Annotated in this window: 38 protein-coding genes, 2 tRNA genes and 1 pseudogene; 28 read left to right on the top strand and 13 right to left on the bottom strand. The window is 72.6% G+C overall.

Annotation, left to right across the window (positions count from 1 at the left end; translation table 11 throughout):
* Positions 1 to 204: 204 nt before the first annotated feature.
* From ACFYR0_RS32715 to moeZ, 5 genes are all read left to right on the top strand, one after another.
* Entirely contained in the window at positions 205 to 2034 is a 1830-nt protein-coding gene (locus ACFYR0_RS32715) for a DUF3492 domain-containing protein (RefSeq protein ID WP_389336285.1), read from the top strand.
* 164 nt (positions 2035 to 2198) lie between these two features.
* Positions 2199 to 3491 (top strand): hypothetical protein, encoded by a 1293-nt coding sequence (locus ACFYR0_RS32710; protein WP_389336307.1) that lies wholly within the window; start codon positions 2199 to 2201, stop codon positions 3489 to 3491.
* A 343-nt stretch (positions 3492 to 3834) separates the two neighbouring features.
* Positions 3835 to 4794, top strand: a complete 960-nt coding sequence (locus ACFYR0_RS32705) for an NAD-dependent epimerase/dehydratase family protein (protein WP_389336282.1) — start codon at positions 3835 to 3837, stop codon at positions 4792 to 4794.
* Positions 4782 to 5531: a spherulation-specific family 4 protein gene (locus tag ACFYR0_RS32700; protein WP_389336279.1), complete on the top strand. Its 750-nt coding sequence runs from the start codon at positions 4782 to 4784 to the stop codon at positions 5529 to 5531. Before ACFYR0_RS32705 ends, ACFYR0_RS32700 begins: the two co-directional genes overlap by 13 nt.
* A gap of 63 nt (positions 5532 to 5594) precedes the next feature.
* Entirely contained in the window at positions 5595 to 6773 is a 1179-nt protein-coding gene (gene moeZ, locus ACFYR0_RS32695) for an adenylyltransferase/sulfurtransferase MoeZ (protein WP_389336276.1), read from the top strand.
* A gap of 152 nt (positions 6774 to 6925) precedes the next feature.
* Here the strand turns inward: moeZ and ACFYR0_RS32690 are convergent, their stop codons facing one another.
* The 4 genes from ACFYR0_RS32690 to ACFYR0_RS32675 all read right to left on the bottom strand — a co-directional run bounded on the left by ACFYR0_RS32690 (position 6926) and on the right by ACFYR0_RS32675 (position 14373).
* Positions 6926 to 7756, bottom strand: a complete 831-nt coding sequence (locus ACFYR0_RS32690; RefSeq protein ID WP_389336273.1) for a glycoside hydrolase domain-containing protein — start codon at positions 7754 to 7756, stop codon at positions 6926 to 6928.
* Positions 7757 to 7867: 111 nt separating this feature from the next.
* On the bottom strand, positions 7868 to 9424 hold the full coding sequence (locus ACFYR0_RS32685; protein WP_389336270.1) for an alpha/beta hydrolase: 1557 nt from the start codon (positions 9422 to 9424) through the stop codon (positions 7868 to 7870).
* A 142-nt stretch (positions 9425 to 9566) separates the two neighbouring features.
* Complete coding sequence (locus ACFYR0_RS32680) at positions 9567 to 11111, bottom strand: alpha/beta hydrolase (protein ID WP_389336267.1); 1545 nt, start codon at positions 11109 to 11111, stop codon at positions 9567 to 9569.
* A gap of 268 nt (positions 11112 to 11379) precedes the next feature.
* Complete coding sequence (locus ACFYR0_RS32675) at positions 11380 to 14373, bottom strand: lysylphosphatidylglycerol synthase domain-containing protein (protein ID WP_389336264.1); 2994 nt, start codon at positions 14371 to 14373, stop codon at positions 11380 to 11382.
* Positions 14374 to 14559: 186 nt separating this feature from the next.
* On the opposite strand from ACFYR0_RS32675, the gene ACFYR0_RS32670 reads away from it, so the two are divergent.
* The 5 genes from ACFYR0_RS32670 (at position 14560) to nudC (ending at position 25073) form a co-directional block, all read left to right on the top strand.
* Complete coding sequence (locus ACFYR0_RS32670) at positions 14560 to 14946, top strand: MGMT family protein (protein ID WP_389336261.1); 387 nt, start codon at positions 14560 to 14562, stop codon at positions 14944 to 14946.
* A gap of 257 nt (positions 14947 to 15203) precedes the next feature.
* Positions 15204 to 18620, top strand: coding sequence for an ATP-dependent helicase (locus tag ACFYR0_RS32665; RefSeq protein WP_389336258.1), 3417 nt, complete (start codon positions 15204 to 15206; stop codon positions 18618 to 18620).
* 223 nt (positions 18621 to 18843) lie between these two features.
* Positions 18844 to 22524, top strand: a complete 3681-nt coding sequence (locus tag ACFYR0_RS32660) for an ATP-dependent helicase (RefSeq protein ID WP_389336255.1) — start codon at positions 18844 to 18846, stop codon at positions 22522 to 22524.
* A 47-nt stretch (positions 22525 to 22571) separates the two neighbouring features.
* Entirely contained in the window at positions 22572 to 23975 is a 1404-nt protein-coding gene (locus ACFYR0_RS32655) for a dipeptidase (protein ID WP_389336252.1), read from the top strand.
* Between the two features lie 156 nt (positions 23976 to 24131).
* Positions 24132 to 25073, top strand: a complete 942-nt coding sequence (gene nudC, locus ACFYR0_RS32650; protein WP_389336249.1) for an NAD(+) diphosphatase — start codon at positions 24132 to 24134, stop codon at positions 25071 to 25073.
* 105 nt (positions 25074 to 25178) lie between these two features.
* On the opposite strand, the gene ACFYR0_RS32645 is transcribed toward nudC, so the two are convergent.
* Entirely contained in the window at positions 25179 to 25421 is a 243-nt protein-coding gene (locus ACFYR0_RS32645) for a mycoredoxin (RefSeq protein ID WP_386378884.1), read from the bottom strand.
* Between the two features lie 183 nt (positions 25422 to 25604).
* On the opposite strand from ACFYR0_RS32645, the gene ACFYR0_RS32640 reads away from it, so the two are divergent.
* The 5 genes from ACFYR0_RS32640 to ACFYR0_RS32620 all read left to right on the top strand — a co-directional run bounded on the left by ACFYR0_RS32640 (position 25605) and on the right by ACFYR0_RS32620 (position 29488).
* Entirely contained in the window at positions 25605 to 27800 is a 2196-nt protein-coding gene (locus ACFYR0_RS32640) for an ATP-dependent DNA helicase UvrD2 (RefSeq protein ID WP_389336245.1), read from the top strand.
* Positions 27801 to 27994: 194 nt separating this feature from the next.
* The gene (locus ACFYR0_RS32635; RefSeq protein ID WP_389336304.1) at positions 27995 to 28282 is read left to right on the top strand and encodes a hypothetical protein; all 288 of its coding nucleotides are present in this window, start codon (positions 27995 to 27997) and stop codon (positions 28280 to 28282) included.
* Between the two features lie 173 nt (positions 28283 to 28455).
* Positions 28456 to 28824, top strand: coding sequence for a WhiB family transcriptional regulator (locus tag ACFYR0_RS32630; RefSeq protein WP_005480495.1), 369 nt, complete (start codon positions 28456 to 28458; stop codon positions 28822 to 28824).
* Entirely contained in the window at positions 28821 to 29144 is a 324-nt protein-coding gene (locus ACFYR0_RS32625; protein WP_389336242.1) for a hypothetical protein, read from the top strand. Before ACFYR0_RS32630 ends, ACFYR0_RS32625 begins: the two co-directional genes overlap by 4 nt.
* A 134-nt stretch (positions 29145 to 29278) precedes the next feature.
* Positions 29279 to 29488, top strand: coding sequence for a hypothetical protein (locus tag ACFYR0_RS32620; protein WP_389336239.1), 210 nt, complete (start codon positions 29279 to 29281; stop codon positions 29486 to 29488).
* Between the two features lie 13 nt (positions 29489 to 29501).
* On the opposite strand, the gene ACFYR0_RS32615 is transcribed toward ACFYR0_RS32620, so the two are convergent.
* Both ACFYR0_RS32615 and ACFYR0_RS32610 read right to left on the bottom strand, forming a co-directional pair.
* A complete protein-coding gene (locus tag ACFYR0_RS32615) occupies positions 29502 to 30902 on the bottom strand; it encodes an ABC1 kinase family protein (protein ID WP_389336236.1) in 1401 nt (466 codons plus the stop codon).
* The gene (locus tag ACFYR0_RS32610) at positions 30895 to 32133 is read right to left on the bottom strand and encodes a TOMM precursor leader peptide-binding protein (RefSeq protein ID WP_389336233.1); all 1239 of its coding nucleotides are present in this window, start codon (positions 32131 to 32133) and stop codon (positions 30895 to 30897) included. Before ACFYR0_RS32610 ends, ACFYR0_RS32615 begins: the two co-directional genes overlap by 8 nt.
* A gap of 257 nt (positions 32134 to 32390) precedes the next feature.
* Here ACFYR0_RS32610 and ACFYR0_RS32605 point away from each other — a divergent pair, with 257 nt between their 5' ends.
* The 4 genes from ACFYR0_RS32605 to ACFYR0_RS32590 all read left to right on the top strand — a co-directional run bounded on the left by ACFYR0_RS32605 (position 32391) and on the right by ACFYR0_RS32590 (position 36274).
* A complete protein-coding gene (locus ACFYR0_RS32605) occupies positions 32391 to 32987 on the top strand; it encodes a M48 family metallopeptidase (RefSeq protein ID WP_389336230.1) in 597 nt (198 codons plus the stop codon).
* Positions 32988 to 33118: 131 nt separating this feature from the next.
* Positions 33119 to 34810 (top strand): TerD family protein, encoded by a 1692-nt coding sequence (locus tag ACFYR0_RS32600; protein ID WP_389336227.1) that lies wholly within the window; start codon positions 33119 to 33121, stop codon positions 34808 to 34810.
* 13 nt (positions 34811 to 34823) lie between these two features.
* Positions 34824 to 35504, top strand: coding sequence for an AIM24 family protein (locus tag ACFYR0_RS32595; RefSeq protein WP_386378874.1), 681 nt, complete (start codon positions 34824 to 34826; stop codon positions 35502 to 35504).
* Between the two features lie 14 nt (positions 35505 to 35518).
* Positions 35519 to 36274, top strand: coding sequence for an AIM24 family protein (locus tag ACFYR0_RS32590; RefSeq protein WP_389336223.1), 756 nt, complete (start codon positions 35519 to 35521; stop codon positions 36272 to 36274).
* Between the two features lie 106 nt (positions 36275 to 36380).
* Here ACFYR0_RS32590 and ACFYR0_RS32585 read toward each other — a convergent pair whose 3' ends face one another.
* Complete coding sequence (locus tag ACFYR0_RS32585) at positions 36381 to 36902, bottom strand: NUDIX hydrolase (protein ID WP_389336220.1); 522 nt, start codon at positions 36900 to 36902, stop codon at positions 36381 to 36383.
* On the bottom strand, positions 36899 to 38347 hold the full coding sequence (locus ACFYR0_RS32580; RefSeq protein WP_389336217.1) for a zinc-dependent metalloprotease: 1449 nt from the start codon (positions 38345 to 38347) through the stop codon (positions 36899 to 36901). The genes ACFYR0_RS32585 and ACFYR0_RS32580 overlap by 4 nt, the downstream gene beginning before the upstream one ends.
* A gap of 192 nt (positions 38348 to 38539) precedes the next feature.
* Between ACFYR0_RS32580 and ACFYR0_RS32575 the strand changes: the two genes are divergently transcribed.
* From ACFYR0_RS32575 to ACFYR0_RS32560, 4 genes are all read left to right on the top strand, one after another.
* Positions 38540 to 39652 carry an SDR family oxidoreductase gene (locus ACFYR0_RS32575; protein ID WP_389336214.1) on the top strand — a complete coding sequence of 371 codons (1113 nt, stop codon included), beginning with the start codon at positions 38540 to 38542 and terminating at the stop codon, positions 39650 to 39652.
* A gap of 370 nt (positions 39653 to 40022) precedes the next feature.
* Entirely contained in the window at positions 40023 to 40484 is a 462-nt protein-coding gene (locus ACFYR0_RS32570) for a molybdenum cofactor biosynthesis protein MoaE (RefSeq protein WP_389336211.1), read from the top strand.
* Between the two features lie 129 nt (positions 40485 to 40613).
* Complete coding sequence (locus ACFYR0_RS32565; RefSeq protein ID WP_389336208.1) at positions 40614 to 40778, top strand: hypothetical protein; 165 nt, start codon at positions 40614 to 40616, stop codon at positions 40776 to 40778.
* Between the two features lie 48 nt (positions 40779 to 40826).
* Positions 40827 to 41921, top strand: coding sequence for a PDZ domain-containing protein (locus ACFYR0_RS32560; protein WP_389336205.1), 1095 nt, complete (start codon positions 40827 to 40829; stop codon positions 41919 to 41921).
* Positions 41922 to 42008: 87 nt separating this feature from the next.
* Here the strand turns inward: ACFYR0_RS32560 and ACFYR0_RS32555 are convergent, their stop codons facing one another.
* On the bottom strand, positions 42009 to 42551 hold the full coding sequence (locus ACFYR0_RS32555; protein WP_389336202.1) for a PPA1309 family protein: 543 nt from the start codon (positions 42549 to 42551) through the stop codon (positions 42009 to 42011).
* A 164-nt stretch (positions 42552 to 42715) separates the two neighbouring features.
* On the opposite strand from ACFYR0_RS32555, the gene ACFYR0_RS32550 reads away from it, so the two are divergent.
* From ACFYR0_RS32550 to ACFYR0_RS32535, 4 genes are all read left to right on the top strand, one after another.
* Complete coding sequence (locus tag ACFYR0_RS32550; protein WP_389336301.1) at positions 42716 to 45679, top strand: UPF0182 family protein; 2964 nt, start codon at positions 42716 to 42718, stop codon at positions 45677 to 45679.
* A 56-nt stretch (positions 45680 to 45735) separates the two neighbouring features.
* Positions 45736 to 45809: transfer RNA gene (locus ACFYR0_RS32545), tRNA-Met, on the top strand.
* Positions 45810 to 46037: 228 nt separating this feature from the next.
* A complete protein-coding gene (locus ACFYR0_RS32540; protein ID WP_389336199.1) occupies positions 46038 to 47903 on the top strand; it encodes a tetratricopeptide repeat protein in 1866 nt (621 codons plus the stop codon).
* A gap of 407 nt (positions 47904 to 48310) precedes the next feature.
* A tRNA-Met gene (locus ACFYR0_RS32535) sits at positions 48311 to 48384 on the top strand.
* 131 nt (positions 48385 to 48515) lie between these two features.
* Here ACFYR0_RS32535 and ACFYR0_RS32530 read toward each other — a convergent pair.
* Positions 48516 to 48932 (bottom strand): Fur family transcriptional regulator, encoded by a 417-nt coding sequence (locus ACFYR0_RS32530; RefSeq protein ID WP_356686356.1) that lies wholly within the window; start codon positions 48930 to 48932, stop codon positions 48516 to 48518.
* A 224-nt stretch (positions 48933 to 49156) separates the two neighbouring features.
* Here ACFYR0_RS32530 and ACFYR0_RS32525 point away from each other — a divergent pair.
* Positions 49157 to 49900: pseudogene (locus ACFYR0_RS32525) on the top strand (catalase); the annotation flags it as partial.
* An 84-nt stretch (positions 49901 to 49984) separates the two neighbouring features.
* On the opposite strand, the gene ACFYR0_RS32520 reads toward ACFYR0_RS32525, so the two are convergent.
* Entirely contained in the window at positions 49985 to 50377 is a 393-nt protein-coding gene (locus tag ACFYR0_RS32520) for a cyclic nucleotide-binding/CBS domain-containing protein (RefSeq protein ID WP_389336196.1), read from the bottom strand.
* A gap of 170 nt (positions 50378 to 50547) precedes the next feature.
* Entirely contained in the window at positions 50548 to 51348 is an 801-nt protein-coding gene (gene hisN, locus ACFYR0_RS32515) for a histidinol-phosphatase (RefSeq protein WP_386378859.1), read from the bottom strand.
* Positions 51349 to 51612: the final 264 nt, after the last annotated feature.

The following is a 51612-nucleotide window of genomic DNA, read 5'->3' as shown; positions in this document are numbered from 1 at the left end:
GGGGGGTTGTTGTCCGCGCCTTTGAAATTTTCCCTTGGGGCGCGCCCCCCCCCCCCGCCCCCCCGCCCCTGCGCCCGGTCCCCCCCGGGGGGGGGCGCCCCCCCCCCCCGCCCCCCCCGCCACCCTCTTGTCCCCTTACGTTCGTCCCGCTGCGAGCCGCCGGGTCAACGGCGGCTCCTGATACGGGAGATCGGGGGTGCACTCGTGCGCATCGGACTGCTGACCGAAAGTGGCTATCCGTATGTGAACGGTGACGCCAGGCTCTGGTGCGACCGGCTGGTGCGCGGACTGGACCAGCACGAGTTCCACGTGTACGCGCTCAGCCGCGACGAACACCAGGAGGACGAGGGCTGGGTCGCGCTGCCGCCGCAGGTCAGTCGCGTGCGGACGGCCCCGCTGTGGATGGCCGACGACGACGGGGTGGCCTACGGCCGACGGGCCCGGCGCCGTTTCGCCGACTGCTACGGCGAACTGGCCGCCGCCCTGTGCGCGGCGAGCGCCGAGGCCGCGTCGTCCCCGCCGTCCGCCGCCGAGGCGGACCGTTTCGCCAGCGCGCTGTACGGTCTCGCCGACCTCGCCCGCGACGAGGGTGGCCTGGTGGCGGCGCTGCGTTCCGAGACCGCCGTGCGCGCCCTGGAACGCGCCTGTCGCGCGCCGGGCGCCCCTCGCGCCGCCCACGAGGCCCGGGTGCCCGACCTGCTCGCCCTCGCCGGACACCTGGAACGCGCCCTGCGCCCGCTGTCGTTGGGCTGGTACGAGGACGAGGGCCTCGGCGCGGTCGACCTGTGCCACGCGGCGTCCGGAGGGCCCGCCGCCCTGCCGGGGCTGCTCGCCCACCGCCTGTGCGGGGTGCCCCTGCTGGTGACCGAGTACGGGGTGCGGCTGCGCAGCCACTACCTCGCCACCGGCGCGCACGAGGCCCCCGTCGTACGGGCCCTGCTCGCCGCCTTCCACGGCCGGCTCGCCGCCGAGACCTACCGGCGGGCCGCCTACGTCACCCACGGCAACAGCCATGTCCGCCGCTGGCAGGAACGCTGCGGCGCCGACCGGGCCAAGCTGCGCACGGTCCACCCGGGCCTGGACACGGAACGGTTCGCCGAGGTCGGCGAGGCGCCCGAGAGCGCGGACCCCGAGACGCTGGTCTGGGTCGGCGGCGTCGAGCCCACCAAGGACCTCGTCTCACTGCTGCACGCCTTCGCCGAGGTCCGCCGGGAGGAACCGAAGACCCGGCTGCGGGTGATCGGCGCCGCCGTGGGAGCCGACGGCGCCGCCTATCTCGCCCACTGCCGGGGCCTGGCCGCGCAGCTGTTCCCCGACGAGGCCGACGGGCCCCACGCGGCCGGCGACAACCCCGTCTCGTTCGAGGAGGTCGGCGAGCCCGAGGTCCCGGACCTCGCCGACGCCTACGCCTCCGGTGCCGTGGTCGTCCTCTCCAGCGTCGTCGAGGGATTCCCGCTGGGCCTCGTCCAGGCGATGCTCTGCGGCCGGGTGACCGTGTCGACGGACGTGGGCGCGGTCGTGGAGGTCATCGGCGGCACGGGGCTCGTGGTGCCGCCGCGCAACCCGCGGGCCCTCGCGGAGGCGTGCGTGGCCCTGCTGCGCGACCCCGAGCGGCGCGCGCGCCTCGGGGCCGCCGCGCGCGCCCGGGCGCTGGAGCTGTTCAGCGTCGAGCGGTGCGTCGAGGCGTTTCACGGCATCTACCTGGACATCGTGGCGCAGTGCCCGGTCCGGCGGGTCGTCCTCGACGAGGCGGGGGAGCCGCTGCCGTTCGCCGTGCCGGCCGAGGCGCACGTCCCCGCGCGCTGGCCGACGCCCGCCCTCGCGCCCACGCCCGGCCGGGCCGCGGGTCCGCCCGTGCGGGCCACGGGGAGGGGCGGTTCCGCGCGGGGTGGTGTCGCGCGAGGCGCGGCTCAGCCCGGGGTCGACGGGCCTGGCACGGCCGTGCCTGGTGGGGTCGTGTCCGGTGCGGTCGTTCCCGGTGTGGCCGGGGTCGTTCCCGGTGTAGCCGGGCGCGCGGTGGAGGGGGCGCGGTGAGCGGGGTGCGTGACGTGAGCGGCGTGGACGGACGCGAGCGGGAGCTGTGGGGGGTGCCGGGCGGTGCGGGGGGCTGGGACGAGCGGGCCGGTGATGGCCCTGCGGTGGGTGTCTCCCCGGTGGGTGTCTCTGCGGGTGGTGACCCGGTGGCCTGGGATCGCTCGGTGGAGGGCGCGGAGGGCGGTGGCCTCCCGGTCGACGGGGGGCGTGAGGCGGGGGACCGTGAGGCTGGTGAGGGGCGTGCGGCCGGGGCCGGGCTGGCGGGCGGTCGTGGGGCCGACGGGGGGCGTGCGGCCGGTGGCGGTCGCAGGACCGACGGGGGATTCGCGGCCGCGGCCGGGCGGAGGCCCGCTTCCCGGCGGGGTGCCGCCGACCCCGTCAAGGCGTTGATGCACCGTCACCGGGAACTGTGCGAGCGGGCCGTGGACCCGCTGGAGATCGCGGCCGGACTGGAGGCCCACGGGGTCACCGACCGGACCGCCGCCCGGTTCCGCCACCGGGACGTCTTCTCCCTCGCGGAGGAGATGTACGCCCGGGTCCCGCGCGACGCGGACACCCGGGCACGCGCCGTCGGACTCCCCGCGCCCCCCGCGGCCCGCGTCGGCTGGGCGCTGCTCGCCCTGCTGCCCGGCGCGCTGTGCGCGGCGGCGGTGGCCGGGCTGCGGCTGACCGACGGACAGCCGCGGCTGCTCGTGGCCGTGGCAGGGTCCCTCGCCCTGGTCCTGGGCGTGCGCCTGGCCGTCCGCCGAGGGCCGTTACGCGTCCCCCGTCCCCCGTCGGCCGTCCGGCCGCCCGTCACCGGCGTCTGGACCGGCTGGCTCGTCGGCTACGCCGCCCTCGGCGACGGACTGCTCCGGTCCAGCGTCACCGGAGGCCCCGACGCCCTGCCGGACGGCGCGTCCGACGGGCCCTGGCCACTGGCCACCGCCGCCCTCCTGGCCCTCGCCCTCGCCTGCGCCCCGGCCGCCTGGTGCGCGCACCTCTTCGCCGCCGAGGCCCGGCGCAGACTCACCGCCAGCCGGGGCCTGGAGGAGTTCGCCTCCGCCGTACGGCCGTTGCTGCTCGGCTCGTTCGCCCTGTTCATGGGCGCGCTGGCCGCGCTGCTCGTGCTGTGCGGGGAGGCTCTGGACGAGGCCGTGGGGTACGCCGGGCTCCTCAGCCTCGGCGCGCTCCTGCTGCTAGCCCGGCTGCTGGCCGCGCACGGTTTCACCCATGCGCCGGCGGTGGTACTGACCGCCTGCGCCGCCGCCGAGGGCGCCGCCCTGGGCACCGTCTTCGCCGGGCGTCTGCCCGGGTGCGGCTTCCTCTCCGTGCCGGTGGAGGAACTCGTGTCCGCTGGGGGGCCCGGCAGCGTTCCGGCCCTGATCTGCGCGGCCGGTGCGCTGACCCTGCTGATCCACGCCGGGCGCACGCTGACGCTCGCCTCGGCGCACGCCGAACCGGTGGCGTCCCGGTGAGCGGCCCGCGGCCAGTGAGCCGTGGCCCGGGGGCGGACCGTGGCGCGGTGAAACGTGCCGCCGTGGGCCGCCGGTCCGTGGCCTTCGGCCCGCTGGGCCCGCTGGGCCCGCTCGATCCGCTCGGCCCGCGATCGACGTACCCCCCGGCTCCCTGCGGCCGCCGCCCGCGCCGCCGAGCACACCCGAACTCGCACCATCCCCCTGAAGGACTTGAAGGAGAAGACCAGATGACCACCTCCCGATCCGGAGCACCCGGAGCCACCGGCGTGACCGGAGCCGCTGGAGCGGCCCGACCCGCCGGGGACGCCGGAGCCGTCGGCGCGCACACCCCGGGAGCCGCGCGATGAGGGTCCTGCTGATCGGAGCCAACGGCTACCTCGGCCGCTTCGTCGCCGACCGCCTGCTCGCCGACCCGGCCGTCCAGCTCACCGCGCTCGGCCGCGGTGACGACGCCGATGTCCGCTTCGACCTCGCCTCCGGCAGCCCGGGAGCGCTCACCCGCTTCCTGGACGCGGTCCACCCCGGTGTCGTCGTCAACTGCGCGGGCGCCACCCGCGGCGGTGCCCGCGAGCTGACCCGGCACAACACCGTGGCCGTGGCCACCGTCTGCGAGGCCCTGCGCCGCAGCGGCTGCGGCGCCCGCCTGGTGCAGATCGGCTGCGCCGCCGAGTACGGCCCCAGCCAGCCCGGCTCGTCCACCGCGGAGGACGCCGTCCCCCGCCCCGGCGGCCCGTACGGCGTCAGCAAGCTCGCCGCCACCGAACTCGTCCTCGGCTCCGGCCTCGACGCCGTGGTGCTGCGGGTCTTCTCGCCGGCCGGACCCGGCACCCCGGCCGGGTCGCCGCTCGGCCGGCTCGCCGAGGCCATGCGCCGGGCCATGCAGTCCGGCGACGGTGAGCTGAAGCTCGGCGGCCTCGGCGTCCAGCGCGACTTCATCGACGTACGCGACGTGGCCAGGGCGGTGCACGCGGCCTCGCTGTCGGCCGCCCAGGGCGTGATCAACATCGGCTCGGGTCGGGCCGTGCGGCTGCGCGACGCTGCGGCCGTGCTCGCCCGGGTGGCCGGCTACGGCGGTGCCCTGCACGAGCTCGACGGCCCGCCCGGCGCCCCGCGGCCCGCCATCGGGCACCCGCGCGGCGACGCCGACCACGCGGCGCCCGTCGCCTACCCCTATCCGGACGGCTGCGGCAGCTGGCAGCAGGCCGACGTCCGTACCGCGCGCGACCGGCTCGGCTGGCGGCCCCGTATCAACCTGGAGGAGTCCCTCGCGGACATCTGGATGGAGGCGGCATGCCGTATCTGACCAGTACCAGGGCGGACGGCGCGTGCACCGACGTCCGCACCGGCCTGGGCATCCCCGGCTATGCGCACCCGCTGCTCGCCCCGGCGGAGTGGGGCGAGCTCACCCGCCCCGGCACCCCCGTGCACTGGGCCGTCCTCGACGTCGCCGACGGGCCCGGTGTGCGCCCCGACCCGCACTGCCTCCAGGCGGCGGGCCGTCTGCGCAACGCGGGCGTGCGGGTGCTCGGCCGGCTCGACACCACGTACGGGGCCCGGCCGTTCGCCGATGTGATCTCCGACGCACAGCGCTATCTGGACTGGTACCGGGTCGACGGCTTCCTGCTCGACCGCTGCCCGGGCGAGCGCGCCGCGCTGCCCGGTGTCCGGCGGATGGTCACCGTCCTGCGCGGGATGGCCGAGGCGTCCCATCTCGTGCTCGGCCACGGCATCCACCCGTACCCCGGATACGCCGAGGCCGCCGACCAGTTGGTGACGTTCTCCGGCCCGTGGACCGACTACCGCTGGTCGCAGGTGGCGGAGTGGACCGCCGAGTATCCGCCCGAGCGGTTCTGCCATCTCGTCCACGGTGTGCCGGGTGTCCATCTCGACGAGGCGCTGCGCATCGCGCGCTGGCAGGGAGCGGCCACGATCTGGTTCACCGACCGCACGGACCGGGGCGGCGAGGCCGATCCGTGGGAGGCGATGCCCGGCTACTGGGACGAAATCGTCTCGCGGATCGGAACGGGTGTCTCGGAATGAAAAAGCCCATGGCAGTGTTACGCGGAGAACAACCGTAGTGATTGACCGACCAACGGAGTCCCCGTGTCGCTGCCACCCCTGGTCGAGCCGGCTGCCGAGCTCACCGTAGACGAGGTCCGCAGGTACTCCCGCCACCTGATCATCCCCGACGTGGGGATGGACGGGCAGAAGCGGCTGAAGAACGCCAAGGTGCTCTGTGTGGGCGCCGGCGGCCTGGGCTCGCCGGCGCTGATGTACCTGGCCGCCGCGGGCGTGGGCACCCTCGGCATCGTGGAGTTCGACGAGGTCGACGAGTCCAACCTCCAGCGTCAGATCATCCACAGCCAGTCCGACATCGGCCGCTCCAAGGCCGCTTCGGCGCGGGACAGCGTCCTCGGCATCAACCCGTACGTGAACGTGGTCCTCCACGAGGAGCGGCTCGAGGCCGACAACGTGATGGACATCTTCAGCCAGTACGACCTCATCGTCGACGGCACGGACAACTTCGCGACCCGTTACCTGGTCAACGACGCGTGCGTGCTGCTCAACAAGCCGTACGTCTGGGGCTCGATCTACCGCTTCGACGGCCAGGCCTCCGTGTTCTGGTCCGAGCACGGCCCCTGCTACCGCTGCCTCTACCCGGAGCCCCCGCCGCCGGGCATGGTCCCCTCCTGCGCCGAGGGCGGCGTCCTGGGCGTGCTGTGCGCGTCCATCGGCTCCATCCAGGTCAACGAGGCCATCAAGCTCCTCGCGGGCATCGGCGAGCCGCTGGTCGGCCGCCTGATGATCTACGACGCCCTGGAGATGCAGTACCGCCAGGTCAAGGTCCGCAAGGACCCGAACTGCGCGGTCTGCGGCGAGAACCCCACCGTCACCGAGCTCATCGACTACGAGGCCTTCTGCGGCGTCGTGTCCGAGGAGGCCCAGGAGGCGGCGCTCGGTTCGACGATCACTCCCAAGCAGCTCAAGGAGTGGATCGACGAGGGCGAGAGCATCGAGATCATCGACGTCCGCGAGCAGAACGAGTACGAGATCGTCTCCATCCCGGGCGCCAAGCTGATCCCGAAGAACGAGTTCCTCCTCGGCACCGCCCTGGAGGGTCTGCCCCAGGACAAGAAGATCGTCTTGCACTGCAAGACGGGTGTCCGCAGTGCGGAAGTCCTCGCCGTCCTGAAGTCCGCGGGCTTCGCCGACGCCGTCCACGTCGGCGGCGGCGTCATCGGCTGGGTCAACCAGATCGAGCCCGAGAAGCCGGTCTACTGACCGGCCCCGCGGCCCACCCGCACGACTGAAGAGGCCCACGGCGCTGACGCGTTCAGCCGCCGTGGGCCTCCGCCGTCCCCTGACCGACCGCCTCGCCGGGCCGTCCGCGGACGGCCCGGCTCGAGCCCCGCGGCCGACGGGGGTACTCGGCGTCAGCCGACGATGGCGACCGGGGCGTCCCAGGCGTTGCGGTCGACGGTGATGGTGTGACCGCCGCGGGTCTCCTTGCTGTTGGCCTTGTACTGGTGGGCGCGGCTGTGGCCGGTGTACAGCTTCGGGTCCCAGGGCCAGTCCCTCGTGGTGGTCTCCTGGTTGTTCCACAGCGCGTACCAGAGGTTGCCCGGCAGGTCCGTGCGGTCCTTGGCGGTGGCGACGGCCTTGGCGCCGGAGCTGCTGAACCCGTAGAGGCCGGCCCGGTAGGTCTTGGCACGAAGGGTCCTGGTGAAGGACCGTACATAGGCCAGGGTGGCGTCGTTGCAGGCCTTGTCGGTGATGTCGTACGCCTCCATGTTGAGGTAGACCGGGCTGCCGGCCTTCATGCCGAGCGCCGACGCCTTGGCGATCGCATCGTTGGCGTTGCTCGCTCCGACCGAGACCGCGGTGGCCGCGGTGAACCTCTCCTTATTCGCGCTCCTCTGGCACGGCGGCTGAGCGCCGACGTAGAGGGGAACGACCCGCCAGCCCAGTGAGTCCACCGACTTCACCCAGGACCTGGTCAGGTTGGGCTGGGCGCAGCCACGGTTCCTGCCGCCGATGTAGACCGCCACGCCACCGTAGTAGCCGTCCCTCTTCCACGCCTTCATCGCGGTGAGCGAAGGCGCCGTGCAGGCGTCGAACGCCCGGCCGGTGTAGGTCTTCTGCGCCGGCCACGCCGTCGCGGCCATCGAGGTCTGCGCCGCGATCCCGGCACCGGCCACGACGACGGCGGCCGTCGTCGCCAGGGCTGTGTAGCGGCCTCTTCTGGACAGCCGGTGCTTCGGCATTCCCCACCCCATCCGATATCCGGCCCCGGGCGCCCGGGGCCGGATCACCCTATCCGGGGGCGGGGGGCCCGCCGCGGCCGCCCGGTTCGGCCCCGCGCGGGCCCGGCGGCCTCAGGAGCACACCTTGCCGTCCCGTGGCGGCGTGCCTTCGAGGAGATAGGTGTCGACCGTCGAGTCGACGCAGTCGCTGCCGCTGCCGTAGGCGCCGTGGCCCTCGCCCTTCCAGGTGAGGACCACACCGACGTCCTCGCCGAGTTCGTCGGCCATGCGGCGGGCGCCCTCGTACGGGGTGGCGGGGTCGCCGGTGTTGCCGATCGTGAGGATCGGGGGAGCGCCGGGGGCGGAGACCTCCGGGGTGTCGTGCAGGCCGTCCACGGGCCAGTCGTGGCACCAGCCGGCCGTGTCCCAGCCGAGGAAGGGGCCGAAGACGGGGGAGAGACGCTCGAACCGCGGCAGGGACCTTCTCGCCTCGTCGAGTGTCGGGCGCTGCCTGTCGTCGAGGCAGGAGATGACGCGCTGGGCGTGGGTCGTCGTGCCGTAGTGGCCCGAGGCGTCCCGCTCGTTGTAGATGTCGGCCAGCGCGAGGAGTTCGGAGCTGTCGCCCGACTCGGCCGCTTCCAGGGCGCTGGTCAGGCTCGGCCAGCTGTCCTTGCTGTAGAGCGGCAGCACTATGCCGATGACCGCCATGCTCTGCGTCAGCTCACGGCCGGACGTGGCCGGGAGCGGGTCGGCGTCGAGCCCCTCCAGGAGCGCGGCGATCCTGGCCGTGCCCCGCTCGGGGTCCTCGCCAGCGGACTTCAGGTAGTCGTTCAGCGCGCGCTGGAAGCCCATGGTCTGGTTCTCGGCGTGGCCGACGGCGTCCGCGGTGGGGTCGACGACCGCGTCCAGGACCATCCGGCCCACGTTCCCGGGGAAGAGGTGGGCGTAGACGCCGCCGAGTTCGGTGCCGTAGGAGATGCCGAAGTAGTGCATCTTGTCGTCGCCGAGCACATGGCGCATCAGGTCCATGTCGCGTGCGGTGTCGGTGGTCGAGACATGCGCCATGAGCTCACCGGTCGTACGGGCGCAGTCCTGGCCGAAGCCGGCCGCGTCCGCCAGGAAGGCGCGCTCCTCGGCGGGTGTGTCCGGGGTGATGTCCACCGCCTCGGCGGCCTGTATCGCCTTGTCGTCGCGGCAGCGGATTCCCTCGCTGCCGCCCACCCCGCGCGGGTCGAAGCTGACCAGGTCGTAGCGGTCCCGCAGGGAGGACACGACCGCGGCGTAGGAGGGCATCGCCGAGACCCCGGAGCCGCCCGGTCCGCCGAAGTTGAACACCAGCGAGCCGATGCGGTCGTCGCCGCGGGCCTCGGAGCGGATCAGGGAGAGGCCTGTCGTCCTCCCCTCCGGCTGCGCCCAGTCCAGCGGCACCTTCAGCGTGGCGCACCGCCAGTCGCCGCCGGGCGCGGGGGAGTCGGGGGTCTCCTGGCACTCGCCCCAGTCCAGCTCCTGTGCGGTCAGGGAGGACGGGAGAACGGGTCCGGAGGGTGGTGCCAGGCCTCCGGTCCGGGTGCCGTTCCTGCCGTCGTCGTCCCCGCTCTCCCTGCCGCTGTCCGTGGCACCGCCGGTGCAGCCCGTCAGCAGCACTGCGGTCGTCGCGCCCGCGGCGGCCCACCTGAGGAATCGGTGCATGTCGTGTCCCCTCCCTGGCCGTTCGCGCTTCGGCGGGCGAACGGCGGTCAGGCCATGGTAGGCCGGGCCCGGCACAGCCCGCCCAGCCCTGTGGATAACCTTTTGACCTGCGGTTTTGCTGGAAATGCGACGCGGCGGCCGGTCAGGAGCAGACCGTCCCCGACGTCGGCACCTTCCCGTTCAGCAGATAGCCGTCGACCGCCCTGAGCACGCACTTGTTCCCGCTGTCGTAAGCCCCGTGCCCCTGGCCCTTGTACGTCAGCTCCACCCCGACCCCCGGGCCCAGTGCCTGCACCATCCGCCGGGCCCCCTCGTACGGTGTCGCGGGGTCACCGGTGTTGCCCACGACGAGGATCGGCGCCGAGCCGGGCGCGCTGACGTCCGGGTGGGCCGCCGCGCCCGGCACCGCCCAGTCGGTGCAGCTGACCATGCCCCAGGCCAGGGCGTCCCCGAACAGGGGCGACGCCTCCCGGAACTCGGGGAGCCTGGCCCGCACGTAGTCCACGCCGTAACGGGCCTTGTCGTCGGAGCAGTTGATGGCGATGTTCGCCGCGGTGATGTTGCTGTACTCGCCGTTCGCGCTGCGCCCGTTCATCGAGTCGGACAGCACCATCAGCAGCTGGCCGTCACCGCCGTACGCCTGGTCGAGCGCCTCGGTGAGGAACTCCCACAGGTCCTTGGAGTACAGGGCCTGGATGATGCCGGTGGTGGCCGCGGACTGGGTCAGCTCGCGCGGGAACGCGCCGGGGATGGGCTGGGTGTCGAGGTCCTTCAGCAGCTTGGCGATGCGGTCCTGGACGTTCTGGACGCTGTCGCCGACCGGGCACTCCTCGACCTGGGAGACGCAGTCCTCGGCGTAGTTCTCCAGGGCCAGCTGAAAGCCCTGGGCCTGGCCGAGGGAACCCTGCTCGGAGGTCTCCGTCGGGTCGACCACGGCGTCGAAGACGGCCCGGCCCACCTTCCCCGGGAAGAGGTGGGCGTAGACGCCGCCGAGCTCGGTGCCGTAGGAGATGCCGAAGTAGTAGAGCTTTTCGTCGCCGAGCACCTGGCGCATCAGGTCCAGGTCGCGGGCGGCGTCGGTGGTGCGGACATGGGGGATGATCCGCTCGGAGTGCTCCTCGCACGCCCCGTTGAAGTCCCTGGTGCCGTCCAGCAGCGCGGTGCGTTCGGCGGCGTCGTCGGGGGTGGCGTCCTGCTGGAACCAGGAGTCGAGCTGCTGGTCGTTCAGACAGGTCACGGGGGCGCTGCGGCCCACGCCGCGCGGGTCGAAGCTCACCAGGTCGTAGCGGGTGCGCAGGGTGGCGTAGTCCGGGCCGAAGGCCGGCAGCGTGTACACGCCGGAGCCGCCCGGTCCGCCGAAGTTGAAGATGAGCGAGCCGATCCGGTCGCTCCTGTCGCCGGTCGTCTTCGCCCTGATCAGCGCCAGGCCGATCGTGTCGCCCTTCGGGTCGTCCCAGTCCAGGGGCGCCTTCATGGTGGCGCACTGCCACTCGTCGCCGTCGGGCAGCGGCGAGGGCGCGGCCCCGCCGCCCTCGGCCTGGGACGGCGGCGGACAGTCCTCCCAGCTCAGCTTCTGGGCCGTCGGATCCTCGTCCTTGTCGTCGTCGCCGCATCCCGCCAGCACGGAGGAGAGCAGCACGGCGGTGGCGGTCAGCGCGACGGCGCGCACGCGGCAGGGCTTCGGCATGATCCCATCGTGCGGCCGGGCGGGGCGGGTCGCGCGGGGCACGGGCCGTACGAGGGACGGGGCCGTGGGAGGGCACGGGCCGTACGAAGGGCGGGGAGCCGTGGGAGGACACGGGCCGTACGAGGGACGGGGGGCTGGAGGAGGAGCAAGGCCCACGCCGAGCACGCGTGGCAGCGTCCGTCCGGCGGGCCCCGTCCACCGCGCCACGAGCGGAGACGGGGTGTCGCGGCCCGCGTGACGCCGTCCGGGGCGTCGCGCGGGCGCCCCGCTACAGCGCGCCCTTCCGCGTCAGCTGGTTGAACGCCAGCCACCCCGGCAGCACCGGCAGCCACAGCGTCAGCAGCCGGAACAGCAGCACGGCGGGGGCGGCGACCTCCTTGGGCAGCCCGACCGCGATCAGACCGACGGTCAGGGTCGCCTCGACCGCGCCCACACCGCCCGGCGTCGGCGCGGCGGAACCGAGCGCGTTGCCCGCCAGGAAGACGACGGCCACGCTGGCCAGGCTGATGGACGTCGACTCGTCGCCGAAGGCGCGGATGGAGGCGTCCAGGCACATCACGAAGCAGGCGGTGAGCAGCAGCATGCCGCCGATGCCGGTGACCAGCTTCTGCGGCCGCTGGAGCACGTCGAGCATGCGCGGTACGACACCCGCGAACAGCGACCTCACGCGCGTGGAGACGAACTTCCGCAGGAACGGCACCGAGGTCACCACGAGCACCAGCACCGCGACGGTCAGCAGGCCCGCGATGACGGTCCGGGACGGCGACAGCGACGGCGTCTTCTCGGTGCCGGTCAGATAGCCGAAGGACAGCAGCATCAGGATGTGGCAGCCGAGGCCGAACAGCTGCGACGCTCCCACACTCGCCACCGCGAGACCCGGCCGCACGCCCGCGCGTTGCAGGAAGCGCGTGTTGAGGGCCACACCGCCGACCGCGGCCGGTGCCACGATCTTCACGAACGAGCCCGCGACCTGCGCGCCGACGGTCCGCAGGAACGGCACCCGCTCCGGCACGAACCCCAGCAGGCTCATCGCGGCCGCGACATAGCTCAGCGCGGAGAACAGCACCGCGGCCACGACCCAGCCCCACTCGGCCTCGGCGAAGAGGGTGCCGAACTCGATGTGGGTGAGCTGGGACAGCAGGAAGTACGCGCCGATGGCACCGGCGATGATGCTGATCAGCGTCCGCGGCCGCACCCGCTCCAGCCGGACCGGCTCGACCGGCGCCTGCGGGCGGATGCGCAGCACCTGGTGCCGGATCTGCGTCAGCAGGTCCTCCTCGCGCGCCTCCTCCAGAGCCTCGTCGATGGCCCGCTTCTCGGCCCGCGCCTCCGCGCGTACGGCCTTCTTGTGGGCCTTGTCCAGGCGGACGGGCGCGGTGCCGTCCGTGCCGCCCTCGGCGGGTTCGGAGGCCGCCGCGGCCTCCAGGCGGGCCTGCTTGGCGTGCCGGGAGGCCTCCAGCACGGCCTCGCGTTCGCGTTCGGCCCGCTCGCGGCCGAGCCGGCGCAGCGTCGCGCGCGTGGAGCGGGTCAGCGCGATCGGCTGGAGCATGGGCAGGCAGTCGGCGATGGTGTCGGGGCCGAGCACCCCGACCGCGGAGGTGACGGCGCGCTCGGCGCCCACCCGGAGCGCGAGGGTGGTCATCAGCTGGGCGACGTCCATGCGCAGCAGCAGGTCACCGGCCGCGATCTCGCCGCCGCGCAGGTCGGTGATGATCACCCTGCCGGAACGATCCACCAGAATCGCGTCACCCGCGAGCCTGCGGTGCGCGATGCGCCGCGAGTGCAGCGCCTTCACCTGGCACCAGGTGCTGCGCAGCAGTTCGTCGGTGATCTCCTCGTCCGAGACCGAGTCCAGGGTGCGTCCGCCGGTGTGCTCGTAGACGAGCATCACGGCGTCGGGGCCGAGCTCGGAGGTGGCGATGAGCTTGGGCGCGTTGACGCCCGCGGCGATGGCGGCGTAGGCGAGCAGGGCCTCCTGCTCCAGCGCCTGGCGCAGCGACTGCAGGCTGCGCCGGGTCGCGATGCCGCGCAGCGTGAGGTTGCGCCACACCCGGTAGAAGAAGCCCTGGGCCTGTTGTTCCCGGTCGACGACGGTGACGTCGAGGGGTGGGCCGTCCTCCAGGGTGACGAAGTACCGTCTGCCCCGGTCGGTGCTGTCGGAGGCGTCCGAGACGTCCTCGCGGGCCGCGCTCACCGGGCGGAAGCCGACGTGGCGCAGGCCCGCCATCAGCGTCCGGCCGGTGGGGCGGACGTTGGGCGAGCCGACGGCGTAGAGCGTCCCGTAGGCCACGCTCCAGCCGATCAGGACCGTGAGGATGATCGAGAACGGTGTGGTGTAGCCGGTCACCAGCATCGAGAAGGCGTCCAGCATCAGCACGATCCACAGCACCCCGCGCCAGCGGGGTCTGCGGGACATGCCGACGGCCGTCATGTACGCGATGACCGGCGCCAGGTACCCGTGCACCGGGTCGGTCAGGGCGTTGATGTCGCCGGGGGAGGGCTGGGTGAGCGCGTCCTGGATGGAGTCGGGGGCGGCACGGGCGACCCACAGGTCGGTGGCGAGGGTCACGCCGTGCGCGAGGACGGCCGCGAGCACGCCGTCGGCGATGCGCAGCCCGTCCCGTTTGATCAGACGTTCGATCGCGAAGGCGACCGGGACCAGGAGGATGGCGATGCTGGAGGCCAGTCCCGCGATCTTGATCAGCAGGTCGGGCGCCTGTCCGGTGCCCTTGTTGATGTCCTGTTCCAGGCCGGAGGTGGTGCCGTGCGCGAACGCGGCGATCGCCAGCAGCACGACGACGGCGAGCACGCCGACCAGCAGCCGCATGAGGTCGGAGGGGCGGTGCACGCGCGCGGGGAGGAGCGGTTCGTCGCCCTCCACCTCGTCGCCCTCGACCTCGTCGGCCAGGAACTCGTCGCTGTCGTCCATGTCGCGGTCGCCGATGTCGTGGTCGTGATCGACGTCACGGTCGTCGCTGTCGTGGTCGGTGTCGCTGTCGTGGTCGTGGTCGGAGCCGCGGCGGCCGTCGCCGTCGTGGCGGCCGCCGTCCTCGGTGTCATGACGGCCGCCGTCGCTCTCGCGAGGGCCGCCGTCTTCACTGTCGCGACCATCGGCGTCTTCGCTCTCGCGACGGCCTTCGCCGTGTCCGCGCGGCTCTGCGGTGCGGCGCCCGGCCGGCTTCCCGGCCTGCCCGGTGTCGGGGCGCGACGCAGCGTCAGAGGTGCCCTCCGCGTCCTCGGGGTGCACACCCTGCTGCTTCATCGTCTCTTCTTGATCTCGTATCAACGGTCACCGCCCGCATGATGGTGGCATGCCGCACCGACACACGGGGGCATCAGGGTGCAAACGCGGGGGCGCACAGTCTGCCGGAAGCACCGCCCTCGGGCGAGGGATACGCACGGTGGCGGGGCGCTCACATTGTCGGTGGGGTGGTGCAGGATGGGGCGAATGAGCGAGGAGAGGCTGCCGCGCGACGCCCGCGCGGAGTACGCGGACGAGCTGCCCGAGTACGCCGAGCGGGTCCTTGAGGTCGCGGAACTGATTCCGCCAGGACGGGTCATGACGTACGGCGACGTCGCCGAGTGGCTGGAGGAGGGCGGGCCGCGCCAGGTGGGCCGTGTGATGGCTCTGTACGGCGGGGCCGTGCCCTGGTGGCGCGTGACCCGCGCGGACGGGACGCTGCTGCCCGGCCACGAGCTGCGCGCGCTCGAGAACTACCGGGCCGAGGGGACGCCCCTGAAGGAGGCGAGCAGGGCCTCCGAGGGCCATCTGCCCCGCGTCGACATGAAGCGGGCGCGATGGGACGGCGGCGAACACGCGCAGGGTCACACCTGACAGCTTCCGCCATCGGGGGCGGGCGTGGGGGACGCGTGATCCGTAAGAGGGAAACGGGGCACGTCCGTGACATGACGTACGTTCGTGGGGTGAGGGACGAACGTGACGCACGAGCCGGGAGGGAACAACCGGAAGCCCTGCTTCCGATCCTCTCCTCGGCGTAGCGTCGGCAGCGCGCATCCCTCTCACCCCCCGGCCACCGCTCTTCCCGCGAGACGGCCCGGCAACCAGCACACCCACCAGGACCGGCGAACCACGTGAGCTCCTCTTCCTCCACCAGGCGCCTGTCGCACCCCGCGGTGCGACAGGGGAACCGTGGCGCTTACCGGCTGGTCCGTACCCCTCCGGCGCGACCGGATCCCCCTCGTCTTGACGCGGCACAGCGCGCGGTGGTTGACCACGACCGCGGACCGCTGCTCGTGCTCGCCGGTCCCGGCACCGGCAAGACCACCACCCTCGTGGAGTCCGTCGCGGCCCGTGCCGAGCGCGGCGCGGACCCCCGGCGCGTCCTCGTGCTCACCTTCAGCCGCAAGGCCGCCGTCGAACTGCGCGACCGCATGGCCCTGCGCATGGGAGCGGCACGCGCGCCCCAGGCGACCACCTTCCACTCGTTCTGTTACGCCCTGGTCCGAGCCCACCAGGACAGCGAGCTGTTCGTCGAACCCCTGCGGCTGCTGTCCGGCCCCGAGCAGGACGTCGCCGTACGCGAGCTGCTGGCCGGCCAGACCGGCCTCGAACGCCTCGGCCTCGCCTCTGTGCGCTGGCCCGACGAACTGCGCGCCTGCCTGACCACCCGGGGCTTCGCCGACGAGGTCCGTGCGGTCCTCGCCCGCAGCCGCGAGCTGGGCCTGGACCCCGGCGCCCTGGACGCCTTCGCCCGCCGCATCGGCCGCCCCGACTGGCGGGCCGCCGCCGCCTTCCTCGCGGAGTACCTGGACGTCCTCGACCTCCAGGGCGTCCTCGACTACGCCGAGCTCGTCCACCGCGCGGTCCTCCTCGCCCGCCGCCCGGAGGTCGCCGAGCGGCTCGCCGCGCAGTACGACGCCGTGTACGTCGACGAGTACCAGGACACCGACCCGGCCCAGGTGCGGCTGCTGGACGCCCTGGCTGGCGGCGGACGTACCCTCGTCGCCTTCGGCGACCCCGACCAGTCGATCTACGCCTTCCGCGGTGCCGACGTGAACGGCATCCTCGACTTCCCGCGCACCTTCGCGCGCGTGGACGGCGGCCCGGCCCCCGTCGAGGTGCTGCGCACCTCCCGCCGCTCCGGCGCCACGCTGCTCACCGCGACCCGGCTGCTCACCCAGCGCATGCCGCTCACCAGGCTCCCCGCGGACCGTGCACGCGCCCACCGCGACCTCGCCCCGGTCCGCGACGGAGGCCGCGTCGAGGTCCTCACCTACCCGACGCCCGGCACGGAACTGGACAACGTCGCCGACATCCTGCGCCGGGCCCACCTGGAGGACGGCATCCCCTGGAGCGAGATGGCCGTCCTGGTGCGCGCCGGCTCGCGCACCATCCCGGCCGTCCGCCGCGCCCTGACCGCTGCGGGCGTCCCGCTCGACATCGACGGCGACGACCTGGCACTGCGGCACGAGCCCGCCGTGGCGCCCCTGCTGTCGGCGCTGCGGGCCGTGGCGGAGGCGGAGGCCGGGGGCGTCGAGGCTGTGTCCGCGGCCGAGCATGTGGATACAGCGGCCGGGGAGGGCGAGGACGCCGACGTCGACCAGGACGCCGACGTCGACGAGGAGACGTCCGGCGACGACACCACCCCCGCCGGAACCGACCTCCCCGCGCCCTGCTGGCTCGGCACCGAGACCGCCGTCGCCCTGCTCGCCTCCCCGCTCGCCGGCATGGACGCAGCCGACCTGCGCCGTCTGGGACGGGCCCTGCGGGAGGAGGAACGGGCCGCGGGCAACGCCGTGCCCCCGCCCTCGGACGAGCTGCTCGCGCGGGCACTGGCCGAGCCGGAGCGGCTCGCTGTGCACGACCCGGCGTACGCGCGCGGGGCACAGCGCCTGGGCGCGCTGCTGCGCAAGGCCCGCGAACGCCTCGCCGGCGGCGGCACGGCCGAGGAGGCGCTGTGGGACCTGTGGGAGGGCACCCCCTGGCCCGCACGGCTGGAGCGGACCGCGCGACGCGGCGGAGCGGCGGGCCGCAACGCCGACCGCGACCTGGACGCCGTGTGCGCGCTGTTCGCCACGGCCGCGCGGGCGGAGGAGCGCACCGGCGGTCGCGGCGCGCTGAACTTCCTGGAGCAGATCGACGCCGAGGACATCGCCGCCGACACCCTCACCCGGCGCGCCCTGCGCCCCGACGCCGTGCGCCTGATGACCGCGCACCGCTCCAAGGGCCTGGAGTGGCGCCTCGTCGTCGTCGCGGGCGTCCAGGAGGGCCTGTGGCCCGACCTGCGCCGCCGTGGCTCGCTGCTGGAGGCCGACCGCATCGGCCGCGACGGACTCGCCGAACCGCTGACCCCGGGCGCCCTGCTCGCCGAGGAACGGCGGCTGTTCTACGTCGCCGCCACACGCGCGCGTGAACGGCTCGTCGTGACCGCGGTGAAGGCACCCGCCGACGACGGCGACCAGCCCTCCCGCTTCCTCGCCGAACTCGGCGTCGAACCCAAGGACGTCACCGGCCGCCCGCGGCGCCCGCTGTCGGTCGCCGCGCTCGTCGCCGAACTGCGCGCCACCACGGTCGACCCGCGGGTCTCCGACGCCCTCCGGGAGGCCGCCGCCCGCCGACTCGCCCGCCTCGCCGCCCTCACCGACGACGACGGCCGCCCCCTGGTGCCCTCCGCGCATCCCCACCGCTGGTGGGGCATGTTCGAGCCCACCGCGTCCAAGGTGCCGCTGCGCGACCGCGACCAGCCCGTCGTGCTCTCCGGCAGCGCCCTCGACCAGCTCGCCAACACCTGCGCCCTGCAGTGGTTCCTCGGCCGCGAGGTGAAGGCCGACGCGCCCGCGACGGCCGCCCAGGGCTTCGGCAACGTCGTGCACGTCCTCGCCGACGAGGTCGCCTCCGGGCACACCCCGGCCGATCTCGACGTCCTCATGGAACGGCTGGACTCCGTGTGGAACGCGCTCGCCTTCGACGCGCCCTGGAAGTCGGAGCAGGAGAAGGACCACGCACGCGTGGCGCTCGAACGCTTCCTGACCTGGCACGTCACGGACCGCACCGGACGCACGCCGGTGGCCAGCGAGCACGACTTCGACGTCACCCTCGCGGCGGGCGACTACGAGGTGCGCATCCGCGGCCAGATGGACCGGGTCGAGACCGACGGCCAGGGCCGCGCCTACGTCGTCGACTTCAAGACCGGCAAACAGGCGCCCACCTCCCGCGAGGTCGAGCACCATCCCCAGCTCGCCGTCTACCAGCTCGCCGTCCGCGAGGGCGCCGTCGACGACGCCTTCGACGGGGTGCGCCCCGAGCCCGGCGGCGCCGAACTCGTCCACCTCCGCCAGGGCGCGGCCAAGCGCGACGGCGGCGACGCCCTGCCGAAGGTGCAGGCCCAGGAGGCCCTGGAGGGGGAGTGGGTCGGCGACCTGCTGGCCACGGCCGCGGGCAAGGTCCTCGACGAGCGCTTCACCCCGTCGACCGGCCAGCACTGCACCCACTGCAGCTTCCGCGCCTCGTGCAGTGCCCGTCCGGAGGGGCGGCAGGTGGTCGAGTAGTCGGCCGTGCGGCACGGTGGGGCCAACTGCCGCCCCGCGACGGGCGTGATGCGGCATGGTGTGGCCAACTGCCGCCCCGCGACCGGCGTGAGGCGGCACGTTGTGGCCCTGCCACCCCGCGACCGGCGTGACCGATCGCACTACCCCCGCCGACCTGCGCTTCTTCCGTCCGCCGAGGCCGTCGTGGCCCTCGCTGTCAGTACGCGCCGATAGCCTCTTCGGCATGCCCGCCCGCATCACCGACGCCGAGGAGCTCAAGGAGCTTCTCGGTATTCCGTTCACCCCGGAGCAGATGGCCTGCGTCACCGCGCCGCCCGCCCCGCAGGTGATCGTGGCCGGAGCCGGGTCCGGCAAGACCACGGTGATGGCGGCGCGCGTGGTGTGGCTGGTCGGCACCGGCCAGGTCGCCCCCGAACAGGTGCTCGGCCTGACCTTCACCAACAAGGCCGCCGGCGAACTCGCCGAGCGTGTCCGCAAGGCACTGGTCCGCGCGGGCGTGACCGACCCGGACGTCATCGACCCCGACAACCCGCCCGGCGAGCCGGTCATCTCGACGTACCACTCCTTCGCCGGACGTCTGCTGACCGACCACGGGCTGCGCATCGGCCTGGAGCCCACCGCGCGCCTGCTCGCCGACGCCACCCGCTACCAGCTCGCCGCGCGCGTGCTGCGCGAGGCCCCCGGGCCCTACCCGGCGCTCACCCGCTCCTTCGCGGACCTCGTCGCCGACCTCCTCGCCCTGGACGCCGAGCTGTCCGAGCACCTGGTCCGGCCCGAGAGCCTGCGCGCGTACGACGCCGGGCTGCTGCTCTCCCTGGAGGGCGCCAAGCTCACCAACGCCGACCTGCGCAAGGTCCCCGAGGCCGCCGCCGCCCGCCGGGACCTCGCGGCCCTCGTGCTGCGCTACCGCGCCGCCAAGCAGGAGCGCGACCTGCTCGACTTCGGCGACCAGATCGCCCTCGCCGCACGGCTCGCCCAGCTGCCCGAGGCGGGCCGCATCCTGCGCGAGGAGTTCCGTGTGGTGCTGCTCGACGAGTACCAGGACACCTCCGTGGCCCAGCGCGTCCTCCTCGCGGGCCTGTTCGGCGGCGGCACCGGCCACCCCGTCACCGCGGTCGGCGACCCCTGCCAGGCGATCTACGGCTGGCGCGGCGCGTCCGTCGCCAACCTCGACGACTTCCCCGAGCACTTCGCGCACGCCGACGGCAGCCCCGCCACCCGCCAGGCGCTCAGCGAGAACCGGCGCAGCGGCGGCCGTCTGCTCGACCTCGCCAACGGCCTCGCCGAGCCCCTGCGGGCGCTGCACGCGGGCGTGGAGGCGCTGCGCCCGGCACCCGGCGCCGAACGCGACGGCCTGGTCCGCTGCGCGCTGCTGCCCACCCACGCCGAGGAGATGGACTGGATCGCCGACTCCATCGCCCATCTGGTGCGCACCGGCACCCCGCCCGGCGAGATCGCCGTCCTGTGCCGCACGGCCACCGACTTCGCCGAGATCCAGGGCGCGCTCGTCGCCCGTGACGTCGCCGTCGAGGTCGTGGGCCTGTCCGGTCTGCTGCACCTGCCCGAGGTCGCCGACCTGGTGGCCGTGTGCGAGGTACTCCAGGACCCCGGGGCCAACGCCTCGCTGGTCCGGCTGCTGACCGGCCCCCGCTGGCGCATCGGCCCCCGCGACCTCGCCCTCCTCGGCCGCCGGGCCCGGCTGCTGGTGTCCCACGCGCGCGTGGCCGACGAGGACGACCCGGACCGCAGGCTCGCCGCGGCCGTCCAGGGGGTCGACCCGGCCGAGGTGATATCGCTGGCGGACGCCCTCGACACCTTCCTGGAGACACCGGTCTACGGCGCCGAGGGCGGTGGGGACGACGACCGGCTGCCGTTCTCGCCGGACGCGCGCGTGCGCTTCGCCCGTCTGGCCACCGAACTGCGCGAGCTGCGCCGCAGCCTGGCCGACCCGCTCATGGACGTGCTGCACCGCGTCCTGGCCGTCACCGGGCTGGAGGTCGAGCTGTCGGCGTCCCCGCACGCCCTTGCGGCCCGCCGCCGCGAGACCCTGTCGAACTTCCTCGACGTCGCGGCCTCCTTCGCCGCCTCCGACGGAGAGGCCACGCTGCTGGCCTTCCTGGGCTTCCTGCGCACCGCGGCGCAGTACGAGAAGGGCCTGGACAACGCGCTGCCCGGCGGCGAGAACACCGTGAAGGTGCTCACCGCGCACAAGTCCAAGGGCCTGGAGTGGGATGTCGTCGCCGTGCCCGGCCTGGTCGGCGGGAACTTCCCGAGCGGCCAGGGCCGCGAGAAGTGGACGGCCCAGGCGAAGGTGCTGCCGCACGAGCTGCGCGGCGACGCCGACACCCTGCCGGACGTCGAGGCGTGGGACTCGCGCGGGATGAAGGCCTTCCACGAGGCGATGAAGGAGCACCAGCACACCGAGGAACTCCGCCTCGGCTACGTCACCTTCACCCGCCCCCGCTCGCTCCTGCTCGGCTCCGGCCACTGGTGGGGCCCCAGCCAGAAGAGGCCGCGCGGACCGTCCGACTTCCTGCTCGCGCTGCACGACCACTGCGCCACGGGCCACGGCGAGATCGAGGCCTGGGCGGAGGAACCCCAGGAGGACGAGGAGAACCCGGCCCTGCACCGGGAGACCGCCGACCAGGCCTGGCCGCTGCCTCTGGACGGCACGGCCCTGGCCCGCCGCCGCGCGGCCGCCGAGACGGTCCTCGCCCACCTGGAGGCCCTGACCGCCGACCCCGGCACCCGCCCCGCCGCGCCGTACGACCCCGGCCGCCACGAGGACCCGGACTGGCCGGCGCCCCCCGAGGACGACGAACCGCCCTTCGGCGACGAGGCGTACCCCGGGCCGTATCCCGGCGAGGACGACCCGTACCCCGGCGACCAGGAGCCCTTCGAGGAGGAGCCCTTCGAGGAGGAGCCCTTCGAGGGCGACCCGGACGACTGGGACTCCTTCACGCCGGAGCGCCCCACGATCCCGCACCAGGCGACGGCCCCGGACGACACCACGGCCTTCGACGCCACCCCCCACCGCCCGACGGCTGCCCCGGACCACGCGACGGTTGCCCCCGACCACGCCCTCGCGTCCACAGGCCTCCCCGAACCCCCGGACGAGCCCGGGCGACCCCTCACGCGCACCCGCACCCGTCCCGCACGCGCTGACGCCCTCACCCTCGAGGAGGCCCGCACGATCGCCTCCTGGGACCGCGACCTCGACGCCCTCACCGGAGAGCTCCTGCGCGCCCGCCAGGCCGTGACCGAGGTGCCGCTCCCGGCCGGCCTGACCGCCTCCCAACTGCTGCGCCTGGCCGCCGACCCGGACGGCTTCGCCCAGGAGCTGGCCCGCCCCATGCCGCGCCCGCCACAGCGCGCGGCCCGCCGGGGCACCCGCTTCCACGCCTGGGTCGAGGCCCGCTTCGAAGCGCTGACGCTGCCCATGCTGGAGCCGGACGACCTGCCCGGAGCGGACGCCGAGATCGCCGACGAGCGCGACCTGGAGGCGCTCAAGGACGCCTTCGAGCGCACCGAGTACGCGCACCGCACGCCCTACCGCGTCGAGGCGCCCTTCCAGCTCGCCCTGGCCGGCCGGGTCGTACGCGGCCGGATCGACGCCGTGTACAAGGACGGCGACGGCGACACGGCGACGTACGAGATCGTCGACTGGAAGACCGGCCGCGAGCACACCGCCGACCCCCTCCAGCTCGCCCTGTACCGGCTCGCCTGGGCGCGGCAGCAGGGTGTGCCCCTGGAGTCGGTGACGGCGGCGTTCCTGTACGTCCGCACCGGAGAGGTCGTACGTCCGCGCGATCTGCCGGACCGGGCCGCCATCGAGCGGCTGCTGCGCGAGGAGGACGCGCCCGAGGCATGTGACGAACCGCCCAATGAGGACGACGGTATGTGACGAACCGCCCAACAAGGATGTCGGTGCGGGCCGATAGGCTCGTGACCATGAGCCAGACCCCGGACAGCGCCGTCCGCCAGTACATCCAGCAGCACCGCGCCGCCTTCCTCGACGACCTCACCGAATGGCTGCGCATCCCGTCCGTGTCGGCCCAGCCCGACCACGCCCCCGATGTACGGCGCAGCGCCGACTGGCTCGCGGACAGGCTCACCGGGACCGGCTTCCCCGTCGTCGAGGTCTGGGAGACCGCGGGCGCCCCGGCGGTCTTCGCCGAGTGGCCCTCCGGCGACCCCCAGGCGCCGACCGTCCTCGTCTACGGCCATCACGACGTGCAGCCCGCCGCCCGCGAGGACGGCTGGGACAGCGACCCCTTCGAGCCGGTCGTCCGTGAGAACCGCCTCTACGCGCGCGGGGCGGCCGACGACAAGGGCCAGGTCTTCTTCCACACCCTGGGGGTGCGCGCCCATCTCGCGGCGACCGGTCGCACCGCTCCCGCGGTCAACCTGAAGCTGCTGGTCGAAGGCGAGGAGGAGTCCGGTTCCCCGCACTTCCGCGCCCTCGTCGAGGAGCGCTCCGGACGGCTCGCCGCCGACGCCGTGATCGTCTCCGACACCGGGATGTGGTCCGAGGACACCCCGACGGTGTGCACGGGCATGCGGGGCCTCGCGGAGTGCGAGATCCGGCTCTACGGCCCGGACCAGGACATCCACTCCGGCTCCTTCGGCGGCGCGGTGCCCAACCCGGCGACCGCCGCCGCCCGGCTCGTCGCCGCGCTGCACGACGAGCACGCGCGCGTGGCGGTCCCCGGCTTCTACGACGGTGTCGTCGAGCTGACCGACCGCGAACGCGAACTCTTCGCCGAGCTGCCCTTCGACGAGCGGGACTGGCTGAGGACCGCCAGGTCCCACGCCACCCACGGCGAGGCCGGGCACACCACCCTGGAACGGATCTGGGCCCGCCCCACCGCCGAGGTCAACGGCATCGGCGGCGGCTACCAAGGCCCCGGCAGCAAGACGATCATCCCGTCCTCGGCGATGGTGAAGCTGTCCTTCCGGATGGTCGCGGGCCAGGACCCCGCGCACATCGAGAAGGCCGTGCGCGCCTGGGCCGCCGAGCAGGTGCCCGCCGGGATCCGCTGCGAGATCGAGTTCGGCGCGGCCACGCGCCCGTGCCTGACGCCGCTGGACCACCCGGCCCTGCGGTCCGTGGCGCGCGCGATGAGCCGCGCCTTCGAGGGCCCCGTCCGCTTCACGCGCGAGGGCGGCTCCGGCCCGGCCGCGGACCTCCAGGAGGTGCTCGGCGCCCCCGTGCTCTTCCTGGGTATCTCCGTCCCCTCCGACGGCTGGCACGCGCCGAACGAGAAGGTCGAGCTGGATCTGCTCGTCAAGGGCGTGGAGACGGCCGCCTATCTGTGGGGCGACCTCGCCGAGAACTGGCGCCATGAGAACTGACCGCCCGGCATCGTCCAGGACGTCCCCGCGCGCGGGGACACTGGTAGCGCCGGCCACCACCGCACAGCACCGCCGGACCCGGTCACCCACTGCCGAACGTCCCGCTGAACCGCCGCCGAACCCAACCGCTGCACCCCGGGGGAGTTGGAAGCACCCGTGACCACCTGGACCGACCACACCGCCGACCGACCCATCTCGCTCACCGCCCCGAGCGGCATCGACCGCGCCGCCCACCACCGCCTCGACGAGGCCTGGCTCGCGGCGGCGTGGAGCCACCCCACGACCCGGTGCTTCGTGGTCTCCGGCGGTCAGGTCCTCATCGACGAGACGCCCGACGGCACGACCGAGCTGGTCATGACGCCGTCCTTCGAGGCGCCCCTGACCGAGGCGCACCGCTACTTCCTGGGCACCGACGCGGACGGCGTCAGCTACTTCGCCCTCCAGAAGGACGCCCTCCCCGGCCGGATCGACCAGTCCGCCCGCCCGGCCGGTCTGCGCGAGGCCGGACTGCTGCTGTCCCCGCGCGACGCCGGCCTGATGGTGCACGCGGTGGGCCTGGAGAACTGGCAGCGCACCCACCGCTTCTGCTCCCGCTGCGGCGAGCGCACGGTCATCGCCGCCGCCGGGCACATCCGCCGCTGCCCGGCCTGCGGCGCCGAGCACTACCCGCGCACCGACCCGGCCGTGATCATGGCCGTCACCGACGCCGACGACCGCATCCTGCTGGGCCGCCAGGTGCACTGGCCCGAGGGCCGCTTCTCCACGCTCGCCGGATTCGTCGAACCCGGCGAGTCCATCGAGCAGTCGGTGCGCCGCGAGGTGTTCGAGGAGGCAGGGGTGGCCGTCGGCCGGGTCGAGTACGTCGCCAGCCAGCCCTGGCCGTTCCCCTCCAGCCTCATGCTGGGCTTCATGGCCCGTGCCACGAGCACGGAGATACACGTGGACGGCGACGAGATCCACGAGGCCCGCTGGTTCTCCCGGGACGAGCTGGACGCCGCGTTCGACTCCGGCGAGGTGCTCCCGCCGTACGGCATCTCCATCGCGGCCCGGCTGATCGAGATGTGGTACGGCAAGCCGCTGCCCACCCGGAGCGTCTGACACCGCACGACGAAGGGCGGCCACCCCCGCTGTGGGGGCGGCCGCCCTTCGTCGTTCAGGCGGGACTCACCGTCGTCCGTCGGCCCGGGCCTCCGGACCGCGGGATCAGACGCCGATCTTCTGCTTCACCTGGGCCAGCGACGGGTTGGTGAGCGTCGAGCCGTCCGGGAAGCGAACCGTCGGTACCGTCTGGTTCCCGCCGTTCGCCTTCTCCACGAAGGCGGCGGACGCGGGGTCCTGCTCGATGTTGATCTCGTCGTACACGATGCCCTCGCGGTCCAGCTGCTTCTTCAGCCGCTGGCAGTAACCGCACCACGTCGTGCTGTACATCGTCACAGTGCCCTGCATGTCTCGCGCTCTCCTTCGCCGGCTCGGGGTGAGGTCGTCCGAAGAGGGAACATACGCGACCCGGCCGTCATTCCCGCCGGGGGTATGCCCGTCGACGTGACGCCTGTCGCATCGGTACGACTATCGGAGCGAGCCTGTGGACAACCGGCTCGCCCGTCTCCGGCGACCTGGCAGCATGGCCATGTGACAGCAGCAACGCACTCCCCTCTCTTCCCCCACGTCCCGGACACACCGGACGCGGTGCTCGAAGGGCTCGACCCGGAGCAGCGCGAGGTGGCCACCTCCCTGCACGGCCCGGTGTGCGTGCTGGCCGGAGCCGGTACGGGCAAGACCCGCGCGATCACCCACCGCATCGCCTACGGGGTGCGGGCGGGCATCCTCCAGCCCTCCAGCGTGCTGGCCGTCACCTTCACCAACCGGGCCGCCGGTGAGATGCGCGGTCGGCTGCGCCAGCTCGGCGCGACCGGCGTCCAGGCCCGTACGTTCCACTCCGCCGCCCTCCGCCAGCTCCAGTACTTCTGGCCGAAAGCGATCGGCGGCTCCCTGCCCCGGATCGTCGACCGCAAGGCCCAGCTCGTCGCCGACGCGGCCGCCGCCTCCCGCATCCGGCTCGACCGGGGCGAGCTGCGGGACGTCACCGCCGAGGTCGAATGGGCCAAGGTCACCCAGACCACTCCCGCCGACTACGCGCTCGCAGCCGCGAAGGCCGGACGCGAGGCCCCTCGCAGCCCGGCCGAGATCGCCCGGATCTACACGGCCTACGAGGACGTCAAGCGGGACCGCGGGGTGATCGACTTCGAGGACGTGCTGCTGCTCACCGTCGCCGTCCTCCAGGACCGGCACGACATCGCCGACCAGGTACGTGCCCAGTACCAGCACTTCGTGGTCGACGAGTACCAGGACGTCAGTCCGCTCCAGCAGCGCCTGCTGGAGCTGTGGCTGGGGGAGCGCGACAGCCTCTGCGTGGTCGGTGACGCCAGCCAGACGATCTACTCGTTCACCGGCGCAACGCCGGACCATCTGCTCGACTTCCGGGTCCGCCACCCGGGCGCCACCGTCGTCAAGCTCGTCCGTGACTACCGCTCCACGCCGCAGGTGGTGCACCTGGCCAACGGGCTGCTCGCCCAGGCCCGCGGCCGCGCCGCCGACCACCGGCTGGAACTCGTCTCCCAGCGCGAGGCGGGACCCGAGCCGGTGTTCACCGAGTACACCGACGAACCCGCCGAGGCCGAGGGCGCCGCCCGCCGCATCCGCGAACTGCTCGACTCGGGCGTCCCGGCCAGTGAGATCGCCGTGCTCTTCCGCACGAACTCCCAGTCCGAGTCCTACGAACAGGCCCTCGCCGACGCCGGTGTGCCCTACCAGTTGCGCGGTGCCGAGCGGTTCTTCGACCGCCCCGAGGTGCGCAAGGCGGGCATCGCCCTGCGCGGCGCGGCCCGATTCGGCGGCAACGACTCCCTGCTCGACGACGCTGTGGATCTGCCCTCCCAGGTCCGTGCCGTGCTCTCCGGCGAGGGCTGGACACCGCAGCCGCCCGCCGGGTCCGGAGCGGTCAGGGAGCGCTGGGAGTCGCTCGCCGCGCTGGTGAACCTCGCCCGGGACTTCGCCGCCGCCCGCCCCGTCGCCACTCTGGCCGACCTCGTCGCCGAACTCGACGAGCGCGCGAGTGCCCAGCACGCCCCGACCGTGCAGGGGGTCACCCTCGCCTCCCTGCACTCGGCGAAGGGCCTGGAGTGGGACGTCGTGTTCCTGGTCGGCGTCGCCGAGGGCATGATGCCGATCACCTACGCGAGAACCGACGAGCAGATCGAGGAGGAGCGTCGGCTGCTCTACGTGGGCATCACCCGTGCCCGTGAGCACCTGCACGTCTCCTGGGCGCTGTCACGCTCGCCCGGCCTCCGGCCGAACCGCAGACCCAGCCGCTTCCTCGACGGACTGCGCCCGGGCACCGGCACCACCGCGGGGCGCGCGGGCTCCAAGACCGCAGGCGGAGTCGAGCGAGGCTTCGCGGGCGCGGCGCGGGCCGTCCCCCGGCGCACCCAGCGCACCCCGGCGCGCTGCCGGGTGTGCGGGCGCACTCTCACCGACGCCGGTGAGATGAAGCTGATGCGCTGCGAGGACTGCCCCTCCGACATGGACGAGGCGCTGTACGAGCGGCTTCACGAGTGGCGGGAGGTCCAGGCGCTCCGCAGCGGACAGCCGGCGTTCTGCGTCTTCACCGACAAGACGCTGATGGCGATCGCCGAGGCGGCACCCGCCGGCCCGGTGGAGCTCGCCCGCATCCCCGGCGTGCTCACCCGCAAGCTCAACCGCTACGGGGCCGATGTCCTGGCCATCTGCGCCGGTCAGGAGCCCACGGCGGGGGCTGGGGACGACTGATACGAACTCGTCGAAAAAATAGTTTGCGCATGCCCCGGCAATCCCCATAGGTTCTTAGGCGTGGGAACGGCGGCCTTCTCCAGGCCCCGGTTCCGTGTTGTACTTGCATATCCGTCGGACTGGTTCGCACCGGTCCCCCGAGACGCCGAGAGGAGGCGAGTCCAGTGATCAGCATCAAGACCAGCACCGTCAAAATGACCGATCGCTCGGTCGTCGCTTCCCTGTGCATGCTCGGCTCTTCGGACCATGGCACCGGTCTGTCCGGCATTCGTGCCGACCGTCCGGCGTCCTCCCTGTCTCTCGCGGGCCTTCCCGTCCGTGAGCGCAATGAGCGACCGACCCAGGCACTGGAAGCGGCAGTAGTGGCAGGGGCCCAGGCCTATGCCTTTACGGCTACCGGTGCCGGATTCCGGAAGCAGACGACGCAGCACCACCTGATGTGGGCCTTCCGTGGGCCAGAACCCTGGAGTGATCCAGCCTGATCGCCGATCAGGCCGGCGCCTTCAGGGCCGCGGAACCCCATCCGGGATCCGCGGCCCTTCTGTTTTCCCCGAACGGGGAGGCAGAGCGAAGGGGCCTCGGGACAAGAAAAGATCCGGGCACCAGCCGCCCCCGGCCCTACAGGGCCGGAACGACCAGACGAGGAAGACGAACCGTGCAACTCGAAGCGCACGCCCCGTCCGTACCGCCTTCCGAAACGATCCCCCCGCCCGGCCTCACGGAGGACTCCACCTTGACCCCGCTCACCGCGCTCACCGCGCTCGACGACGCCATCGAGAACCTCGGCGTACCCGTCCCGTGCCGTTCCTACGACCCCGAGGTGTTCTTCGCGGAGTCCCCGGCGGACGTCGAGTACGCCAAGTCCCTGTGCCGTACCTGCCCGCTGATGGAGGCCTGCCTCGCCGGCGCGAAGGAGCGGCGTGAGCCGTGGGGCGTCTGGGGTGGCGAGCTGTTCGTCCAGGGTGTCGTCGTGGCCCGCAAGCGGCCGCGTGGCCGCCCGCGCAAGAACCCGGTCACGGCATGAACACCGCAGGAACCATCGACCGTCCTTTCACGCACGACCCCAAGAAGCAGGCCCCGATGAAGCCGTCCACCAGCGAGCCCAGCGGCTCCGCGTTCGAAGACATCACCACCACCCGCGCGACCGGTTCGCGCCAGAACAGGACCCGTGAGATGCAACTCATCCCAGAAGCCCTGGCACGTGCGCATATGCACGACCGCCTGCGTGAGGCGCAGCAGGAGCGCCGCGCACTGAACGTGGCGACCGCTCGCCGTATGCAGCGCCGTGCCGAGCGTGCGTCGCTGCGCGCCCGGCGCGCGCTGGCGATCGCCGTCATGCAGTAATCACCACCACCTGAAGCGGTGGTCTCCCGGCCGGGAGGCGAGGACTTCACGCGGGGGCCGGTCCGTCCGAACGGACCGGCCCTCGCGGTGCGTTGTGCCGGGATAACGGACGATTGTGGAGATATCGTCGGCAGGTGACGAGTCTTCCCGCAGGCGGGGACGACGGCGGCTCCGCCGCGGACCCCGAGAACCTTGTGTGTGCCCGCTGCGGCACTCCGGCCCGGGCGCCGCAGCCGACCTGGACCTGCTCCGTGGAGAACAGTGTCCGACGCTACTTCTGCGACCGGTGCTCGCGGGAGAACCTACGGGCGATCGAGGGGCGCTTGGACTCGAACTGGTGGTAGCTCCGGACGGCCCTCAGGCCTCTGCCACCGCCGCCTCCTCGTCGTCCTCGGGGCAGTCCTCCTCCAGAGCGGCCTCGTCGAAGTCCTCCACGAACCCCGGCAGCCACTCCGCCAGTTCCTCCCGCAGCCGTACCGTCGCGCCCAGCTGGCACAGCACACCGATGGTGCTCAGGGTCACGCGGTGTATCAGCAGGTAGGCCGGCGGCAGGTTGAGCCGGCGGCCCAGCTGGTGGGCGGGGGAGCGGGGGTCGGCGACCCGGGCGGCCTGGCTGCGCATCCAGCCACGGGTGAAGGTGAACTCCTCCACGCGGGCCGGCTCGATGATCGGCAGCAGATAGTCGAGGACCGCGTCGGGTTCGAGGTCGATCGACTCCTTGACGAACCCCTCGGTGCACAGCAGCTCGTAGACCGCCTCCGCCTCGCCGTCCAGGGTCATCCGCAGCGAGTGCCCGATCGGGGAGGGCAGCCCGCCGGGGAGCCGGTCGACGGTGCCGAAGTCGAGCACGCCGAGACGCCAGTCGTCCTCGCCCTCGGGGCCGCCGGGCAGCAGACGGAAGTTGCCGGGATGCGGGTCGGCGTGCAGCAGGCCGGTGCGGGCCGGGCCGGAGAACAGGAAACGGGCCAGCAGCTGCCCGGCCCGGTCGCGCTGCTCCTCGGTGCCGTCGGAGATGATCTCCGACAGCGGGACGCCCTCGATCCACTCGGTGACCAGGATCTGGTCGCACTGGTGGACCACCGCGGGCACGACCACGTCCGGGTCGTCCGCGAACTCCGCGGCGTGCGCCTGCTGGGCCTGGGCCTCCAGGGCGTAGTCGAGCTCCTCGGTGACCCGGTCGCGCAGCTCCGTGATCAGCGGCTTGATGTCCATGCCCGGCACGAGCGGCCCCAACAGGCGGGCGAAACGGCTCAGTTGGGTCAGGTCCGAGAGCAGGGCCTCTCCGGCGCCCGGGTACTGGACCTTGACCGCGACCTCACGGCCGTCGTGCCACACAGCCCGGTGCACCTGGCCGATCGAGGCGGCGGCGGCCGGCTTGTCCTCGAACTCCAGGAACAGCTCGCGCCAGTCCTCGCCCAGCCGCTCCCCGAGCACCGCGTGCACGGTGCGTGTCGGCATCGGCGGCGCCGCCTCCTGGAGCTTGGTCAGGGCCGCCCGGTAGGGGCCCGCGATCTCCTCGGGCAGCGCCGACTCGAAGACGGACAGTGCCTGCCCGAACTTCATCGCGCCGCCCTTGAGCTCGCCGAGCACCTTGAACAACTGCTCCGCGGTGCGCTGCTGAAGTTCGCGGCCGACGATCTCCGCGGACTCGCCGACGATCCGCTTGCCCAGCCCCCAGGTGGCCCGTCCGGCGAAGCCGAGCGGAAGCGCGGCGAGTTTGGCGGTCCGGGTGACCGCTTTCCGGGGAAGATCAGACATGCGCCCTCCAAATGCCGACCGGCCGTGCCACGCCCGTCGTTCGGTCCGACTCCGTTGACGACCGTCGCACTGCCATTCTCTCGTGCCGACCCCCGGTCTCCGAGGTGTGTTCCTCATTACCTTCGCCGTCAGCACGGTCTGTTTCGCGTGTGCCGGCCCCGCACGGGCATTCCGGGTGCGCCAGGACGGGGCGCGCGTGCCAGTGGAGCGTGGGCAGCGAGGCCTCCCAGCGGGCCCCCGCGCTGGACGGGGTCCGGCCGTCCAGGAAGGCCAGCGCGTGGGCCGCGGCCAGGCCCGCGACGGTGGTGGCCAGCGACAGATCGCAGGCGGGTGCCCGGCGGGGCCGGCCCGAGTGCCACTGGGCGACCAGCCGGGGCCAGGTCGGGTCCCGGTCGGTGCGGGTGCGGTGCAGACATCCGGCGCAGCCGGTGGCGCCGGGCAGCACCAGCGGGCCGACGACACCCGTCGCCTCCACCACACCGGCGTACAGATGCGGAATGCCCGAGGCCAGCAGGGACTCCGTGGCGGACGGAAGGGGCGCGTGGACGGCGGCGTCGTCGCGGGGGGCGATGATCACCAGGGACAGACCCCGCTCGGGCTCCTGGAGGGGAGAACGGGGGCCACGGCGCGGCGGGCGGCCCGGCGCGGCCTCGCGCACGGCACGCCGGGCGGCCTCCTCCCTGCGCTCACCGACCATGTCGGCGGGCAGACCGCCCGGGGAGACGTCCCCCGGCTCGACCGTGCCGACGTCACGCACCTCCACCTCGCCTACGCCCGCTCCGGACAGTAGCGAGGCGACCAGCGCGCCCACCCGGCCCGCTCCCAGGACCCGCACCCGCAGGGCGCCGCGGGCGGCGAGCAGCCCCATGGCCTCACCGGGCGCGGACGTGGTCAGCGACAGCGAGGCCAGATCGGGCCGCAGCCGGTCGAGGACCTCCCGCTTGGCGCGCAGCGCGTCGGCGGCCGGTCCGCCGCCCTGGGAGTCGTCGAGCACCCCCGCTCGCGCCAGGCCCTGGACCAGGGCGTCCACCTGGCCGTCGGCCAGGTCCATACGGCCGCCCTCCTCGCGCAGCAGCGGCAGCCCGCGGGTGCCGTCGAGGAGGTCCAGGAAGCTCCCCGACGCCGTGTCCATGGGACCCAGCGTCATCGCGTGCGCCGGCGTCATGCCGAACTGCACGGTGTTCAGGTCGCGCCAGCCGCGCCGCAGCGCGGGTTTCACCATCGGATGCATGACAGGCCCCCGTAGCCCCGGAAACGTTCGGTGGAACCGGCGGAGCGGGAGCGTGGGGTCTGCCCGCCCCGTCGGCGAATGCCAGCATGCCGGGCCCGCTCCGAGCGCCCCGAAAGTTGTCCACAGGTGACGGAGAGTTGTCGTACGAGCAGCTCGTCGTACACATCCGCTCGGTGCGTCAAGCGCCGGACGCGGGATCTCCGCGGAAACGGTCCGGAGTCGGGACTTCCCCCGTGTGCAGCGGGTAACGTCGGGGCGTGCCCGCCGACCCCCTGCAAAGCGCCGGAACGCCACAGCGCCGCACGACGAGCCAGCCGCCCGGCGGCTCGGGGACGAGCGCGATCGAGGTCCGCAGGAGTACCCGCAGACGAAGGACGGTCTCCGCGTACCGCGAGGGTGATCGCACCGTCGTGCTCATCCCCGCCCGGATGTCCGAGGCGGAGGAGCGACGCTGGGTGGGCGTCATGCTCGACAAACTGGCCGCCCAGGAGAGCCGCCGGGTCCTCGGCGACCACGAACTCGCCGAACGCGCCGCGCGGCTGTCGGCACAGTACTTCCAGGGGCGCGCCCGGCCCGCCTCGGTGCGCTGGGTCACCAACCAGAACACCCGCTGGGGCTCGTGCACCCCCGCCGAGGGCAGCATCCGTCTGTCGCACCGGCTCCAGGGGATGCCCGAGTACGTCGTCGACTACGTCCTGCTGCACGAACTCGCCCATCTGCTCGTGCCCGGCCACGGCCCCGGCTTCTGGCGGCTGCTGGAGGCCTATCCGCGCACCGAGCGGGCCCGCGGCTATCTCGAAGGAGTCGTCGCGGCCGACCGGCTGCCCCATCTGCCGGGCGCGCGCGGAGATTGACCCGCCGCGCGCGGGAGGTCGGACGTGCGCTGCGGTTGTGTACCGGGTCTGTACCGACATCGTGCGCTGTCCGAGTTTGCCGTTAGCCTGGCGCGACGCACTCACTTCGGGATGGGGGACGGTCGTTACGCATGGCCAGGGAATTCCAACGCGGCCACAAGGCCAGGATCAGTGACCTCACCGCGGGCACGGATCTGTACGTAGGCGTGCAGATCTCCGGCCCCGGACTGACCTTCGACATCAGCTGCTTCGGTCTGGACGCCGACGAGCGGCTCTCGGACGACCGGTACTTCGTCTTCTTCAACCAGCCGAAGTCCCCCGAGGAGTCGATCCAGCTCCTCGGCGCCCAGGCGGGCGACACGGAGTCCTTCCGGATCACGCTCGACCGCATCCCGGCGAACATCCACAAGCTCGCCTTCACGGCGACCATCGACGGCGCCGGCCAGATGTCGCAGGTCGCCCCCGGCTATCTGCGCATCGTCGCGGGCGGCGAGGAGGTGGCGCGCTACGCCTTCAACGGCTCGGAGTTCTCCACCGAGCGCGCCGTGATGCTGGGTGACTTCTACCTGAAGGACGTCTGGCGGTTCGCCGCCGTCGGTCAGGGCTTCGACGGCGGCCTCGAGGCGCTGCTGAAGAACTTCGGCGGCGAGGTGATGGAGGAGGAGACGCCCGCACCGCAGGCGCCCCCGGCCCAGGGCGCCACACCCGGCTTCGCACCGCCCGCGTTCGGCGCGCCGGCCGCTCCCGCCCCCGCCCCGCAGCCCTCCTTCGGCGCCCCCACCGCGCCCCCGGCACCGGCTCCCCAGCCCGCCGCGCAGGGCTTCGCGCCGCCGCCCGGAGCCACGCCGCCTCCGGCGCCGGCCCCCCAGGTGCACACCGCGCCGACCATCGTCGCGCCCCTGCACACCCCGCCCGGCGGCACCGTTCCGCCGCCGCCCCCGGCGCCCTACGGCCAGCCGCCCCAGCCGCAGCAGCCCTACGGCCAGCCGCCCCAGCCCGGGTACGGCCAGCCGATGCCCGGCCAGACCCCGCCCCCGCCGCCGGGCTACGGCCAGCCGCCGCAGCCGCCCGGCTACGGCCAGCAGCCCCCCGGCTACGGGCAGGCCCCCGTCGCCGGCCAGCAGGCGCCCTACGGAGCCCCCCAGGGCGTCCCGCAGGGAGCCCCCGGTGTGGCGGGCGCGCTCCAGCAGTTCCGGGAGACGCCGACCGGCCAGCGCTGGACGCCGCAGAACAAGAAGATGGTCCGCGTCGACCTCGGCATCGGCGGCCAGCCGGTGCTCGCCCGCCAGGGCAGCATGGTCCTGTACCAGGGCAAGGTGGACTTCAGCTACAAGGGCGCGGGCTTCGCGGGCAGGATCACCGGCAACGCGACCGGCCAGGAGATGCAGCTGATGCGCTGCACCGGCCAGGGCCAGGTCTTCTTCGCCGAGAACTCCACGATGCTGCACCCCATCGAGCTCCAGGGCGACGGCATCTGCGTCTCCGCGGAGAACGTCCTCGCCTTCGACGAGAGCCTCCAGCACGAGGTCCGCCGCATCGAGGGACACGGCATCCCCGGCGGCGCGCTGTTCACGATGCAGTTCACCGGCACCGGCACGATCATCGTCAAGACCCACGGCACACCCGTCGTCCTGCCGGTCACCCCGACGACGTTCGCCGACTGCAACGCGGTCGTCGCCTGGTCCGCCGCCGCCCAGGTGGTCGTCTCCAGCCAGGTCCGTATGCGCCGCAACGCCTACCCCGGCGACACCGGCGAGAGCACCAACCTGCAGTTCCGGGGCGCGCCCGGCAACTTCATCGTCGTCCAGCCGTACGAGATCTGAGGGAGAGCCCGACATGAACCAGCCGCTCGCGGGCTTCGCTCCCGCGCCGGTGACCGCCCGCATGGAGAACCACGGCAACCACATGCTGAAGGTCGCCATGCAGACCGGGCACGACCTCCTCGCGCGTGTGGGCTCGATGGTCGCCTACGAGGGCTTCGTGCAGTACGAGCCCAACCCGCCCGCCGTCCGCCAGGTCGCCCGCGACTGGGCGACCGGTGAGGGCGCGCCGCTGATGAAGTGCTCCGGCGACGGTCTGCTCTACCTGGCCGACTACGGCGCCAACGTGGTCGTGATCAACCTCAACGGCGACGGGATCTCCGTCAACGCCACCAACCTGCTGGCCTTCGACGCGCACCTGACCTGGGGCGTGGAGCGGGTCAAGGGGCTGGCGAAGTTCGCGGGCCAGGGCCTGTGGAACACCAAGATCTCCGGCCAGGGCTGGGTCGCCCTGACCTCGCGCGGCAAGCCGATCGTCGTCGACTGCGGCGGCGGCGAGGACGAGACGTACGTCGACCCGGACGCGCTCGTGGCCTGGTCGCCCAACCTCAAGGTCAAGGGCAAGCGCAGCTTCAAGGCGCAGTCGCTGATCGGCCGGGGCAGCGGCGAGGCCTACCAGATGGCCTTCTCCGGCCAGGGCATCGTCGTCGTCCAGCCCAGCGAGGACAGCACCGACCGTCTCCGGTTCCGGGGCTGAGGGGGAGCACCACCATGCAGAGTCCGCTTTTCGCCTACAACGACCAGCAGACCCAGGACCGCTGGGCGCTGCAGAACAAGCAGATGCTCCGCGTGACCCTGGAGGGCCACGACGACATCCTCGCCCGCAAGGGCACGATGGTCGCCTACCAGGGCATGGTCGAGTTCGACGCCGAGTTCGAGAACAACAGCCAGCGCCGGTCGCGCGCCCACACGGGCGAGGGCCTGGACCTGATGCGCTGCCACGGGCAGGGCACGGTCTACCTCGCCAACCTCAAGCAGCACGTCCACCTCATGGACGTGGACCAGGACGGGCTCACCGTCGACTCCAGCTATGTGCTGGCGATGGACTCCAGCCTGCACCACGAGGTGATCGCCGTCGACAGCCAGTACGGCATCTCCGGCTCCGGGAAGTACCAGCTCAACATCACGGGCCGCGGCAAGGTCGCCCTGATGACCTCCGGTGCCCCGCTGCTCATGCAGGTCACCCCGGACAAGTACGTCAACTGCGACGCCGACGCGATCGTCGCCTGGTCTACCTCGCTGCGGGTGCAGATGCAGGCCCAGACGCACTCATCGGGCGTGTGGCGCCGGCGCGGCAACACGGGTGAGGGCTGGGAGCTCAGCTTCATGGGCAGCGGCTACGCCCTGGTCCAGCCCAGCGAGCTGCTGCCGCCGCAGAACGCCCAGATCGGCCAGGGCCTCGCCGCCCAGTACGGCATGGGCCAGCAGGGGGCCCGCGGCCAGAACCAGGGCAACGTCTGGAGCTGACCGTCCGGAGAACAGACGTAAGGGGTGGCCTCCGGGAGGCCACCCCTTACGCGTTCCCGGCCGGGCGTTCGTCGTCCTGCCTTCGTCCTACGTTCGTTCTACGGGTTCACAACCGGGCGCGGGTCGCCTCGAGCAGCTGGACCACCGAGCCGTCCGCCACACCGGCCACCTCGTCGTACGCGAACCAGCGCAGGTCGAGCGACTCGTCACTGATCGTCTCGGCAGCCCCGGCCGGGGCCAGCGCGGCGTACTGGACGTCGAAGTGCCAGTTGCAGGGCGGCGGGATGGGGTGCCGGTCCAGGCGCACCGGGCCGCCCGGCAGCAGCGTCAGGCCCGCTATGCCCGACTCCTCGGTGGCCTCGCGCAGGGCGGCGGCCTCCACGGTCGGGTCACCCGGCTCGCAGTGCCCGCCCATCTGGAGCCACATGCCGAGCTTCTTGTGCAGGGTCAGCAGCACGCGTCCGCGCGAGGGATCGATCACCAGGGCGCTTGCGGTGAGGTGGCCCGCCTCGCAGGCCTTCCACATGCCGTCCGGGTGGGCGGCGAGCTGGTCCAGGTAGGCCTGGCACAGCTCCGGCTGGTCCTCGTAGCCCTTCAGCACGAGGACCGCGTCGTCGTACAGGCTCACTCGGTGTCGTCGCCCTTGCTGTCGTCGCTCTCGCTGTCGTCGTCCTTCTTGCGCAGGTCCGGCTTCCCGGCGGAGCCGCCCGCAGCCTCGCCGAGCATCTTGTCCAGCTCGGAGAAGTCCAGGTGCTCGCGGTGCACGAAGCCGTCCGGGTCGTCCAGATCGGAGGCCGTGGGCAGCATGTCCGGGTGGGCCCACAGGGCGTCACGGCCGTCCACCCCGCGCGCGTCCGTCAGGGACGCCCACAGGCGGGACGCGTCGCGCAGCCGACGCGGGCGCAGCTCCAGGCCGATCAGCGTGGCGAACGTCTGCTCGGCCGGACCGCCGGTGGCGCGGCGCCGGCGCAGGGTCTCGCGCAGCGCGTCGGCGGACGACAGACGCGGCTTGGCGGCGGCGTGCACCACCGCGTCCACCCAGCCCTCCACCAGCGCCAGAGCCGTCTCAAGGCGGGCCAGCGCGGCCTTCTGCTCCGGCGTGTCCTCCGGCTGGAACATGCCCTGCTGGAGCGCCTGCTGGAGCTCCTCGGGGTTCTGCGGGTCGAACTGGCCGACCACGTCCTCCAGCTTGGCGGTGTCGACCTTGATCCCGCGCGCGTAACCCTCCACCGCGCCGAACAGGTGCGAGCGCAGCCACGGCACGTGCGCGAAGAGACGCTGGTGGGCGGCCTCGCGCAGGGCGAGATACAGCCGCACCTCCTCCTTAGGGACGCCCAGGTCCTTGCCGAACGCCTCGATGTTCACCGGCAGCAGCGCGGCCTTGCCGGCCGGGCCGAGCGGCAGGCCGACATCGGTCGAACCGACGACCTCGCCCGCCAGCACGCCCACGGCCTGTCCGATCTGGGTGCCGAACATCGCGCCGCCCATCGAGCGCATCATGCCGATCAGCGGGCCGGCCATGGCCTGCATCTCCTCCGGCAGGATGTCGCCCATGGCACCGCCGACGCGCTCGGCGACCGGGTCGACCAGCTCCTTCCAGGCGGGCAGGGTGGCCTCGACCCATTCGGCACGGCTCCACGCCAGGGCGGTGCCCGCGCCGGACGGCAGCGAGGTGGCGTCGTCCAGCCACAGGTCCGCCAGACGCACGGCCTCCTCGACCGCGGTCCGCTCGGCGGGGCCGACGCTCGCGTCCTTCACGCCGTCCGAAGTCCCCTGGGAGACCGTCTGACGGGCGATCTGCTTGGCCATGTCCCAGTTCACCGGGCCGCCCTCGTAGGAGAGCATCTGGCCCAGCTGCTGGAACGCGGCCCCCAGGTCGGTGGGGTTCAGCGAACCGAACATGGCAGCGAGCGGATTGTCCGCGCCGCCCATGCCTCCGGCTCCGGGCAGCCCGAAACCGAACGGGTTGGCCGGTCCCTGACCACCACCGCTCTGCTGGTCCTTCTTCTCGCCCTCGTCGCCGTCCTCCGGCTCCTCCGGCGGAAGGCCGAATCCGAATGGGGTGTCACTCACGGGATTCCTCGGCTGGTAAGGCCATCGGTTCTTTCCCGACGGCACGACTGCCCGACAACACCACCCAGCGTAGACACCGCGGGCGGTTGGGGCCTCGGTGCTTCGCCGACAGAAGGCCTGCGGCAGGATGGATGCCAGCTGGTACGACGCGTCACTCGCGCCCGTATTGAAGACAACCGCTGGAGACACCCGGTGAGTTCCCCAGACCCGCAGGTTCGCGCAGCGCGAAACCTCTCAACCTCTCCCGCCGCGCGCGGGCCCGTCGTCGCGGTCACCGGCGCCGCGTCCGGCGTGGGCGCCATGCTGACCGAGCGGCTCGCCGCGTCGGAGGAGATCAAGCAGGTCATCGCCATCGACGAGCGGCGCGGGCCGTGCGCGGAGGCCCAGTGGCACATCCTCGACGTGCGCGACCCGGCGATCGCGGACAAGCTGCGGGGCGCCGACGTGGTGGTGCACCTGGCGCTCGACCTGGACCTGGAGACGGACCCGGCCGCCCGGACGGCGTACAACGTGCGCGGTACGCAGACCGTGCTGACCGCGGCCGCGGCGGCGGGGGTGCACCGGGTCGTGCTGTGCACCTCCTCGATGGTCTACGGCGCCCTTGAGGACAACGAGCTGCCGCTGTCCGAGGACGCCGAGCTGCGGGCCACCGCGGAGGCGACCGGTGTCGGGGACCTGCTGGAGATCGAGCGGCTCGCGCGCCGCGCGCCCCGCGCGCACCCCGGCCTGAACGTCACCGTCGTACGCCCCGCGATCCTGGTCGGCGGCACGGACACCGCGCTGACCAGGTACTTCGAGTCGCCGCGGCTGCTCGTGGTGGCCGGGTCGCGGCCGGTCTGGCAGTTCTGCCACGTCGAGGATCTGTGCAGCGCCCTGGAGTACACCGTCCTGGAGAAGGCGGACGGGGAGCTCGCCGTCGGCTGCGACGGCTGGCTGGAGCAGGAGGAGGTCGAGGAGCTCAGCGGCATCCGGCGCATGGAGCTGCCGTCGGCGGTCGCCCTGGGCGCCGCGGCCCGGCTGCACCGCATCGGCCTCACGCCGTCGCCCGCCGGTGACCTCGCGTACACGATGTACCCCTGGGTGGTGAGCGGCAGCCGGCTGCACGACGCCGGGTGGCGGCCGCAGTGGACCAACGAGGAGGTCCTCGCCGAGCTGCTGGAGGAGGTGTCCGGCCGCCACACCGTCGCCGGCCGCCGACTGGGCCGCAAGGACGCGACAGCCGCGGGCGCGGCGGGCGCGACGGTCGCCCTCCTGGGCGCGGCAGCGGTCGTACGCCGGGCCCGAAAGGCCCGCCGCAGAATCTGACCCACCCCAAGAGGCGCGGGGAACGGGGCGGACACCCCACCACATCCCGCACCCACCCACGGCCGCGGCCCCCTTCAAGGGGCGCGGGGAACGGCGCGGACACCCCGCGACAACCCGCACCCACCCATAGCCCCGGGCACCCCTCAAGGGGCGCGGGGAACGGCGCGGACACCCCGCGACAACTCGCACCCACCCACCGCCCCAGGCCACCCCCAAGGGGCGCGGGAAACTGCGCGACCGCCTCCACCACCCGCACACACCCACACCCCACCCCCACAACCCCCTCCCGTACGTACCTCCAACCCCCCCACCCACCCCCCAGCGGATAGCCGCATTCACGCCCCCCACCCCCGTGGGGCACGATGGACGCATGGCAGCCATGAACGACCACCCCGGCGAGCAGTCCGCCCAGGACCCCATCAAGCTGATCGGCATCAGGCAGACCCCGCTCTCCGTGGACGAGGTCTTCGCCGCGGTGGGCGACGCCGCGGCCGGCGGCACGGCCCTGTTCGTGGGAACCGTGCGCAACCACGACGGCGGCGCGGACGTGGACGAGCTGGGCTATTCCTGCCACCCCTCCGCGGAGGCGGAGATGCGCAGGATCGCCGAGAAGGTCGCGGCCGAGTACCCCGTACGCGCCCTCGCCGCCGTGCACCGCGTCGGCGACCTCCAGGTCGGCGACCTCGCCGTGGTCGTCGCCGTGTCCTGCCCGCACCGCGGCGAGGCCTTCGAGGCGTGCCGGAAGCTGATCGACGATCTCAAGCACGAGGTGCCGATCTGGAAGCACCAGAAGTTCTCCGACGGCACCGAGGAGTGGGTCGGGGCCTGCTGAGCCCCGTGACTCCTGTCACCCGGTGGATCCCCGGTTGCGTAACCCCACCCCTGCCGTGAGCGTTGTCAGTGCGGAAGATTAATCTGCTGATCGGTAAGTCGCGCACGGGTGTGGGGTTGGGAGGTCGGCATGGCGGCACTCGCCTGGTTGCTGATTCCGCTGGTGGCCGCGATCGGCGCCAGCCTGTGGGGCAGCTGGGCCAACCGGACCCGCAGAACACGCAGTGACGGCCCCGAGCTCGACGGGTACGCCCGCTTCCGCGCGGCCATGGAGAAGTCCCACACGGGCGGCTGACCGCGGCCCTGACGGTGCTCCGACAGGCTCGTCACGTACTGTCTTGGCATGCCACGCCGCACCGCGACGATGCTCGCCTCGACCCTGATGCTGATCGCGCTCCTGTGTGCGGGAGTGCTCATCAAAGTGCCGTACTCGGAGATGTCCCCGGGTCCCACGGTGAACACCCTCGGCGATCACGACGGCGAGCCGGTGCTGCAGATCTCGGGCCGCAAGACCTACCCGACGACCGGCAACCTCAACATGACCACCGTCCGCGTCACCAGCGCCGACTACCGCATGAACCTGGTCGAGGCGGTCTACGGCTGGCTCGCGCACGACAACAAGGTCGTGCCGCACGACACGCTCTACCCGGACGGCAAGACCGAGGAGCAGTCGACCCAGGAGAACGCGGAGGAGTTCAGCCAGTCCCAGGAGAGCGCCAAGGTCGCCGCCCTGAAGGAGCTGGACGTCCTGGTGAAGTCCTGGGTGGTCGTCGCGACGGTCGTGAAGGACTCGCCGGCCGAGGGGGCGCTGCACGCCGGTGACGTGATCAAGGCGGTGGACGGTACGGCGGTGAAGCAGCCGGGCGACGTGGCGGAACTGGTGACCAGGCACAAGGCGGGCGAGGACGTGGTCTTCACCATCGTGCCCGCCAAGGAGCAGGCCGCCGCGGAGAAGGAGAAGCGGACGCCGACGGAGACCAAGAAGGTCACGATCACCACGGCGACCTCCGCCGACGACGGCGAGAAGCGCGCGATCGTCGGCATCTCCGCCGGGACCGACCACACCTTCCCGTTCGCCATCGACATCAAGCTCGCCGACGTCGGCGGCCCCAGCGCCGGCCTCATGTTCGCGCTCGGCATCTACGACAAGCTGACGCCGGGCAGTCTCACCGGCGGCCGGTTCGTGGCGGGCACCGGCACCATCGACGACGACGGCAAGGTCGGTCCGATCGGTGGCATCGAGATGAAGACGGTGGGCGCCCGCGACAAGGGCGCGAAGTACTTCCTGACGCCCGCCGACAACTGCGCCTCGGCCGCCAAGGACGTCCCCTCGGGGCTGACCCTGGTGAAGGTGGACACCATCGGCGACGCCCTGGACGCCCTGGAGGACATCCGCTCCGGCGACACCGACGCCCTGCCGGAGTGCACGACCGGCTGACCGCGGACGGACAACGCCGGGGGCGCCCCTGAAACAGGGGCGCCCCCGGCGTCCTTCCGCCGCGGCGCGGCGTACGACGGCCCGCGCTCAGTCCTCGAACGTCGCCGCGAGTGCCTCCGCGAGCCCCGGCACCAGATCGGGCCCGGTCAGCACCTCGGTCGGGGTGTCCTTCTCGCGCAGCCGCAGCGCCGAGTCGCGTGAGCCGTCACGCAGCACCGCGACCGTCATCCGGACCTCCTGGCGCTCGGGGTGGCCTGCCACCCACTTCGCCAGCTGGGCCTCGCCGAGATTGTCCGGAACCTGGGCCTCCGCGGACGGGGGCAGCATCAGCCGCTCCACGGTGAGCGCGCAGCCGGCCACGGCGTCGGGCCAGGCGATGGTGCCGAGGAACTCGTCGAGCGCCTTGTCCGTTGGAATCTCGTCCTGCTCGATCGGGGTGAGACCGGTGGTCTCCGGCTCGTCCCCGAGGCCGAGCTGCTGCGCCAGCGCGGGCTCCTGGGTCCGCAGCCGCGTGGTGTCTACAAGGGCGAAGAGGCGGGCCGGCTGGTCCCAGCCGAGGCCGGAGGCGTACTCGTCGATCTCGAGTACGGCCCGGGTGAGCGGGCTCGCCGCCATGGGTGTGTTGGACATGGTCACAATCCTGCCTGGTTCGTGACCTGAATCGGGAACCGAGTAAAGCGTGAGTAAGTTGCATAGGTGTGGGCCTACGATCACGGGGCCCGACCGACGGCCATCCGACCCGGGGGCCTGACCGACCAACAGCGAACTTCGAGGTGCGCACCTTGGCTTTCCAGATGCCGGACCGCGGCGGAGGCCCGACGGGGCCACGGATCAGAGTGGGCCGCCCGTCCCGGCGTGTCCGGACCCTGCTCATGACACTGGGCGTCCTTGCCGTGCTCGGCATGACGTTCACCATGTTCGCGGGCTTCTGGACGGACTGGCTCTGGTACCGGTCGGTCAACTACTCGTCCGTCTTCACCACCACGCTGTCGACCAAGATCGGGCTGTTCTTCGTCTTCGGCCTGCTGATGGCTCTCGCGGTCGGCTTCAACATCTGGCTGGCCCACCGGCTGCGCCCGCCGCTGAGCGCCATGTCCATGGAGCAGCAGAGCCTGGACCGCTACCGGATGGGGATCGCGCCCTACAAGAAGTGGCTGCTGCTCGCGGTCACCGCCCTGGTGGGCCTGATCGCCGGAGCGTCCGCCTCCGGCCAGTGGCGGACCTGGCTGATGTGGGTCAACGGCGTCTCCTTCGGCACGAAGGACCCGCAGTTCCACCTCGACGTGTCGTTCTACGCCTTCGACCTGCCCTGGTACCGCTTCCTGCTGGGCTTCGGCTTCGCCGCGACGATCCTCTCCCTGATCGCCGCCACGCTGACCCACTACCTGTACGGCGGGCTGCGCATCACCAGCCCGGGAGCGCGCGCCACGGCCGCGGCCACCGGCCATCTCTCGGTGCTGCTGGGCGTGTTCGTCGCCCTGAAGGCCGTCGCGTACTGGCTCGACCGGTACGGCCTGGCGGTGAAGTCCAGCGACTTCAAGGCCACGGACAACTGGACCGGCCTGCGCTACGTCGACGCGAACGCCTATCTGCCGGCCAAGACGATCCTGTTCTGCATCGCGGTCATCTGCGCGCTGCTGTTCTTCGCCACCCTGTGGCGGCGCACCTGGCAGCTGCCGGTGATCGGCTTCGGCCTGATGGTCCTGTCGGCGATCCTCATCGGCGGCCTGTACCCGGCGATCGTCCAGAAGTTCCAGGTCCAGCCGAACGAGCAGGCCAAGGAAGCGCCCTACGTCGAGAAGAACCTCAAGGCGACGCGTGAGGCGTACGGCATCGACGGCGCCCAGGTCACGGACTACTCGGGCAAGGGCAACACCGCGGACCAGTCCAAGCTGCGCGACGACGTCGACGCCACGGCCAGCATCCGCATCATGGACCCGAACATCGTCTCGCCGACGTTCCAGCAGCTCCAGCAGATGCGTAAGTACTACGCGTTCCCGACCAACCTGGACGTCGACCGCTACAACGACAAGGGCACCGACCAGGACACGGTCATCGGTCTGCGTGAGCTGAACCTGAGCGGCGTGGACAAGCAGAACTGGATCAACAACCACTTCCGCTACACGCACGGCTACGGCGTGGTCGCCGCCAAGGGCACCACCGCCGACGTCGACGGCCGCCCGGTCTTCACCGAGTCCGACCTGCCCTCCAAGGGCGACCTCGGCACGTACGAGCAGCGCGTGTACTACGGCGAGAAGACCAACACGTACTCGATCGTCGGCGGTCCCCAGAAGGAGATCGACTACTCCGACGACAGCGGCGAGAAGACGTACAGCTACAAGGCCAAGAGCGGCGTCAACCTCTCCAACCCGCTCAACCGGGCCGCGTACGCGGTGGCGTTCAGCGAGCCGCAGATCCTGTACTCCGGGGCCATCGGCGAGGGTTCGCGCATCCTCTACAACCGCACGCCGAAGGACCGTGTCGAGGCCGTCGCCCCGTGGCTGACCATCGACGGCGACGCCTACCCGGCGGTCGTGGGCGGCAAGATCCAGTGGATCGTCGACGCCTACACCACCACCAACGGCTACCCGTACGCCTCGCGTACGACGCTCGGTGACACCACGGCCGACTCGCTGACCGCGACGAACAACTCGCGCGCGGTGGTGGCGCAGCAGAACCAGGTCAACTACATCCGCAACTCGGTGAAGGCGACCGTCGACGCGTACACCGGCGAGGTCAAGCTCTACCAGTGGGACACCGAGGACCCGGTCCTGAAGACCTGGATGAAGGCGTTCCCCGACACGGTCGAGCCCAAGACCGCCATCTCGCAGGACCTGATGGCGCATCTGCGGTACCCGCAGGATCTGTTCAAGGTCCAGCGCGAACTGCTCGCCCGCTACCACGTCAAGGACGCCGACACCTTCCTCAGCGGCAGCGAGGTGTGGCAGGTGCCGGACGACCCGACCAACAAGTCGGGCAACGCGGTTCCGCCGTACTACCTCAGCATGAAGATGCCGGACCAGCAGGCGCAGGCGTTCTCGCTGACGACGACGTTCACGCCCAACGGGCGCGACAACCTCAGTGCGTTCATGGCGGTCGACGCCGAGGCCGGCACCGGCGACTACGGCAAGATCAGAATCCTGAAACTGCCGACGAGCACCACGGTCGACGGACCGAAGCAGGTGCAGAGCCAGTTCAACTCCGAACAGGACATCGCCGAGTCGATCAGGCTGCTGAGAGGCGGCGACTCCGAGGTCGAGTACGGCAACCTGCTGACGGTGCCGCTGGACGGCGGACTGCTCTACGTCGAACCCGTCTACGTACGCGGTGGCGGACTGAAGTACCCGCTGCTGCGCAAGGTGCTGGTGACCTACGGCGGCCAGACGGCCTTCGAGGACACGCTCGACGCGGCCCTCAACAAGGTGTTCGGCGCGGAGGGTTCGACGCCCGAGCCGCCGGACGAGGGCGGTGACGACACCGGGCAGCCGCCGACGTCGAAGAACCCGACGGTCCAGCAGGCGCTGAACGACGCCCAGAAGGCCTTCGACGAGGGTCAGGAAGCCCTCAAGAACGGCGACTGGGAGGCGTACGGCAAGGCGCAGGCGGATCTGGAGGCGGCCCTCAAGCGCGCCGAGGAGGCCCAGTCCAAGGCCGGCGGCGGCGCCACGAGCAGCCCGAGCCCGACCGGCAGCCCCAAGCCCTCCGGCAGTCCCAGCCCGGCGGGCAGTCCGAAGCCCACGAGCAGTCCAAGCGGCTGAGCAGGGCATTGAGGGAAGAGCCCGTCCCGCGTCGTGATACGGTTGCACCACAACGACGCGGGGTGGAGCAGCTCGGTAGCTCGCTGGGCTCATAACCCAGAGGTCGCAGGTTCAAATCCTGTCCCCGCTACTGAAGTCGACGGTATGACGTCGACGGGCGAAGGCCCGGATCCGATACAGGATCCGGGCCTTCGTGGTGTGCGAACGCATGTGCAGGTGCCGGGGGATCGTCGCGCCGCCGTGGGGAGTTGGGCGAACTGTGTTTGACTTGTCTCTCTGTGGGCATGTCGACAAAACGCTGAAGTGACCTCACGGGCTGCGGTATACCGGGTGTACCCAGGTTGCAGGTGGTGCGACGATGGACGTTATGGGGGACAAGGCAACTCTGTTGGAGACAGGGCGATTTGTGCAGCCTTCCGGCCGCGTGGAACCCAGCCCGGACCGGGACGAAACGGGCGACGCGGCGGAGGAGGCGCAGCACCTGATCGCCGCGGAGGCGGGGGACGTCGAGGCGATGAGCGTCCTCGGGGCCATGCTGCTGCGCCGCGGTGACCTCGACGGAGCCGAGCCCCATCTGCGTGCCGCGACCGCCGCCGGCGACCGCGCCGCGGCCAACAACCTCGGTGTCCTGCTGCATCAGCGCGGCTACGCCGACGAGGCCGCCGGATGGTGGCGGATCGCCGCCGTCGCCGGGTCCGCGCCCGCCGCGCACGCGCTGGGCCGACACCACCGTGAGCGCGGCGACGAACCCGCCGCCGAGTACTGGCTGCGCCAGGCCGCCGAGCAGGACCACGCCCTCGGTGCCTACGCGCTCGCCGATCTGCTCGAGCACCGCGGGGACGCCGGTGCCGAGCGGTGGCTTCGCGCCGCCGCCGAGCGCGGGCACCGGGAGGCGGCATACCGCCTGGCCAGGGCGCTCGACCGCAAGGCGGCGCCCGAGGGGGAAGCCGGGTCCGACAACGGTGTCATGACGGGTGTCTCCGGTGAGCCCGGCGGTTCCGAGGTGTCCGGGGTCTGCGCGGAGGAGGCCGAGCAGTGGTACCGGCAGGCCGCCGCGCGCGGGCACCGACGGGCCGCGCTGCACCTCGGCGCGATCCTCGAGCGGCGCGGTGACCTGAAGGAGGCGGGGCGCTGGTACCTGACCTCCGCCAAGGACGGCGAGGCACGGGCCGCCTGCGCGCTGGGCTTCCTGCTGCGCGACGCCGGGGACACCGAGAGCGCCGCCGTGTGGTGGCTGCGCGCCGCGCAGGACGGCGACGGCAACGCGGCGAACGCGCTGGGCGCGCTGCACGCCGAGCGGGGTGAGCCGCAGACGGCCGAGCGGTGGTACCGGGCCGCGATGGACGCGGGCGATGTGAACGGGGCGTACAACCTCGGGCTGCTCTGCGCCGAGCAGGGCCGCGTCCCGCAGGCCGAGCAGTGGTACCGGCGGGCGGCCTACGCCGGGCACCGGGAGGCCGCCAACGCGCTGGCCGTCCTGCTGCTCCAGGGCAGTGACCAGACGGGCGCGGAGCCGTGGTTCTCCAAGGCCGCGGAGGCCGGCAGCGTGGACGCCGCGTTCAATCTCGGCATCCTCTACGCCGGGCGGGGCGAGGACGTGACGGCCCTTCGCTGGTACGAGCGGGCGGCGGCCGCCGGGCACACCGAGGCCGCGCTCCAGGTCGGGATCGCGCGGCTGCGTGACGGTGAGGAGCAGGAGGCCGAGCGGCATCTGCGGTGCGCCGCGGGCGGGGGCAGCGCGGAGGGTGCCTATCGGCTGGCCGCGCTGCTGGACGCGCGTCGGCCGCCCGTGTCCGCGCATGAGCTCGGGGAGCCGGTGCGGGAGCGGTCGGAGTGCGAGGAGTGGTACGAGCGGGCCGCCTCCCAGGGGCATCGGCGGGCCCAGGTGCGGGTCGGGATGCTGGCCGCGGCGCGGGGCGATGTCGTCGAGGCGGCGCGGTGGTACCGGTCCGCGGCGGAGGCCGGGTCCCGGAACGGGGCGTTCAACCTCGGGCTGCTGCTGGCGCGGGAGGGCAGTGAGCCGGAGGCTGCGGTGTGGTGGACGCGGGCGGCTGACGCCGGTCATGGCCGGGCGGCGTTGCGGCTGGCCCTCGTCTATGCGCGTCGCGGTGAGCTCGCGGAGGGGCAGCGGTGGGCCGACCGTGCGGTGTCCCTCGGACCCGCGGAGGTCGCGGAGCGGGCGGCGCGGTTGCGGGACGCCCTGCGCGAGGAACTCTCGGCGTAGGTCTTCATGGGCCGGGGGTTCCTGAAGCGCCCTTTCGGGGGCGCGGGGAACGGCGCGAACAGCCCGCCGCGGCCCGCGCCCGCCCACCGGCGTCAGGGCCTACGATGCCGCCGCGCCGCCCCTGAAGGCGGTGCCCAGCTCGGTGGTGCGAGGTGCCTCCCCCGGAGGGGGGACCCCCAGCGCCCACCCGTGCCGCCCTTGACGGCACGCATGCCCGCGGCGGCGGGGCGCGGGGAACAGCGCGACCAGCCCGCCGCGGCCCGCACTCGCCCACCGGCGTCAGGGTCTACGGCGCTGCCGTGCCGTCCCTGGCGGCACGCATGCCCGCGGTGGCGGTGGGTCCTGCGTGCCTCCATGGAATGGATTTGCTTCTGTGTGCGGCCCTGACGTAGTGTTCTGTTCACCGACGCGGGGTGGAGCAGCTCGGTAGCTCGCTGGGCTCATAACCCAGAGGTCGCAGGTTCAAATCCTGTCCCCGCTACTGAAGGCCGAGGGCCGGAATCCGAAAGGGTTCCGGCCCTCGGTGTTTGCTGAGCCTGTGTGCGGCGTACGCACATGAGAAAAGGCCCCCGGAGCCGGGGGCCTTTTCTCATGCGGCGGTGGTGGTGAGCGTCACGCCTTGGCGCAGTCCGGGCACACGCCCCGGTACGTGACCTCGACGTCCGAGACCGTGAAGCCGAAGCGCTCGGTGTCGGGGAGGTCGGCGAGCGGGTTGCCCGAGGGGTGGACGTCCCGGATCGCGCCGCACCGGGCGCAGACCAGGTGGTGGTGCGGACGGTGCGCGTTGGGGTCGTACCGCTTGGCGCGGCGGTCGGTCGAGACCTCCAGCACCTCACCGAGGGTGACCAGCTCGCCCAGCGTGTTGTAGACGGTCGCCCGGGAGATCTCCGGCAGCCGTGTCACCGCGCGCGCGTGGACCTCGTCGGCCGTCAGATGGACGTGCTCGCCGTCCAGGACCTCGGCCACGACACGACGCTGCGCGGTCATCCGCCATCCGCGTCCGCGCAGCCGCTCAAGAAGGTCGCTCATGGAATCAGCCTAACAGCTAGACGGACCAGGTCGCGACCGGGTGTGAAGTTAGAGCATTACCTGACTTGGACTTAGTCCAATATGGGATCGGGAACGGCTTTGGTCAAGGGGCAGGACAAGCGCGACATGGCGCAGGAGACCCACGTGACTCAGGGACCGCTTACGACCGAGGCCGGTGCCCCGGTGACCGACAACCGGAACGGCGAGACCGCCGGTGCCGGCGGCCCGACTCGCACCAGCACGACCTGCGCCGGGCGATCGAGCGCGGGGAGTACCCGAGCTGGACCGCGCGGGTGCGGATCATGCCCGCGGCGGACGCGGCGACGTACCGCTTCAACCCGTTCGACCTCACCAAGGTGTGGCCGCACGAGGACCACCCGCCCGTCGAGATCGGCAGGCTGGAGCTCGACCGCAATCCGCGCAACGTCTTCGCCGAGGTCGAGCAGAGCGTCTTCTCGCCCGCCCGCCTCGTGCCGGGCATCGGTCCGTCGCCCGACGAGACGCTCCAGGGACGGCTGTTCGCGTACGGCGACGTCCACCGCTACCGCATCGGCATCAACGCCGACCACCTGCCGGTGAACCGTCCGCACGCCACCGAGGCGCGCCCCAACTCCCGTGACGGGTATCTGTACGACGGCCGCCACGACGACGCGAAGAACTACGGGCCGAACAGCTTCGGCGGCCGGCGGCAGACCGGACGTCCGCTGGGGCGGCCGGTCACGGTGAGCGGCGCCACCGGCGACCATCCGGCTCCCGTGCGCGCCGAGGACGACGACTTCGTCCAGGCGGGCACGCCCTACCGGCTGATGGCCGAGGGCGAGCGGGAGCGGCTGGTCGCGAACCTGGCGGGCGCGATGGCCGGCGTCACGCGCGACGACATCGTCGAGCGGGCGATCGGCGACTTCCGCATGGCGGACGAGGACTTCGGCAAGCGGCTCCGCGCCGCGGTCGAGGCCCTGCGCGGCTGACGCCACCGCCGCTCGGTGCCGGGGCGGGCCGGACCTCCTCGTGGAGGCCCGGCCCGTTCTGGCCGTACGGGTGGACGGGACGGGTCAGGCGGGGACCTGCTGCCGGGCCGGTACCCAGCAGCGGATGATGTCGCGGACCGAGACGATGCCGGCCGGGCCGTCCTCGTCGAGCACGATCAGATGGCGGAAGCCGCCGTGTGTCATGGCTCGGGCCGCCTCCTCCAGCGTCCAGGCCGGTGCGGCGAAGACGACGTCGGTGGTCGTGTGGTCGTGGGCGCGTTCGGTGTCCGGGTTCTGGCCCAGGCCGAGGGAGTTGAGGACGTCGCGTTCGGTCAGGATGCCGATGCCGTCGGCATCGGGGTCGAGCACCACGGCCGCGCCCACCCGGCGGGCGGACATGAGAGCGGCGGCCTGACGAAGGGTGTGGTTGGGGCCGATGGTGAGGACCATCGTGCTCATGGCGTCACGGACGAGCATGGGCTTGAGCCACCTCCTGGAGTGTCCCGCCCCTTGTTCATCGATTCACAAGTTCACAAATGGGGGGACTTTCAGGGTGGCAGGTCAAGAACGGGTCAACAAGGGGGCGCACGCGGCCGTTTGACGGCGCGTGGCGGATACTCCGCTTCCTGTCCGCGCGGCTCGAGTTCTTATCCGCGCGGGTCGAGATACCCCAGCAGTTCGTCGTGCAGCAGACCGTTGGACGCGGCCGCGTTGCCGCTGTGCGGGCCGGGCCGGCCGTCGAGTCCGGTGAACGTGCCGCCGGCCTCCGTCACCACGATCGCGTTGGCCGCCATGTCCCAGAGCGAGAGTTCCGGTTCGGCGCAGATGTCCACCGAGCCCTCGGCGACCATCATGTACGGCCAGAAGTCGCCGTACGCGCGCGTGCGCCAGACCTCGCGGGTGAGGTCCAGGAAGCCGTCGAGGCGGCCCTGCTCCTCCCAGCCGGAGAGCGAGGAGTACGCGAACGAGGCGTCCGCGAGGCCGGAGACGCCCGAGACGTGGATACGGGTGGCGGAGGCCAGGCTGCGGCCGGTGTACGCGCCGTGGCCCTTCGCGGCCCACCAGCGGCGGCCGAGGGCGGGGGCGGAGACCAGGCCCACGACGGGCTGGTAGCCGCCCTCGGCGGCCTCCATCAGGGAGATCAGGGTCGCCCAGACGGGGACGCCGCGGACGTAGTTCTTGGTGCCGTCGATCGGGTCGATCACCCAGCGGCGGGGGCCGGTGCCCTCCAGGCCGTACTCCTCGCCGAGGATCGCGTCCCTCGGGCGGGCGCGCTGCAACTGGCCGCGGATCAGTTCCTCGGCGGCCTTGTCCGCTTCGCTCACCGGGGTCATGTCCGGCTTGGTCTCGACCTTGAGGTCGAGTGCCTTGAAGCGGTCCATCGTAGCCGCGTCTGCCGCGTCCGCGAGGACGTGGGCGAGGCGGAGGTCGTCGAGGTAATCGGCCATGTGGGGAACCGTATCCGGCGTGACGGTGCGGGGGCCACCGGGGGGCGGGGTGGTGCGCAGCGCCCTGGGGGCGCGGGGAACTGCGCGATCGGCCATCGGCGGCCCGCACCCGGCATACGACCGTGACCACCCTGCGGAGGCCGGCGGCCCGGGGCGCTGGGGCGGCGTCGCCCTGGGGGCGCGGGGAACTGCGCGATCGGCCATCGGCGGCCCGCACCCGGCATACGACCGTGACCACCCTGCGGAGGCCGGCGGCCCGGGGCG

Origin of the sequence: Streptomyces sp. NPDC005017, from assembly GCF_042873115.1 — a bacterium.
GTDB lineage: Bacteria > Actinomycetota > Actinomycetes > Streptomycetales > Streptomycetaceae > Streptomyces.
Note: the sequence above shows the minus strand (reverse complement) of the source record. Positions and strands in the feature narration are given on the sequence as shown.

Bases quoted from the DNA above. Each gene is read 5' to 3' on its own strand.
- ACFYR0_RS32555 (WP_389336202.1), bottom strand. From the start codon at position 42,551: ATGTCCAACACACCCATGGCGGCGAGCCCGCTCACCCGGGCCGTACTC.
- hisN (WP_386378859.1), bottom strand. From the start codon at position 51,348: ATGGCCGATTACCTCGACGACCTCCGCCTCGCCCACGTCCTCGCGGAC.
- ACFYR0_RS32530 (WP_356686356.1), bottom strand. From the start codon at position 48,932: ATGAGCGACCTTCTTGAGCGGCTGCGCGGACGCGGATGGCGGATGACC.
- ACFYR0_RS32660 (WP_389336255.1), top strand. From the start codon at position 18,844: ATGCCCGCCCGCATCACCGACGCCGAGGAGCTCAAGGAGCTTCTCGGT.
- ACFYR0_RS32705 (WP_389336282.1), top strand. From the start codon at position 3,835: ATGAGGGTCCTGCTGATCGGAGCCAACGGCTACCTCGGCCGCTTCGTC.
- ACFYR0_RS32600 (WP_389336227.1), top strand. From the start codon at position 33,119: ATGGCCAGGGAATTCCAACGCGGCCACAAGGCCAGGATCAGTGACCTC.
- ACFYR0_RS32625 (WP_389336242.1), top strand. From the start codon at position 28,821: ATGAACACCGCAGGAACCATCGACCGTCCTTTCACGCACGACCCCAAG.
- ACFYR0_RS32540 (WP_389336199.1), top strand. From the start codon at position 46,038: ATGGACGTTATGGGGGACAAGGCAACTCTGTTGGAGACAGGGCGATTT.
- ACFYR0_RS32670 (WP_389336261.1), top strand. From the start codon at position 14,560: ATGAGCGAGGAGAGGCTGCCGCGCGACGCCCGCGCGGAGTACGCGGAC.
- ACFYR0_RS32570 (WP_389336211.1), top strand. From the start codon at position 40,023: ATGGCAGCCATGAACGACCACCCCGGCGAGCAGTCCGCCCAGGACCCC.
- ACFYR0_RS32550 (WP_389336301.1), top strand. From the start codon at position 42,716: ATGCCGGACCGCGGCGGAGGCCCGACGGGGCCACGGATCAGAGTGGGC.
- ACFYR0_RS32615 (WP_389336236.1), bottom strand. From the start codon at position 30,902: ATGTCTGATCTTCCCCGGAAAGCGGTCACCCGGACCGCCAAACTCGCC.
- ACFYR0_RS32690 (WP_389336273.1), bottom strand. From the start codon at position 7,756: ATGCCGAAGCACCGGCTGTCCAGAAGAGGCCGCTACACAGCCCTGGCG.
- ACFYR0_RS32565 (WP_389336208.1), top strand. From the start codon at position 40,614: ATGGCGGCACTCGCCTGGTTGCTGATTCCGCTGGTGGCCGCGATCGGC.
- ACFYR0_RS32655 (WP_389336252.1), top strand. From the start codon at position 22,572: ATGAGCCAGACCCCGGACAGCGCCGTCCGCCAGTACATCCAGCAGCAC.
- ACFYR0_RS32700 (WP_389336279.1), top strand. From the start codon at position 4,782: ATGCCGTATCTGACCAGTACCAGGGCGGACGGCGCGTGCACCGACGTC.
- ACFYR0_RS32635 (WP_389336304.1), top strand. From the start codon at position 27,995: ATGACCGATCGCTCGGTCGTCGCTTCCCTGTGCATGCTCGGCTCTTCG.
- ACFYR0_RS32675 (WP_389336264.1), bottom strand. From the start codon at position 14,373: ATGAAGCAGCAGGGTGTGCACCCCGAGGACGCGGAGGGCACCTCTGAC.
- ACFYR0_RS32610 (WP_389336233.1), bottom strand. From the start codon at position 32,133: ATGCATCCGATGGTGAAACCCGCGCTGCGGCGCGGCTGGCGCGACCTG.
- ACFYR0_RS32595 (WP_386378874.1), top strand. From the start codon at position 34,824: ATGAACCAGCCGCTCGCGGGCTTCGCTCCCGCGCCGGTGACCGCCCGC.
- ACFYR0_RS32520 (WP_389336196.1), bottom strand. From the start codon at position 50,377: ATGCTCGTCCGTGACGCCATGAGCACGATGGTCCTCACCATCGGCCCC.
- ACFYR0_RS32560 (WP_389336205.1), top strand. From the start codon at position 40,827: ATGCCACGCCGCACCGCGACGATGCTCGCCTCGACCCTGATGCTGATC.
- ACFYR0_RS32685 (WP_389336270.1), bottom strand. From the start codon at position 9,424: ATGCACCGATTCCTCAGGTGGGCCGCCGCGGGCGCGACGACCGCAGTG.
- ACFYR0_RS32645 (WP_386378884.1), bottom strand. From the start codon at position 25,421: ATGCAGGGCACTGTGACGATGTACAGCACGACGTGGTGCGGTTACTGC.
- ACFYR0_RS32680 (WP_389336267.1), bottom strand. From the start codon at position 11,111: ATGCCGAAGCCCTGCCGCGTGCGCGCCGTCGCGCTGACCGCCACCGCC.
- ACFYR0_RS32590 (WP_389336223.1), top strand. From the start codon at position 35,519: ATGCAGAGTCCGCTTTTCGCCTACAACGACCAGCAGACCCAGGACCGC.